This is a genomic window from Curtobacterium pusillum, assembly GCF_007673235.1.
Taxonomy (GTDB): Bacteria; Actinomycetota; Actinomycetes; order Actinomycetales; family Microbacteriaceae; genus Curtobacterium; species Curtobacterium pusillum_C.
In genome coordinates this window covers 1-54,548 of record NZ_VDZH01000009.1, presented here as the reverse complement: position 1 = coordinate 54,548, position 54,548 = coordinate 1, and the positions used below count along the sequence as shown (strand labels likewise).

Sequence of the window (54,548 nt, the reverse complement as noted above, 5' to 3'; positions counted from 1 at the left end):
AGTTCTCAAGGACCAGACGCACTCCCCACTCGACCCCGAAAGAGGTTCCGCCAGAGAGGCTTTTGTCTCCACCCAGAAGACACGACTCAGAGAGTGTGACTTCGTTGGGATGTGTTGCCTGAGCGGGACCCCGTCCGGACTGCATCTCCGGGGCTCTCGCTCCGGTGACCGTCTCGGCCGTTCCGTTCTCCGCCTCAGCGGCAACGAGTGATTACTTTACACACGCCCCGGGGGCCCCGCCAACCGGTCCGCACCCCGGGCGTGTCGCTTGGCGCGATGCCCGCGGAGACGCGGAACGGCCCGCCCCCATGGTGGGGAGCGGGCCGTTCGATGGTGCGGGTCAGTGCCGTGCGATGACCGGGTTCTTCAGGGTGCCCAGTCCGGAGATCGTCACCTCGACGACCTCGCCGTCACGGATCTCGCCGACACCGGCCGGGGTCCCGGTCAGGATCACGTCACCGGGCAGGAGCGTCCAGATCGACGAGATGAACTCGATGAGGGTCGGGATGTCGTGCACCATCTCGCTCGTCGACCCCACCTGACGCAGGTCACCGTCCACGCGGGTCTCGATGCGGATGTCCGACGGATCGATCTCGGTCTCGATCGCCGGGCCGAGCGGGCAGAACGTGTCGAAGCCCTTCGACCGCGTCCACTGGCCGTCCCGCGCCTGCAGGTCGCGGGCGGTCACGTCGTTCGCGATCGTGTACCCGAGGATGACGCTCGCGAAGTCCTCGCGCGTGACGTTCTTTGCGAGGGACCCGATCACGATCGCGAGTTCGCCCTCGTGGTCGACGCGTCCGACGCCCGCCGGGAGCCGGATCGGGTCCTCGGGTCCGATCACCGAGGTGTTCGGCTTGAGGAACACCACCGGGTCGTCCCCCGCGCGCTCGTCCATCTCCGACGCGTGCTCGGCGTAGTTGAGCCCGACGCCGATGACCTTCGACCGCGGGATTACCGGTGCCAGGAGCTTGGCGTCGGCGAGCGGCACCCGCTCCCCCGTGGTCTCGAACCCCTGGTACATCGGGTCCCCCGCCAGCACGACCAGGTCGCGCTCGTCGAGGATGCCGTACCGCGGGTCTTCACCCTTGCTGCTGAACCGTGCGATCTTCACCGTTGGAGCCTACCGACGCTCGCCTGGACCTCAGGCCGGGTCGGTCAGGCGCGTCATCCACCCGTGCGGGTCGGGACGACGGCCGGACTGGATGTCGGTGAGTTCCTCGCGCAGGGACATCGTCAGCTCGCCGGCACCCACGGTCGGCGAACCGATCGTGAAGCCCTCGCCGCGGAGCTCCGCGATCGGGGTCACCACGGCGGCCGTGCCGCAGGCGAACGCCTCGGTGATCGAGCCGTCGGCCACGCCGTCACGCCACTCGTCGAGCGTCACCCGGCGACGCTCGACCCGCAGGCCGCGGTCCTCCGCCAGCTGCAGGATCGAGTCACGCGTGATGCCCTCGAGGATCGAGTCCGAGTCCGGCGTCACGAGCGTGCCGTCGGACTTCACGAGGACGACGTTCATGCCACCGAGCTCTTCGAGGTACTTGCCCTCCACCGAGTCGAGGAACATCACCTGCTGGCAGCCGTGCTCGTAGGCCTCCTGCTGGGGCAGCAGGGACGACGCGTAGTTGCCGCCGGTCTTCGCCGCGCCCGTGCCGCCCTTGCCCGCGCGGGCGTACTGCGTCGAGAGCCAGATCGACACCGGCTTCGGCCCGGAGGTGAAGTACGCACCCGCCGGGCTGGCGATGCAGTGGTACGCGACCTCCTGCGCCGCACGGACGCCCAGGAACGACTCCGTCGCGATCATGAACGGGCGCAGGTACAGGCTCGTCTCGGGCGCCGAGGGCACCCAGTCGACGTCCGTCTGCACGAGCTGTCGGATCGACTCGACGAAGGTCTCCACCGGGAGCTCCGGAAGCGCCAGCCGTCGAGCGGACCGCTGGAACCGCCGGGCGTTCGCGTCCGGGCGGAAGGTCCACACCGAACCGTCAGCGTGCCGGTAGGCCTTCAACCCCTCGAAGATCTCCTGCGCGTAGTGCAGGACGCTCGCGCTCGGGTCGAGGCTGATCGGTCCGTACGGGTGGACCGAGGCATCGTGCCACCCGCCGTCGAGCGTCCACCGCACGGTGGCCATGTGGTCGGTGAAGTGCTTGCCGAAGCCCGGGTCGGCGAGGATCTCCTCGCGCTCGGCGGCGGCGCGACGCTCGGCCGAGGGGGTGGTGGCGAACTCGAGTCCGAAGGCGGTGTCGATGCTCATCTGGGGAGACTCCTGTCAGGCGGTGGTGGTGCGTGCCGTGGCCGCGGCGGCGATGGCGTCGCCGATCTCGGCCGTGCGACGCTGCGTGGTGCCCCGGTCAGCCAGATCGGCCTCGACCGCCCGCGTGACCGCCGACGCGAGGTCGCTGCGACCGATGTGGTCGAGCAGCAGTGCGACGGACAGGATGGCGGCCGTGGGATCGGCCTTCTGCTGACCCGCGATGTCCGGCGCGGAGCCGTGGACCGGCTCGAACATGCTGGGGAAGGTGCCGTCCGGGTTGATGTTGCCCGAGGCCGCCAGACCGATGCCGCCGCTGATCGCGCCGGCCAGGTCGGTGATGATGTCGCCGAAGAGGTTGTCGGTGACGATGACGTCGAACCTAGCAGGTTCCTTCACCATGTGGATGGTGACGGCGTCGACGTGCTGGTAGTCGACCGCGACGTCCGGGTACTCCCGCCCGACGGCCGCGACGGTGCGCTGCCAGAGGGCTCCGGCGTGCACGAGCACGTTGCTCTTGTGCACGAGCGTCAGGTGCTTCCGCGTCCGACGGTTCGCGAGCTCGAAGGCGTACCGGACGACCCGCTCGACGCCGTAGGCGGTGTTGAGCGAGACCTCGGTCGCGATCTCCTGCGGCGTACCGGTGCGGATCGCTCCGCCGTTGCCGACGTACGGTCCCTCGGTGCCCTCGCGCACGACGACGAAGTCGACCTCGCCAGGGGCCGCGAGCGGGGTCCCGACGGCGTCGTACACCTTCGTGGGGCGCAGGTTGACGTAGTGGTCGAACGCGAACCGCAGCTTCAGCAGCAGCCCCCGTTCGATGATCCCGCCGGCGAGCCGGGGGTCCCGCGGGTCCCCGCCGACCGCGCCGAGCAGGATCGCGTCGTGGGTGGCGATGGCGGACATGTCGTCCTCGGTGAGGATGTCCCCGGTCTCCAGGAACCGCGCGGCACCGAGGGAGAACGGGGTCTCCTCGACCACGAGGTCCGCCGGCAGCACGGCGTGCAGGACCTTGAGTGCCTCGTCGACGACCTCGGGCCCGATGCCGTCCCCGCGGATGACCGCGAGCTTCACCGTCTGTGTCATGTCCGCCACTCCCCTACAGCGTGATGTCGATCTCGCGGAGCGATGCCGCGTCGATCGTGGACCGGACGTGCTCGAGGATCTCGGCCGGGACCGGCGAGTCCACGGTGAGCACGCTGAGCGCCTGGCCGCCGGCGGCCTCGCGCGAGATCTGCATCGCCGCGATGTTGATGCCGGCCTCGCCGAACTCCTTGCCGTAGACGGCGACGATGCCCGGGCGGTCCGTGTAGACCATGACCACGTGGTGCTCGGCGAGGGCGACCTCGACGTCGTGGCCGTTGATCTCGACGAGCTTCGCGATCTGCTTCGGGCCCGTGAGGGTACCGGAGACGCTGATCGCGGGGCCGTCGGACTGTGCGCCGCGGATCGTGAGCACGTTGCGGTACTCGGGGCTGTCCGAGTCGGTGATGAGCCGCACGGAGACCCCGCGCTGCTCCGCGATGAGCGGAGCGTTGACGTAGGACACCTGGTCGCTGACGACGTCGGTGAAGACGCCCTTCAGCGCCGCGAGCTTCAGCACGCTGACGTCGTACTCGGCGAGCTCGCCGTGCACCTCGACGTCGATGCTCGTGACGGGCGACGTGGCGAGGCCGGTGAAGACCTGGCCGAGCTTCTCGACGAGCGGGATGCCCGGGCGCACGTACGGGTCGATGACGCCGCCGGCGACGTTCACCGCGTCGGGGACGAGCTCGCCGCCGAGGGCGAGGCGGACCGACTTGGCGACCGAGACGCCCGCCTTCTCCTGTGCTTCGTCCGTCGAGGCACCGAGGTGCGGCGTGACGACGACGTTCGGCAGGGCCACGAGCGGTGAGTCCTTCGGGGGCTCCGACACGAAGACGTCGAGGCCGGCGCCGGCGATCGTGTTCGAGGTGAGCGCGCGGTGCAGCGCGTCCTCGTCGATCAGTCCACCGCGGGCGACGTTCACGACGAACGCGGTCGGCTTCATGAGCGCGAACTGGTCATCCGAGATCATGCCGACCGTCTCCGGCGTCTTCGGCATGTGGATCGTGGTGAAGTCGGCGCGCTTCAGCAGGTCCTCGAGCGAGACGAGCTCGACCCCGAGCTGCTGGGCGCGAGCCGTGGTGACGTACGGGTCGTACGCGATGACCTGGACGCCGAACGCCTGCAGCCGCTGCGTGATGAGGGCGCCGATCCGGCCGAGGCCGATGATGCCGACGGTCTTCTCGTACAGCTCGACACCGGTGTACGCGGAGCGCTTCCAGGTGCCGGCGGCGAGCGACGCGTGCGCGGCCGGGATGTGCCGCGCGAGCGACAGGATGTGGCCGACCGTGAGTTCGGCGGCGGAGATGATGTTCGACGTCGGCGCGTTCACGACCATCACGCCGGCGGTGGTGGCCGCCTTGATGTCGACGTTGTCGAGACCGACACCGGCACGGGCGACGACCTTGAGGTTCGGGGCCGCGGCGATCGCCTCGGCGTCGACCTTGGTGGCGGAGCGCACCAGGATGGCGTGCGCATCGGCGAGGGAGGCCAGGAGGGCGGGGCGGTCGGTACCGTCCACGTTCCGGATCTCGAAGTCGGGCCCGAGGGCGTCGACTGTGGCGGGCGAGAGTTCTTCGGCGATCAGGACGACCGGCTTCGGCACAGCTGCAGTTTCCTCACACGAGACGGGCGGTATCCCACCATCGTATCGACGTGAGCAGGTGGTTACGACCGCAGCGACGGTCCTGTGCGCAACCACACGACGGCCTGGAGGCGCGGTGCCAGCTGGCACCGCGCCTCCAGGCCGTTGATCCGAACGTCAGAAATCGAGCAGACGCGGGACGAAGAGCTGCAGGTCCAGCCACAGCGCGCCTGCGGCGGCGAACGCGAGGACGAAGATGCCGACCGTCACCGCGAGGCGCGCACGACGGCTCACCCACAACGCGACGGCGAAGGCGATCGGAGCGATCGCGATGTCCAGTACGAGCCAGACCCACGGGGTGCTGCGTGCGAGCGTGTCCCCACCGGACGTGGTGCCGAGGAACTCGTTGAACGCGCGGACGGACTGCGAGACCGTCACGAGGTTGCCCACGCTCTGCACGGTCATGTAGGCGAACAGGACGGCGAACACCACCCACACCGCGACCCGCGCGACGATCGGTCCCGGCGCGCGCCGGACCGTCGGCGTCGCGGCGGTCACCCGAAGCTCCGGGTCATCAGGAACGGCCACGGGAACAGGACCGCGGCGCCGAGCAGCATCCAGAGCAGGCGAGTGCGGGTCCGGCGACCACGACCGGCCCAGAGGACCACCGTGAACCAGAGGGCGGGCGCGACGATCGACAGGAAGCGCAGGACCTCGACGAAGACGGTCAGGACGGTGTCGACGTTCGAGACGTAGGAGGTCGACGCCGTGAGCAGCCACGCGACCGTGTACAGCAGGTAGAGCCCACCGAACACGCCGAAGCCGATCAGGGCTCCGGAGGTCTCCGGTGCCTCGGGGTCGCGGACCCCGCGGTCCTTGACTGCGACCGGGTTGTGGGCCGCGTCGACGTGGGTCGCGTCGTCGGCGTCGCCCCAGCTGAGGGCGTCGTCGTCGTGGTCGACCGAGCCGTCGGGCGGGGATGCTGCCGTGGTCATGCACCCGATTCTACGAGGCGAGCCGCGCCGGCTCGACCATGGACCGGCTGTACGGGCGCCGGTCAGGCGTCGGCGGGCTGCGTCTCGAGCACCTGGGCGACGACGTCGCGCACGGCCGGGAACAGCGGGTGGCTCTCCATCAGACCGGTGAGGATCTCGGTGAGCGCGTGTGCCGTGGCGCCGGACCGCAGGAGCGCGTGCAGCTCGATCGACTCGGGGTCGTTCTCGTCGTCGAAGTCGAGGGCGACCCGGACCGCTCCGAGCAGGTGGTCGACCGGCAGCCCGCGCTCGGCGAGCTGCGCAGCGGGACCGACGAAGCGCTCCCGACGACCCAGCTTCCGGAGCGGGTTCCGGCCGACGCGGACCGTCGTGTCGGGCAGGTGCGGGTTGGCGATGCGCGAGAGGTTCGCGGTGACGTAGCGCGCGTGCTCCTCCGGGTCGAACCCGTGCTTGGCGATGAGGAGCGCGGTGGTCTCGGCCAGGACGCCGTCGACCTCGGCGCGGACGGCGTCGTCCTCGAGGGCTTCGCGGATGAGTCGGATGCCCCGGACGTACCCGTGGTACGCGGCCGTCGCGTGGGCGGTGTTCACCGTGTAGAGCTTCCGCTCGACGAACGGCTGGAGGTCGTCGACCCAGGTGACGCCGTCGATCGCGGGCGGTTCGGCGTCGGAGTCGGCGAACGGGGTGCGCTCGATGACCCACTCGTAGAACGGCTCGAGCACGACGTCGAGGCCGCCGGACTGTCCGAGGACGCCGGACTGGTCGGGCACGATCCGGTCGATCGCGCAGTTCGCGAAGACCGCGGCGATGTCCCGGTCCTCCAGGATGGGGGCGCGGCGGATGCTGGCGTGCAGGGAGTCGGTCGCGTTGAACGCGTTCTCGCAGGCGACGATCGTGACGTCGCCGCGCTCGAGCGGGCGCGCCGCGAGCCCCTCGGCGATCACCGGTGCGACGAGCGGCAGCGTGCGTGCACCCACGGCGGTCGTGACGACGTCCGCCTCGGCGATGGCCCGGATGACCTGCTCGCGGTCGGTCTTGCTGCTGAGTGCCCTGAACCCGTAGACGAGGTGCTCGACCGGCATCTCGCCGACCTCGTGCACCACGAAGCGGCCGGCCTCGTTGAGGGCGGAGACGACGCGGTCGTCGACGTCGACGAAAGTCAGCTCGTAGCCGCTCGCGACCAGGAACTGGCCCACGAACCCACGCCCGATCTTGCCGGCGCCGATGTGGACCGCTCGCTTCGTCACCGCCATCCGACGATCCTCCCATGGGTCTCGGTGCGGTTCTGCCACACGGTGCCGACGGCGCGCGACATCTGTCGCGCAGGTGCTGCGGGCACGGCGAAGGGACGCCGGACGGCGTCGTCGGGTTCGTTCTGGAGCTGCTGCATAACGTTCGGGTCACGTCGCGAGGCGGCGGTGCAGGGTGCACCGCCGCCTCGTCGTCGAGTCCTCGGAAGACTACCGCGCCGCGGAACCGTCCACGTAGTCACCGTCGTTCTGCTTCCACGCGAAGAGCGCGCGGAGCTCACGGCCGGTGGCCTCGATCGGGTGGCCCTCGCCCTTCGCGCGGAGTGCCTTGAACTCCGGAGCGCCGGCGTCCTGGTCGTCGATGAAGCGCTTCGCGAAGGCACCGTTCTGGATGTCCGCGAGCACCGCCTTCATGTTCTCCTTGACCTCGGGCGAGATCACGCGCGGGCCGGAGACGTAGTCACCGAACTCGGCCGTGTCGGAGATCGACCAGCGCTGCTTGGTGAGGCCGCCCTCCCAGATGAGGTCCACGATGAGCTTGAGCTCGTGCAGGACCTCGAAGTACGCGATCTGCGGCTGGTAGCCGGCCTCGACGAGGGTCTCGAAGCCGTACTGGATGAGCTGCGAGGTGCCACCGCAGAGGACGGCCTGCTCGCCGAACAGGTCGGTCTCGGTCTCCTCGGTGAAGGTGGTCTTGATGCCACCCGAGCGGAGGCCGCCGATGGCCTTCGAGTACGACCACGCGAGGTCCCAGGCGGAACCCGAGGCGTCGACCTCGACGGCGACGATCACGGGGACGCCACGGCCGGCCTCGTACTCGCGGCGCACGGTGTGACCCGGACCCTTCGGGGCGACGAGCGACACGTCGACGCCCTCGGGTGCCTGGATGTAGCCGAAGCGGATGTTGAAGCCGTGGCCGAAGACGAGCGTCGCACCCGGCTGGAGGTTCGGCTCGATGTCGTCCTTGTAGACGATGCGCTGGACCTGGTCCGGCGCGAGGATGACGACGACGTCCGCCCACTTCGTGACCTCGGCCGGGGTGAGGACCTCGAACCCGGCCTCCTCGGCCTTCTGGCGGCTCTTCGAGCCCTCCTGGAGGCCGATCTTGACCTCGACACCCGAGTCACGGAGGTTGAGGGCGTGGGCGTGGCCCTGCGAGCCGTACCCGATGACGGCGACCTTCTTGCCCTGGATGAGGGTCAGGTCGGCGTCGGCGTCGTACACGATGTCAGTCACGAGGGTGTGTCTCCTTGGTTCTGGTGGTCTTGGGCGGGCGCTCAGCGCACCCGGTCGGTGATGCTCTTCGGTCCGCGTCCCATGCCGAGCAGGCCGGCACGGGCGAGCTCCTTGATGCCGTAGGGCTCGAGCACGCGGAGGATCGCCTGGATCTTGCCGGGGTCCCCGGTGACCTCGACGACGAGGGAGTCGGTCGCCACGTCGACGACCTGGGCACGGAACAGGTTCACTGCTTCGAGCACCGCCGAGCGCGTCTGGTTGTCGACGCGCACCTTCACGAGCATGTGCTCGCGCTGGACGGACTGGGAGAAGTCCAGCTCGACGATCTTGATGACGTTGACCAGCTTGTTGAGCTGCTTCGTCACCTGCTCCAGGGGGAGGTCCTCGACGTCGACGACGACCGTGATCCGGGACAGGCCCTCGACCTCGGTGTTGCCCACGGCGAGCGACTCGATGTTGAACCCGCGACGCGCGAACAGGCCGGCGACACGGGTCAGCAGACCCGGCTTGTCCTCGACGAGGAGGGAGAGGACGTGGCTCATGCGGTTTCCCCCGTCATGTCGGCGTCCTCGTCGTCCCAGGTGGGCGCGAGGGCCTGGGCGTACTCGATGGACGAGTTGCTGACGCCCTGCGGGACCATCGGCCAGACCATCGAGTCGCGGCTCACGACGAAGTCGATCACCACGGGACGGTCGTTGGTCTCGAGGGCGAGCTGGATCGCGGCGTCGACCTCGTCGGCCTTCTCGACGCGGATGCCGAGGGCACCGTACGCGTCGGCGAGCTTCACGAAGTCCGGGACCCGGCGGGTGCCGTGGCCCGTCTGCAGGTCGGTGAAGGAGTGACGGCCGTCGTAGAACAGCGTCTGCCACTGCCGCACCATGCCGAGCGACGAGTTGTTGATGATCGCGACCTTGATCGGGATGTCGTTGATGACGCAGGTCGCGAGCTCCTGGTTCGTCATCTGGAAGCAGCCGTCACCGTCGATCGCCCAGACCACGCGGTCGGGCTGGGCGACCTTCGCGCCCATCGCCGCCGGGACCGAGTAGCCCATGGTGCCGGCGCCGCCCGAGTTGAGCCAGGCGTTCGGCCGCTCGTACTTGATGAACTGCGCGGACCACATCTGGTGCTGGCCGACCCCGGAGGCGAAGACGCCCTCTGGCCCGGTGAGCTCGCCGATGCGCTTGATGATCGCCTGCGGGGCGAGGAGGCCGTCGGTCGGCTCGGCGTACCCGAGCGGGAAGTCGACCTTGAGCTGCTCGAGCTTCGTCCACCACTCGGCGGTGGCAGCGCGCTCGTCGGTCGGGACGGCGTTCCAGGCGTCGAGGAGGTCCTTCAGCACCTCGCGCGCGTCGCCCACGATCGGGACGTCGGCGAAGCGGATCTTCGAGATCTCGGCGGGGTCGATGTCGACGTGCACGACCTTGGCGTTCGGCGCGAACTCGTCGGCCTTGCCCGTCACGCGGTCGTCGAACCGGGCGCCGAGCGCGATGATGAGGTCGCTGTCCTGCAGCCCGAGCACCGCGGGCACCGTGCCGTGCATGCCGGGCATGCCGAGGTGCTGCGGGTGCGAGTCGGGGAACGCGCCGCGCGCCATCAGGGTGGTGACGACCGGGGCACCGGTGGCCTCGGCGAAGGCAAGGAGCTCGGCCGTCGCCCGGGAGCGGACCACGCCGCCGCCGACGTAGAGCACCGGGCGCTCCGACTCGGAGAGCAGCTGGGCGGCCGCAGCGATCTGCTTGCCGTGCGCCTTCGTCACCGGGCGGTACCCGGGCAGGTCGATCTTCGGCGGCCACACGTACGGCGCCGACTTCTGCTGGGCGTCCTTCGTGATGTCGACCAGCACCGGACCGGGGCGACCGGTCGTGGCGATCTGGTACGCGGCCGCGAGCGTCGCGGGGACGTCGGCCGGGTCGGTGACCAGGAAGGAGTGCTTCGTGATCGGCATCGTGATGCCGACGATGTCGGCCTCCTGGAAGGCGTCCGTCCCCATCAGGGTCGAGAACACCTGGCCGGTGATCGCGATGAAGGGCACCGAGTCCATGTAGGCGTCGGCGATCGCCGTCACGAGGTTCGTCGCGCCGGGACCGGAGGTCGCGATGGCGACACCGACCTTGCCGGACGAGGACGCGTAGCCCTCGGCGGCATGGCCGGCGCCCTGCTCGTGACGGACGAGGACGTGGCGGATCGTCGTGGACGCCATGAGCTCGTCGTAGAACGGGATGATGGCGCCGCCCGGCAGGCCGAAGACGTCGGTGATCCCGAGGTGCTCGAGCGTCCGGAGGACGGCTCCCGAGCCGGTCAGGATCTCCGGCGTCCGGCGTGCACCGGCGGCCGCGGACAGCGGTGTGGCTTCCGTGGGCATGAGGTGTTCCTTGCCTGGAGAGGTGGCGATGGTGCGTGTGTCGACGCTAGCCCGTCACTGCGCCCTTGGCAGCGGACTGGACGAGCTTCGCGAACTTCGCGAGGACTCCGCGGGTGTAGCGCGGGGGCAGCGGGGCCCAGCCTTCTCGGCGGGCTTCCAGCTCGGCTTCGTCGACCAGTAGGTCGAGCGAGCGAGCCGCGATGTCGACACGGATGCGGTCGCCATCGCGCACGAATGCAACTGGACCTGCGTCCACTGCTTCCGGTGCGATGTGGCCGATGCACAGGCCGGTTGTGCCGCCTGAGAATCGTCCGTCCGTCAAGAGTAGTACATCCTTGCCGAGGCCAGCGCCCTTGATGGCGGCGGTGATCGCCAGCATCTCGCGCATGCCCGGGCCGCCCTTGGGGCCCTCGTAGCGGATGACCACGACGTCGCCCTTCTGGATCCCGCCCTCGGTCAGGGCGTCCATGGCGGCACGCTCGCGGTCGAACACGCGAGCGGGGCCCTCGAAGACCTCGGCGTCGAAGCCGGCGGTCTTCACGACGGCGCCCTCCGGAGCGAACGAGCCCTGCAGGATCGTCAGGCCACCGGTCGCGTGGATCGGGTTGTCGAGCTTCCGGAAGACCTCGCCGTCGAGCTCCGGCGGGTCGATCTCGGCCAGGTTCTCGGCGAGGGTCTTGCCTGTGACGGTCATGACGTCACCGTGCAGCAGCCCGGCGTCGAGCAGCGCCTTCATGATCACCGGGATGCCGCCGTTGCGGTCCACGTCGACCATGACGTACTTGCCGAACGGCTTCATGTCGGCGAGGTGCGGGACCTTCGAGCCGATGCGGTTGAAGTCGTCGAGGGAGAGCTCGACCTCGGCTTCGTGCGCGATCGCGAGGAGGTGGAGGACGACGTTGGTGGAGCCTCCGAGTGCCATGGCGACGGCGATGGCGTTCTCGAACGCCTCCTTCGTCAGGATCTGGCGTGCGGTGAGCCCCAGCCGGAGCATGTTGACCACGGCCTCGCCGGAGCGGTGCGCGTAGTAGTCACGGCGGCGGTCGGCGCTCGGTGGCGCGGCCGAACCGGGCAGCGACATGCCCAGGGCCTCGGCGACGGAGGCCATCGTGTTGGCGGTGTACATCCCGCCGCAGGCGCCCTCGCCCGGGACGATCGCGCACTCGATCTTCTTGAGCTCTTCTTCCGACATCGTGCCGGCCTTGCACGCACCGACGCCCTCGAAGGAGTCGATGATCGTGACCTCCTTGAAGGAGCCGTCCGCCTGCTTCACGTAGCCCGGCATGACCGAGCCCGCGTAGAGGAAGACACTCGCGAGGTCGAGGCGCGCGGCGGCCATGAGCATCCCCGGCAGGGACTTGTCGCAGCCGGCGAGCAGGACGGTGCCGTCCAGGCGCTCGGCGTTCACGACGGTCTCGACACTGTCGGCGATGACCTCGCGCGAGACGAGGGAGAAGTGCATGCCCTCGTGGCCCATCGAGATGCCGTCGGAGACGGAGATGGTGCCGAACTGGAGCGGGTACCCGCCACCCGAGTGGACGCCTTCCTTGGCGCCCTGCGCGAGGCGGTCGAGGGAGAGGTTGCAGGGGGTGATCTCGTTCCAGGAGGACGCGATCCCGATCTGCGGCTTCTCCCAGTCCTCGTCGCCCATGCCGACGGCCCGGAGCATGCCACGCGAGGTGGTTGCTTCGATCCCGTCGGTGACGACCCGGCTGCGGGGCTTCACGTCGATGTCAGGCATGGAGCGAGTCTAGGCGCAGTTGGGATACCAATCGGACAACAACATGCGTTCGCATGGTGAAACCCCGCCTGGAGGCGCGGATCGCCTTGGTCAGCGCACCGCGCGAAGGCGCGCCAGCTGCTTCAGGACGTCGGTCAGCGCCGCTGGATCGGCGACCCGGTAGGCGGCGAGCGTCTCACCCTCCCCCACCTTCACGCCGACGTCGCCGTCACCGAGCACGCGGAAGGCGTCCTCGTCGGTGACGTCGTCCCCGGCGAAGAACACCGCGTCCGCGCCGTGCAGGTCGCGCAGGCGTGCGATCGCGTCGCCCTTCGTGACGTGCCGGACGGCGAACTCGACGATGTCCTTGCCGCCGCGCTCGAGGACGTCCGCGTCGGCCTCGTGCGCCGCGGTGCTCGCGGCCGCGTTCGCCTCGGCCGCGACCTCGGGGCTCACCCGTCGGGTGTGCACGCCGTGCCCCGCGGGCTTGTGCTCGATGACCACGCCGGGGAAGCGCTCGCCCACCTCGTCGAGTGCCGCGCCGATCCGGGCGACCCGGGCCTGCTCGTCGGCGGTGAGCGCGGCCTCGTCGTGGCCGTCGACCCGCCACTCGACGCCGTGCGAACCCACGAGGGCCATGCCGTCCGGCGCCTGCGCGACCCTGGCGAGGCTGTCGAGCGGCCGGCCGGAGACCAGGACGACCTCGGTGTCCTTCGCCCGGTGGAGCGTCAGGACCGCTGCCCAGGAGCCGGGCAGGGCACCGACCTGTGACGGGTCGTCGGCGAACGGCGCGAGCGTGCCGTCGAAGTCGAGGGCGACGATGAGTCGCGGCGCAGCCGCGAGCGTCTCGAGAGCCCCGTCGACGGCGGCCTGGTCGGTGGTCGTCTCAGGCATCACGCGCCTCCCGGGTGTCCTCAGCAGCACGCGCCGTCTGGGCGTCCTGGTCGAAGATCGACATGTTGTCCGTCTGCGCCTCGCGGTGCCGGTCCTTCGGGTCCGCCGCGGACGGGTCGATCTGGGCGTTCCGCGGTGCGTGCCGGTCGAGCGCTTCGAGGAAGGAGCGCGACCAGCGCGCCACGTCGTTGTCGCGCACCCGCTTCCGGAGCGCGCGCATGCGCGTGGAGCGCTCGCGACGCGGCATCTCGATCGCCCGCTGGATCGAGTCCTTCAACGCGCCGATGTCGTGCGGGTTGACGATGACCGCCTGCTTGAGCTCGTCGGCGGCGCCGGCGAACTCGGAGAGGATGAGGACGCCGTCGTTGTCGAACCGGGCTGCGACGTACTCCTTCGCGACGAGGTTCATGCCGTCGCGCAGGGCCGTGACGAGCATGATGTCGGCGGCGAGGTACAGCGCGACCATCTCCTCGCGCGGGTACCCGTGGTGGAGGTAGGCGATGGGCTGGTGCCCGATCACGCCGAGGTCGCCGTTGATCCGGCCCACCGTCAGCTCGATCTCGTCGCGGAGCGCGGCGTAGGTGTCGACGCGTTCGCGGCTCGGGCTCGCGACCTGGATGAGCGTGGCGTCCTCGACCGCGATCCGGCCGTCCTCGACCAGTTCACCGAAGGCCTTGATGCGGTGCCGGATGCCCTTCGTGTAGTCGAGTCGGTCGACGCCGAGCAGGACCGTCTTCGGGTTGCCCAGGCTCTCGCGGATCTCCCGCGCACGCTCCTGGACCTCGGGGCGGTGCGCGATCTCCTCGAAGCCGGCGGCGTCGATCGAGATCGGGAAGTGCCGCGCCTCGACGTGGCGGACGGTGATGCCCTTGCGGCTGCGCGGGGCGTCCGGGTCGTCGACCGGGACGTCGATCGTCTGCCCCTTGGTCGTGTAGCCCTTGATGTGGCGGACCGCACGGAGGAAGTCACTCGCGTCGTCGTGCCGCTGGAACCCGATCACGTCCGCACCGAGCAGCCCGTCGAGGATCTGCGCGCGCCACGGGAGCTGCGCGTAGATGCCGACCGGCGGGAACGGGATGTGGTTGAAGAAGCCGATCGTCAGATCAGGGCGGCGCTCCCGCAGCAGCGCCGGGACGAGCTGCAGCTGGTAGTCCTGCACCCAGACGATGCCGTCCTGCTCGACGATCTCGGCGATCTGGGCGGCGAACCGCTCGTTCACGCGCTTGTACGCGTTCCACCAGTCACGGTGGTAGCTCGGGTGCTCGATGACGTCGTGGTAGAGCGGCCAGAGCGTGTCGTTGCTGAAGCCCTCGTAGTACTCCTCGACGTCGGCGTCGCTGAGCGGGACGGGAACGATGTGGATGCCCTCGTTGTCGAACGGCTCGACCTCGACCTCGGGCTGGCCGACCCAGCCGACCCAGGCGCCGTCGTTCGCCCGCATCACCGGCTCGAGTGCCGTGACCAGGCCGCCTGGCGAGTGCCGCCAGCCCTCGTTGCCGTCCTCGTCGACGACGCGGTCGACCGGCAGGCGGTTCGAGGCGACGACGAAGGCGTAGCGGGTCTGTTCGGTGCGGGGTGCTGCCATGGGGTGGTGGGGTCTCCGTTCCGCCCGGCTCAGCGCCGGGTCCAGCCGTAAGTTACCAGCGTGCCGACAGCGGATTCACGGCGGATCGGCGGCTTCCGGTACGGCCCGCCCTCGAACGCGACCGGCCTGGGATCCCCGGGCGGGCCGCCTCACTAGGCTCGTCGGCATGGTCATGACACGGGCGTGGCGGAACGGCGGTGCGGCGGAGCGGGACTTCCCGGTCGACCGGATCTCCGACATCGTCGCCGACGAGGACGCGTTCGTGTGGGTGGACTACACCGACCCCGACCCGACCGACCTCGAGCACGTCGAGGCCGAACTCGGCATCCACGCACTCGCCGTCGAGGACGCGGTCGAACGGGGCCAGCGCCCGAAGCTCGACCGCTACCGCGACAGCCTGTTCCTGGTCGTCTACGACGTCGCCGGCCTCGACGACGACGGGGACCTCGTGACCCACGAGGTGAAGGCGTTCGTCACCGAGCACGCCCTCGTCACCATCCACGGCGCGGACGTCGACACCGGCGCGGTCGAGCGGCGCCTCGACGCGAACGCGGACATCGCCGACCACGGGGTGCCCTGGCTGGTCTGGGGGCTGCTCGACGCCGTGACCGACCACGCGACGAGCACGGTGGAGGACATCGAACGACGGATCGACGACCTCGAGGACGACCTGTTCGAGCGCGGCAACCCGCGCGAACAGCAGATCCAGCGTCGGTCGTTCCGGCTCCGGAAGGCACTCGGGGTCCTCCGCCGGCAGGTCGTCCCCACGCGGGACAGCGTCGCCTCACTGCTGCACGGCGACGCCGAGACGATCTCCGACGGCATCCGCCCGTACTTCCGGGACGTCGAGGACCACCTGGTGTCGATCGCGGACTCCGTCGAGCAGCTGCGCGATGCGGTGTCGAGCGTCCTCGACACCAACCTCAACCTGTCCTCGAACCGGCAGAACACGGTGATGAAGAAGGTGACGAGCTGGGCGGCGATCATCGCGATCCCGACCGCGATCACCGGGTTCTTCGGGCAGAACGTGACGTTCCCCGGCGAGAGCCACTGGAGCGGGCTGTACCTGTCGCTCGCCCTCATCGTGACGTCCTCGCTGGTGCTCTACCGCGTGTTCAAGACCCGCGACTGGCTCTGACTCCGGCTCCGCGAGCCGCGCGCCACCCCGCACCGTGCGAGCGGGCTACAGGCGCAGGGCGAGCACCCCGGCCACGACCGTGAGCGGGGCGACCACGCATCCGAGCGCCATGTACCTCCCCCACGACAGGTGCACCCCCTCGGACGACAACCGGGCGTGCCAGAGCAGGGTCGCGAGCGACGCCCACGGGGTGATGAGGCAACCGGCGTTCACACCGATGAGGAGCGCCGCGTAGCGCAGGGCCTCGTGGCCGGCCGCCGGCTCGAGCACCAGGTAGGCGGGCAGGTTGTCGATCGCGTTCGCCGCCACCGCCCCCGCACCGCCGAGTGCCAGGAGCGGCCCACTCCCCGTACCCCCGGGCAGCGCGTTCACGATCGGGTCCGTGAGTCCGGTCGTGTGCAGCGTCTCGACCACGATGAACAACCCGGCGGCGAAGAGCAGCGTCGACCACGGCACGCGGGAGATCCGCAGTTCCGACGGAGCACGGAAGGCCGCGACCGCCACGAGCACGACGGCCGCTGCGACCGCGGCGATCCACACCGTCACGCCGGCGGTCAGCGCGACGACGAGGGCGACGAGCACCGCCGACGCCGACCAGAAGAACACCGGGTCGGTCGCCTGGCGGACGGACACCGGGGTGTAGCGGCCGAACAACCGGCCCCGGAACACGACGAGCAGCACGGCGCACGGCACCACCACGCCCGCGAGCGCCGCCCAGACCATCAGCCCGGCGAACGGGATCGGACCGTCGAGCCCGATGCGGTCGACGGCGAGCAGGTTCGTGAGGTTCGACACCGGCAGCAGCAGCGACGCCGTGTTCGCGAGCCAGACGGTCGTCAGCGCGAACGGCATCGGCGGCAGCCCCACCCGGCGGGCGAGTGTGATCACGATCGGGGTGAGGAGCACCGCCGTGGTGTCGATCGACAGGAAGACCGTGCAGACCACGGCGAGCACGACGACCGCCGCCCAGAGGCCGATCGTGCGCCCACCACCGACACGCGCGGCGAGGTCGGCGAGACGATCGAACACCCCGGCGTCCGCCGCGAGTTCGGCGACGACGGTGAGGCCGAGCACGAACGCCAGCACCGGGACGACCCGGTCGGCGAGCTCGGCGAGGTCGGACAGGGGCAGCAGGCCGAGGGCGACGCACACCGCGCCGACCACGAGCAGTGCTCCCCCGATGACGGCCTGACGCACAGCGGCTCCTCTTCGAGTGCGCCGGCAGGGCGACCGGCGGCGCTCCAATGTACTGGCCGGTAGCGTTGACGGGACCAGCGAAGGAGGAACCCGTGCGGAAGTTCATGTTCAGCGGTGCGGTGTGGAGCTCGATCATCAGCGGCTACAGCGTCGTGCAGACCACCAGGCAGGGACCGCGCGACTGGCGTCTCGCGCTGACGTGGGTGGCGTGGCTCGCGACGACGATCGTCGCCATCGGCACGGTCGTCGAGGACGACCGGGCCGTCAAGGCACGTCAGCCGTAAGCAACGGCGGTCTCGCAACCGGAGGTCGCGAACGCGACCAGCAGACGGACTGGAGGCGCGGTGCCAGCTGGCACCGCGCCTCCAGTCCGTCCCGGGGACGCGCTCAGCGCTCCGAACGCGGGATGTCGGACGTCTGGATCGGACCGGTGAACAGGGCCGCGCGGTCCTCCTGGTCCGGGGTGAACAGCGCCGAGGACGACGCGGTCGAGGCGGTCCGGCGGGACGCACGCGGCTCGACGGCATCCTCGACCATGAGCACCCGCTGCACCGGCTGGGCATCGGGGTGGGTGCGTTGGATCCAGGCGACCAGTTCCTCACGGACGTAGCAGCGTAGGTCGAACAGCGACGGGGCGTCGTGCGCGGTGACGAGGACACGGACGTGCACGAACCCCTGAACGGCGTCGGTCACCTGCAGCACCTGGACCCGGCGGTCCCAGAGCTCGGTGCGGTCGAGGATGCGCTCGAGCTCCGCACGCATCTCCCCCGGGCGCACCCGCCAGTCCAGGTCGAACTCGACGGCGCCGAGCAGTTCGCTGTTCGTCCGCGTCCAGTTCTCGAACGGCGTGCTCGTGAAGTACGTCGACGGCAGCACGAAGCGCCGGTCGTCCCACAGGTGCACGACGACGTAGGTGAGGGTGATCTCCTCGATGCGCCCCCACTGCTGCTCGACCACGACGACGTCGTCGACGCGGATCGAACCGGAGAACGCGAGCTGCATGCCGGCGAACACGTTGCCGAGCGTCGACTGCGCGGCGAGACCCGCGATGACGGAGATGAGTCCGGCCGAGGCGAGCACGCTCGCGCCCGCCGCCTCGACGCCGGGGAACGTGAGCAGGATGGCGCCGACGCCGATGATGACGAGCACCGCGACCGTGAGGCGGCGGAGAACCAGCACCTGCGTCCGGATCCGCCGGGCGACCCGGTTGTCGGGCACGTCGACGCGGTAGCGGTGCAGCCCGAGGCTCTCGAGGACGATCGCGATCGCGCAGGCGAGCCACGTCCCGACGCCGATCGTGACGATGAGGAAGGTGTGCGAGACCCCGTCGCGCCACGGGTACACGTCGGAGTGGTCCGGGATGCTCGACGCGAAGGCCGCCCAGAGCAGTACGACGAGGAGCATCGTGCGGGTCGGGTGCTTGGTGCGGCGCGAGAGCACGGCCGCCCAGCGCTTCCGTCTGCCGAGGGCGCGGAACACGAGGTGCAGGACGAGGGCAGCGGCGGCGGTGACGAGCATCGCGAAGCCGATCGCGACGAGGAGCCGGAGGAGGGTGTCCATCCCTCCATGCAACCAACTGGACGACGGTCGTCGCCCAGCGGACCGCAAGACGGGAGGCGCGGTGCCAGCTGGCACCGCGCCTCCCGTCCTGCTCGTCAGCCGCTACTTCGACGACGTGAGCGAGTCCACGTAGTCCTGGTGCTCGGACGCCCACTTCGCGGTGATCGCCGGGTACTCGCTCGTCTTCGCGCCGCTGTTCACGAGCGCGTTCTCCAGCGAGTAGAGCGTGTCGGAGTCCATCGAGAAGTCGGACATCCACTTCGACGCCGTCGGGAAGTCGTCCTTGATGGACTTCTTCGCGATGGTGTGGATCTCCTCGTTCTTGCCGAGCGCGCCCTTCGGGTCCTTCAGGTCCTTGATCGGGAACGCGTCGTACGCCCAGTGCGGACGCCACAGCGTCACGACGACGTCCTGCTTCTTCGCGATCGAGGCCTTGAGGTCTGCGAGCATCGCCGGCGTGGAACTCGTCACGAAGTCCATGCCGTCGAGGCCGTACTGCGGGATGACCTGCTCGGACACGACCTTCGTCTCACCGGCGGCGGGCTCGATGCCGATGATCTTGTTGCCGAAGTCCGACGCGTGCGCCTTGAGCTCGTCGATCGAGTCGATGTCCGAGTACTCCGGCACGGCGAGCTCGAGCGACGCCTGCTCGTTCCACGCACCGAGGTCCGTGAGGTCCTTGCCGTACGTGTCCATGTACTCCTTGTGCGTGTTCGGCAGCCAGGTGTCGAACACGACGTCGTAGTCGCCGGAGGCCAGGCCCGTGTACGCGGGCGCGACGTCGGAGTTCGTGAGCTGGACGTCGTAGCCCTTCTGCTCGAGGACGTACTTCCAGAGGTAGCTGGCGGCGGTGTCCTCGTCCCAGCCGTTGAAGACGACGACGTGCATCGACTTCTGGTCACCGTTGTCGAGCGTGCCGGTCGCGCCGTAGTAGCCGGGCGGCATGCAGGCGGAGAGGCCGAGGGCGGTGGCGGCGGCGAGCGCGGCCGCCGCGAGGGTGCGCTTGGTTCGCTTGTGCGGGGTGTGGTTGCGCGGGGTCTGGTTGCGCTTCATGGTCTGGTCCTTCCTCACGCGTCGACGGTCTGGCGGTCGGTGACCGCTTCGGTGGTGGCGGCGGTCTGGGCGGTCGCCGCGTTCGGCGTCGCGGTCACCGTCGGCTTCCGCTTCCGTCCGAACAGCCTGGAGGCGCGCCCCGCGTCGCCGCCGAGCGCTGCGGTCAGGCGGTCCAGCAGGATCGCGAGGACCACGACGGACAGTCCGGCCTCGGCACCCAGGCCGACGTCGATGCGGTTCAGCGACGCGACGATCTGCTCGCCGAGCCCACCGGCGCCGACCATGCCGGCGATGACGACCATCGAGAGGGACAGCATGATGACCTGGTTGACGCCCGCCATGATGCTGGCCTTCGCGAGCGGCAGCTGGATCTGGCGGAGGATGCGCCACGGGCTGGAGCCGAACGCGGCGCCGGCCTCGACGACCTCGCTCGGGACCCCGCGGATGCCGAGCTCGGTGAGACGCACACCCGGAGCCATCGCGAACACGATCGTCGCGACGATGCCGGGCACGACGCCGACGCGGAAGAGCAGCAGCGCCGGGATCAGGTAGACGAACGCCGGGGTGGTCTGCATGAAGTCGAGCACCGGGCGGATGATGCGGCTCGCGGTGTCGGAGCGGGCGGCCCAGATGCCGAGCGGCACGCTGAACACGACGGCGAGGCCCGCGGCGACGATCACGAGCGCCAGGGTGTCCATCGCGTTCGTCCACTGACCGACGCTCACGATGAAGAGCAGGCCGATGGCGGCACCGATGGCGAGTTTCCAGCCCTTCGCGACGAACGCCAGGACCACGAGGACCGCGACGACCACCCAGAACGGCGGGGTGGAGAGGAAGTACTCCATCCACGCGTCCATCCACGTGAACACGTAGCGGACGACGTCGAAGAAGCCGGAGAGGTAGGTCGTGATCCAGTCGACGATCGCGGCGACCCAGGTGCCGAGGGGCAGGTGGAAGTCGCCGAAGGAGTTGGTACCGGGGGTGATCATGCGTGGTCTCCTTCGGTGACGACGGGGTGTTCGCCGTTCGCGGCGAGGGTCGAGTCCATGTCGGAGTCGCTGATGCGGGTCACCGGCTCGAGCACCGGGATCGGCATCGTCGCGGTCGGCACGTTGCCGAGCGCCGCGAGCAGCGTGACGCGCGGGACCACGCCGAGCAGGCGCCCCTCGTCGTCCACGACCGCGATCGGCAGCGGCGACTCGACGGCGAGCTCGAACAGGTCGGTGAGCGCGGTGTCCGGGGCGACCCGGGCGTACTCGGTGTTCACGATGGCGTCGAGGTTCGTGTCGCCGGCCTTGACCTGGCGCATGACGTGCCGGTCACGGACCCAGCCCTCGAGCTTCCGGCCACGGCCGGTCACGAAGACCGCCGCGGTCTGCAGGTCGCGCATGGTGCGCAGCGCGCCTCGGGGTCCGACGGTGAGCGGGACGGCCGCACGTGCGGGCTCCATCACGCTCGCGGCGGTCAGCACGCGGGCACGGTCGACGTCCTGCACGAACTGGGCGACGTAGTCGTTCGCGGGGTCGGTGAGGATGTCTTCCGGCGAGCCGATCTGGACGATCCGGCCGTCGCGCATCACGGCGATCCGGTCACCGAGGAACATCGCCTCGTTCAGGTCGTGCGTGATGAAGACGATGGTCTTGCCGAGGCGCTGCTGCAGGTCGACGAGCTGCTCCTGCATCTCGCGGCGGATGAGCGGGTCGAGGGCGCTGAACGCCTCGTCCATGAGCAGGACGTCCGTCTCGGCGGCGAGGGCGCGGGCGATGCCGACGCGCTGCTGCATGCCGCCGGACAGCTCGTCGGGCTTGGCGTCCGCCCAGACGTCGAGGCCGACCAGGCCGATGACCTCGCGGGCCTTGGCGAGCCGGGTGGTCTTGTCGACGCCGTTCACCTCGAGGCCGTACGCAACGTTCTCGAGCACCGTGCGGTGCGGCAGCAGTGCGAAGTGCTGGAAGACCATCGACACGCTCGTGCGACGGATCTCGCGGATCTCCTTCGGCGTGGCCTTCGTCACGGTGCGGCCACCGATCTCCACCGTGCCGGCGGTCGGCTCGAGCAGACCGTTCAGCATCCGGATGAGGGTCGACTTGCCGGAGCCCGAGAGCCCCATGACGACGAAGATCTCGCCGGGACGCACGTCGAACGACGCGTCGATGACGGCTGCGGAACCGAGGTCGCGGACCTCGTCACGCGTCGCGCCGGCGGCCAGACGGCGGACGGCTTCGCCGGGACGTCGGCCGAACACCTTGTAGGCGCCGCGCACGCTCAGCGCTGGATCGGCGGTGGGGTCGTCCGGCGTGGTGGCAGGCCGGTCCTGGGGTGGTGCGATGGTCAACGGTGCTCCTCGCGGGACCGCGGCGCACGGGCGCACGGCGGTCTCGGTGTGGTTGCGGACGGGTCGCCCGGCACCCTGTTCGGCGGCACCGCATCGAGCCCGCGCAACAGGCGCAGGGCGAGCGATCACGCACGCGGGGGTCGTACTCGGGACGACCCCGGTCCGGCCGACCGTACGGCCAGCGCTGTGCTGCTGCGCTGGACGCGTCCTGATCGTCGGTGTCCCCTGAAGGGACGTTCAAGGCTATCGGCGGTTGTCCCCCATCGCGAATCCGGTTCCGCCGGATTCCCGGCACCGCTGTACCCCGACCACGGCGTGTCGCCCAGTGGCATGGGGATCGCGATCGTAACCGTCCCGTTACAGTTCAGGCGTCTCGCATGTTTGTGTGCCGCCCCGCTTCCGCGCACCTGTAGCGTGTCGCGCATGACAGCGCAGAACGACACCGGGGTGGACCGCGCGCCCGCGAACGACTTCTCGCACGAGCAGGAGGGCTACCAGCACGGTCTGAAGCCCCGGCAACTGCAGATGATCGCCATCGGCGGCGCGATCGGCACCGGCCTCTTCCTCGGCGCCGGCGGCCGACTGCACACCGCGGGCCCGGCCCTCGCGGTCGTCTACCTGATCGCGGGCATCTTCGCGTTCTTCATCCTGCGTGCGCTCGGTGAGCTCGTGCTGCACCGTCCGTCCTCCGGGTCGTTCATCTCCTACGCCCGTGAGTTCTACGGCGAGAAGTTCGCGTACGCCGCGGGCTGGATGTACTTCCTGAACTGGGCGATGACCTCGATCGTGGACACCACCGCCGTCGCGGTCTACCTGAAGTACTGGTCGGCGTTCACCGCTGCTCCACAGTGGCTCCTCGCACTCATCGCCCTCGTGGTCGTCCTCGCCGCCAACATGGTCGCGGTCAAGGTGTTCGGTGAGCTCGAGTTCTGGTTCGCCCTCATCAAGGTCGCCGCCCTCGTCGCGTTCCTCGTGATCGCGCTCATCTGGCTGATCTGGGCCTTCCCGGTCGAGGCAGGCGGCGAGACCGTCCGCACCGGCTTCAGCCTCTGGGCCGACAACGGCGGACTGCTGCCGAACGGGCTGCTCCCCGCGGTCCTCGTGGTGCAGGGCGTCGTGTTCGCCTACGCCGCCATCGAGCTCGTCGGTACCGCGTCCGGTGAGACGCAGGACACCGAGAAGGTCATCCCCCGCGCCATCAACTCCGTCATCCTCCGCATCGCGGTGTTCTACGTCGGCTCGGTCGTCCTGCTGTCGATCCTCCTGCCGTACACCGCCTACAAGGAGGGCGAGAGCCCCTTCGTCACGTTCTTCTCGTCGATCGGCAACCCGCAGGTCGGGGCGATCGTCGGGTCGATCATGAACTTCGTCGTGCTCACCGCGGCACTGTCGTCCCTCAACGCCGGCTTGTACTCGACCGGCCGTGCGCTGCACTCGATGGGCATGAACGGCTCGGCGCCGAAGTGGACCACGAAGATGTCGAAGGGCGGCGTGCCGTACGCCGGCATCCTGCTGACCGCGGCGTTCACCGTCGCGGGCGTCGTGCTCAACTACTTCATCCCGAGCCAGGCGTTCGAGATCGCGCTGAACATCGCCAGCCTCGGCATCATCACGGCGTGGGGCACGATCATCCTCTGCCAGATGAAGCTCCGCTCGTGGGCGAAGCAGGGGCTCGCGAAGGAGCCCTCGTTCAAGCTGCCCGGTGCCCCGGTGACCTCGTGGTTGACGCTCGCGTTCCTCGTGTCGGTGATCGTCCTGATGGCGATCGACTACCCCGTCGGCACCTACACGATCGCGTCCCTCGTCATCGTGATCCCGCTGCTCATCGTCGGCTGGTTCCTGCAGCGTGACCGGATCCTCCGCATCGCCTCCCTGCGCGAGGGCGTCACCGGCCCGTTCCCCGTGACCGGCCGTGACCCCGCGAACCAGGTGCGCCGCCGCGACGAGGACGGTCACTGACCGTCCCCCTCCTGTCCGGATAGCGACGACGCGGCTCGGCGCCGCACGCACGGGTCCGGCACCCCTCGGTACGATCGGCGGGTGCCGGACCCTTCTGCATCCCCCGCGACCTCGTCGCCCGTGCTCGACCTCCAGCTGACCTGGCGTGGCACGTTCGGCCGCGTCCGGGTGTTCGACGACCACGCGTCGGCGGAGACGAGCTTCGAGCGCGACGGCCTCACCCAGGTGCCGATGGACGCCGTGCACGGGTGGCGCATCGAGCCGTGCGACTTCGACGCGGTGTGCGTCGAGTTCGTCACGGCCGACGACACCTACCGCGTGCTGCTCGACACGTCGGACGAGAAGGTCGCCGGGCTCGCACTCCGCCGGGTGCTCGGGGCACCGCTGCCGTCAGAGTCCTGACCCGGACCGGTCTCCCCAGCCGCTCACGGCCAGGTGCGCTCCGTCTGCCCGTCGGCGACCCGCTGCGACCACACCGCGTCGAGTGCGGTCGTCTGGGCCTCGGTGAGCACGATGCTCCCGACCGCGAGGTTCTCGGCGAGGTGGTCGGCGTTCGACGTGCCGGGGATCAGCAGGACGTCCGGTGCGTGCCCGAGCAACCAGGCGAGCCCGAGCTGCGCGGGCGTGATGCCGAGCTCAGCGGCGATGCGGAGCACTTCGGGCTCGTCGGCGACCTTCGGCAGCCCGGGGAACGCACCGCCGAGCGGGAAGTAGGGAACCCACGCGATGCCGTTCCGCACGCACACGTCGAGGAGCGCCTCGTGCTCACGGGCCACGAGCGAGTAGGCGTTCTGCACGCACACGATCCCTGCCGCGAGCCCGCGGCCGAGGACCTCGCCGGACACCGCGCTCAGCCCGATGCCGCCGATGAGCCCCTCGTCCCGCATGGCGGTCATCTCCGCGAGCTGGGCGTCGAGGTCCACGAGCTCGTCCCCCTGCGCGATGAGACCGGGGCCGATGTCGGCTCGACGGAGGTTCACCACGTCGATGCGGTCCCGTCCGAGGCTCCGCAGGTTCGCGTGCACCTGCGCACGGAGCTGCTCCGGGCGCTGCGCCAGCGCGAGGGGCACCGGGGCGTCCACGCGGACCGCACCGACCTTGCTCACGACGACGACCTCGTCCGAGGCGCCGAACGCCCGACGGATCACGTCGTTCGCCACCCCGTCTCCGTAGAAATCGGCGGTGTCGACGTGGTCGACCCCGAGGTCCCGCGCGCGGTGCAGCAGCGCCGCCCCGGCATCACGGTCGTCGGCGAAGCGCTCGAGGGCCATCGCGCCGTACCCGATCCGCGCGACGGTCCGTCCGCCGAGGTCGTACGCGCCACCCGGGCGCCGTGTCTCGTTCTCCTGCATGGGGGTCTCCGGTAGTCTCATCCGAAGCGGAGGAACCTCCGCTTCACCGATCATAACCGGAGGGCCCTCCGCTTTGTCCAGCGAACCGACGTCCCCCGTCCGGCGGCCGCGCGCAGACGCCGCCCGCAACCGGGAGCGACTCGTCGAGGCCGCGCGGGCAGCCTTCACCACCCACGGGGAGGACACCTCGCTCGAGGGCATCGCCCGGGCAGCCGGGGTCGGCATCGGCACGCTCTACCGGGCGTTCCCCACGCGCGAGGACCTCATCGCGGCCGTGTACCGCGCCGAGCTCGACGCAGCCCTCGACACCGTCGACGACTCGCTCCGCACAGCGACCACCGGTGCCGGGGCACTGCGATCGTTCAGCGGTCGGTACGCCGAGTTCGTCGCCACGAAGCGCGGCCTCGCCGAGACCGTCCGGGTGGGTGCGCTCCGTGGCGCAGCCGAGGCCGCGGGCACCCGCGACCGGGTGAACGCGGCCGTGCAGCGCTTCCTCGACGCCGGAGCCGCGGACGGCTCGCTCCGCGAGGACCTGCTCGCGGACGACGTCACCGCGGCACTGATCGGGATCCTGCTGTCGACGCGGGACGCCACGGACACCGAGCAGACCGGTCGTCTGCTGGACATCCTGCTCGCTGGACTCAGTCGGAGTCCGGCGCGAACTGCGTGACGCGGAACGTCGCACCCTGCGGGTCCCGGAGTTCCGCTGCCTTCGTCCAGAAACCCTCCCACGCGCCGAGCACCGAGCCGCCGAGCCGCTCGGCCAGCGCGGCCGCGTCGTCTCGGTCGGCGACGCTGAACGAGACGTGCCAGTCGTCCGGGCCGGAGTCCGTCCGGGCCAGGGCGCCGATCACGTCGGCGAAGCCCTCCGGAGCGCCGGCCTGGCGTTCGCGGATGTCCGGGTCCGAGGTCGCGGCGAGGTGGTCGCCGTACCCGGGCAGCCGGACCATCGCGCTCGGGCCTTCCTCGATGCCCGAGACCCGCCACCCGAACAACTGCTCGTAGAACGAGAACGCATGCTCGGGCTCCGTCGAGCGCAGGTCGCTGAACACCCAGCCACCGGGGGCGTTGATGTGCTGCGCGCCGAGCCGAGCCCGGGCCTGCCAGAGACCGAACGCGGCACCGCGGGGATCGACGCAGTCGACGCTGCGGCCGGCCACTCCCCCGGGCCCGGCGTCCTCGGGCGCAGCGGCCGAGCCGCCGAGCTCGACGACCCGGGCGGCCGCGACATCGGCGTCGTCGACCGCGATGTACGTCGTCCAGGTCGCCGGGTCCTCGCTCGAGGCGATCGCACCGACCTCGTGCCCGTCGAGGCTCACGATCCGGTACGACCCCGGGGCACCGGGCGGCAGCCGCTCCTCGAAGTCCCAGCCGAACAGGCCGCCGTAGAACGCCTGCGCGGCGTCCGGGTCGAGCTGTCGGGCGTCGATCCAGCTCGGGACGCCCTGGGGGTAGGTGCGCGGGGTCTGGTCGGTCATCGTCGCTCCCTGGTCAGCCGACGCTCGGCCGGATGCCCCCGGTCTACCGCGCACCACCGACGCGCGCACGCGCGGCGGCGACCCCTGCGCGGCGACGGGCGTCCACGCGAGCCGTCAGTCGTCGGTGTCGACCCGGTCCGTGACGACGTCGCCCGAACCGGCGTCGATCCGGACGCTGTGCTTCGTGCCGGACGGGTCGCGGACGTCGCCCTCCCAGACCACCTTCCCGAGGTGGTCGTCGAGCCCGAGCTCGGTGATGGTACCGGCGTGCAGGTCCTCGAGCTTGCCCGCAGCGTCGGTGACGTCGAGGTCGGCCGCCGCGACGAACCGGTCGTTCTCGGCGCGGTCATCGGCGTCGGAGGTCTCGGCCCGCGGCGACCCGGACACCGAGGTGCCCTCGGCGTTCGTGTGGACCTCGTGCTCGTTGCCGTCGTCCGTGACGACCAGGACCTCGTACGCCGAGCCGTTCTGTTCCTGTTCGACGGAGATCACGACACCGGACCCGACGGCCTTCCGGGCGGTCTCGACCGCCGCACGCAGGGCGTCGTTCGATGCAGCCGCGGTGGTGGCGGTCCCACCGGAGGAGTTCGACGACGACGCTGCGGACGACGGCGCGCCCGAGGAACCGGACTGCGCGGTCGAGCACCCGGCGAGGGCGAGGGCGGCCACGAGCGGCAGGGCGGTGAACCCGGCGATACGACGGGCGGAGCGGACGGAGGCGGTACGGGGAGTGTTCATGCGACCAGCGTGCCGAACGGGTGCTGAAGCAGACCTGAAGCGACCTGTTCAGCCACCGAGTGCGATGCGGACGACGAAGCGCGCACCACCGAGCGGGGAGTCCGTCACCGTGACGTCGCCACCGTGCGCCCGGACCGCGTCCCGCACGATCGCGAGCCCGAGACCCGCGCCGCCGGCGTCCCGGCTGCGGGCATCGTCGAGCCGGACGAACCGCTCGAACACCCGGTCGCGCTCCTCCGTCGGGACCCCGACGCCGTCGTCGTCCACCGTGAGGACCGCCCGTCCGCCGTCCTCGGCGAGCGCCACGGCCACCCGTGCGGACGCGTGCCGGAGGGCGTTGTCGACGAGGTTGCGGACCACCCCGGCGAGCACGCGCTCGTCGCCGAGGACACGGGCGGCGGCGATCCCGGAGCCGTCGACGTGGACGCGGCCGGCACCCCGGGCCCGGGCGACCGCGTCGAACGCCAGGTCGTCGAGATCGACCGGACGCCGCTGCCCGATCCCGCCCTCGTCGAGCCGGGAGAGCTCGAGCAGCGCCGTGACGAGGTCCTGCAGCCGGAGCGCCTCGGACCGGACGACCTCGGACAGCTCGGTGACGTCCGCGCGCTCGGGGTGCGCCGCGGCGACCTCGGCGTGCTGCCGGATCGTGGCGATCGGCGACCGCAGCTCGTGGGAGGCGTCGGAGACGAACCGCCGCTGCCCCTCGGCGGAGCGGTCGAGCCGGTCGAGCATGGCGTTCATCGTGTCCGCGAGCCGGGCGATCTCGTCGCCGGTGTCCGGCACGGCGACCCGGGCGTCGGGACGCGCCGCCCGGATCGTCTCGACCTCGTTCCGCATCCGTTCGACCGGCCGGAGCGAGCGACCGGTCACGACCCAGGTCACGGACCCCATGAGGACCACGAGCACGGGGACCCCGACCGCGAGCAGCGCCACGGCGGCACCGACGGCCGCGTCGGTCTGCTCGAGCGAGACGCCGTAGACGAGGGTCGCCTCCCCGCCACCCGGCAGGTCGACGTCGTCGGCGACGAGCAGCCACCGCTCGCCGTCGTGCGACCACCGGGACTCCTCGGCGGTGGGCAGCGCGGGCGGGTCGGCGTCGTCGCCGTGCGCGAGCACCGAGCCACCGTCACCGACGACCTGGACGAGGACGTCCTCGTAGCCGCTGACCGCGCCGGCACCGTCGGCCTCGACCCGGGCGGACGCCTGCTCGAGTCCGGACTCCGCCGCGGTGCGCACGCCGTCGAGGAGCACGAGCCGCAGGACCACCACGAACGCCGCGGCGCCGACCAGCAGTGCGGCGAGCACCACCACGACCGCGCCGAGGGTCGTGCGGGCGCGGACGGAGCGGAAGCGCCGCGACCGCCGGGGAGCGTCAGCCACCGTCGGCCGCCAACCGGTACCCGGCACCGCGCACCGTCTCGAGGGACGTCCGCCCGAACGGTCGGTCGACCTTGCGCCGGAGGTGTCCGACGTACACCTCCACGATGTTCGGGTCGCCGTCGAAGTCGACGTCCCAGACGTTCTCGATCACGGCGCGCTTCGAGCAGACCTCGCCGGCCCGTCGGGCGAGGAACTCGAGCACCGCGAACTCCCGGCTGGTCAGGTCGACGGGGACGCCGCCACGGGACACCGTCCGGGCCGCCGGGTCGACGACGAGGTCACCGACCGTGAGGACCGCCGGCCGCTCCCGGGCGCCGCGGCGGACCAGGGCCCGCAGGCGTGCAACGAGCACCGGGTGCGAGAAGGGCTTGGTGACGTAGTCGTCCGCGCCCGCGTCGAGTGCCTCGACCTGGTCCCACTCGCCGTCCTTGGCCGTCAGCATGAGGACCGGCGTCCAGTCCCCGTCGGATCGGAGCTGCGCACACACCGCCCACCCGCTGAGACCGGGCATCATGAGGTCGAGCACGATCGCGTCGTACGTGAACTCGCGGGCGTGCCAGAGTCCGTCGATGCCGTCGTGGGCGACGTCGACCGCCCACCCCTCGGCTTCGAGGCCCCGGCGGACGCCGTCGGCGAGCCGCACCTCGTCGTCGACAACCAGCACGCGCATCCCACGATCCTGCCGTGCCCCGCTGAAGCGGGCCTGAAGCGCCCTGGACGCGACCAGGAGACGGACTGGAGGCACGGTGCGGGCCCGCCCCGTGCCTCCAGTCCGTCAATCGGTGGCGTCGAGTGCCCCCACCAACGCGGTCGCGCTGCGCACGAGGAGCGCGGTGAGCGCGTCTGCGGCCTTCGAGCCCGTCCGTGACGGACGTCACAGCCCCGTCGTCGCCGGGCTCCGGGACGGGTTCGGGTCCTGGCCCGGCATCCGGCGGCGACGGTGCCACCCGTGATCCTGCTCCCTCCGCGACCGGACGGTCTTCACACGGCCGTCCGCGCAACTGAGCGGTTCGTCGGGTGCCGTTCCGCGCGGAGGAGGTCGTTTCGCGCATACCCGGTCATTTCTCCCGACCAGGTACGCGCGATTCCGCTTCCTACCTCACGCGCGATGGGAAGGAACCGACGGACGGGAGGCACGTGGCGGCCCTGCACCGCGCCTCCAGCCCCGCACACGCGCAGCGCGTGCGCGCCGCGGCGGACGCACCGGGCTCTTCCGCGCGTAGGTGGCTGTTTCGCGCATACCCGGTCATTTCTTTCGACCAGGTACGCGCGATTCCGCTTCCTACCTCACGCGCGATGGGAAGGAACGCACGGCAGGGGCGCGCTCAGACGAGCAGGAGGATCCCTGCGACGACAGCAGCCGCTGCGATCACCAGCGCGATGAGCAGCAGCACGAAGTGCACCGTGTAGAAGGTCGTCGGCTTGCCCGCTGCGTCGCGCGCCCGGGAGTCCTTCGCGACCCGCTGGAAGAAGCGCGGCCAGGTGACGACGTTGAAGACGGCACTGATGAACAGGACGACAGCTGCGAAGACGGTCACCCGACGATCCTAGACAACGCACGTCGGGGCCGGTGGTGCTCGGCCGCCCCCAACGCGGCCGAGACCCACCCCGGCAGCCACAGAATCTGTAGCAACTGCTACAAACCCTACACGGCCAGGGCGACGGCGTCGAGCCATCCAGTGGGATTCGTGTCCCGTTCTCCGCCGTGCGTGGCTCCGGCGACCACGTGGAGCCGTGCAGTGCCCGGCCACGAGGCCACGAGCGCACGGCTGGAGTCGAGCGGGACGGTGCGGTCGGCGTCGCCGTGCACGACGAGCAACGACGGGGCGGGACCGGGGGCCTCGGGCAGTCCGAGACGGACCGGCCCGTCCTGACCGGCCAGCCTCGCGAGCCCGGGGACCCGCAGTGTCCACCGCATCACGGCGGCCGCTGCCCGCCCGATCAGGCCGCCGCCGGCGCCGTGCGCGACCGTGGCGTCCCAGTCCGACAGCGGTCCGGTGAGCACGACGCTCCGCACGCGGACCGGGAGCGGCCCAGCGAGAAGCCGGAGCCAGAGCGACGCGCCGAACGACCAGCCGAGCAGTACGACCTCGGTGGCACCACGTGCGGCCGCGAACCGGAGCCACGCGAGCGCCTCGTCCTGCTCGCGCAGGCCGAAGCCGTGTCGGCGCGCCGGGTGCCGGGCCGAGTGCGACGCGAACAGCACGGTGTCCCCGCGGGCGATGAAGGCGTCGGCGACGTCCTGGTGCCGCAGGGGGTGCGAGCCGAGACCCGGCAGGAACACCGCCCAGGTCGTACCGTCGCCGCCCGGGCGGATCCAGCCGGGAAGTCCGCCGACGGACACCGGCTCGAGCCCCGGCGCCGGGACGACGTCCGGCGTCTCGTACAGCGCGGCGGCGCGGCGAGCGATCACGACACCGCCGATCGGGACGAGCACACCGACGACCCCGGCCACCACCCCGACGGTGCGCGCAGCGACGGGCGCGCGACGGCTACGCGACATCGAGCGCTGCCTCGGCGTCCGCCAGCGCTCGACGCTCGGCGTCGCTCAGCGTCTGCCGGGCACGACGAGCACCGTCGTTGATCTCGACGATCAGTCGGCTCAGGCGCGTGGCGGGGTCGCCGGAGTCTGGGTAGGCATTGTCGATCCCGATGCGCTCGTGCAGGGGTGCGAGGCGGCGGAGGGCGACCTCGACCCGGCGGGACCGTCGGCGCCTTGAGACCTGGTGGCCGATCACGAGGAGGAGCATCCCCGACGAGACGCAGATCACGGCGCCTGGGGTCGTCACGTCGTACGGCAGCGCCAGCCCGTGGGTCACGTCGAGGTCACCCACCACGTGCGCGAGGTCCATCACCACGACGACGGCCATCCGCACGACGCCGAGCACACCGCCGAGCACGAGGACCCACAGGCCGACGAGGTCGGTGGTGGTGCGGGCCTCGCGCAGGTGCAGCACGCAGATCAGCCCGGTCGCACCGAGCGCCACCCCGAGGTAGACCGTCTGCGCGATCGAGTAGACGGTCGCTGCCGGGTGCTGCCCGGCATCGAGCATGAACGTCGTCGTGGTCGCCGGCTTGTCGAGGACCACGAAGGCGACGACCACCACGACCACCACGACCGCACACGTGACGACGATCGCGTTCCGGAGCCACGGCCGCGCAGCGCCGACCGCCTTCGCCACACCCCAGAGCAGCGTGCTCGTCCCCGCCACCATGAGGCAGTCACTCACCACGGTCACGACGTTGAACCCGCCGAACAGCGGGTCGAGCCAGAGGTAGAGCGGGTCGACGTTCGTGACGATCGTCGCCGCGAACAGCAGGAACGTGACGGCCAGGGTCCGGTCCTGCCCGCGCTGGAGCACGAACAGCGTCACCGTGCCGGCGATGAGGAGCAGCGCCTGGACGAGCGAGACGATCACCCGAACACCCCGCGGAACGCACTCGGACGACCGCGGTGCCCGCGGATGAGCCCGGCGAGCCGGTCGGCGAAGACCTCGGCCTCGTGCTCGTACTCGTTCGAGAACAGCCCGCGGGCGAGGGCCCGCTCGACCTTGTACTCCGGCAGGTCCGGGATGACGTCGCGGATGTACGCCGCCTGGGGTGCGTGGTCCTGGTGACGGTGCAGGATGTGCCCGAGCTCGTGGCCGATGACGAAGGACCGGAAGGTCTGCGACGCCGTGGGCGAGATCATCACGAGGTGCCGGCGTTCGAGGGTGGCCACGAAGCCGCACACCGGCTCGGCCGCGAGGAACGCCTCTTCACGCACGACGATCGGCTTGCCGACGACCTCGGCCGCTGCCGACACCGCCTGGTCGACGTCCGACCAGCCCTCGGCCGCACCGCGCGCCCAGAACGCCTCGACGAAGTCGTCCGCCCCGACGTGCTCCGTCATGCGACGCTCCCCCGCTCGGACTCCTCCTCGAGGACCTCCGCGATGCGGCGGAGGGCGTCGGGCGAGAGTTCGCCGGGGAAGGTGCGGGCCGCGAACCCGCTCACGCGTGCCGACCGGAGCGACCGGACGAGAGCGAGCTGGGCACCGATGCGCTCGGGGACGTCACTGTCCTCGAGCAGGAAGCGCTCGTCGACCTCGAAGAACCCTGCCAGCAGGCGGAGCAACCCGGTGTCACGGTTGCGTCGTCCGTCGCCGGAGAGCATGTACGTCCACTTCGCCCGGGACAGCGAACCGCCCTGCGCCGCCACGTACTCCTCGATCGCGGAGAACGGCACGGGCGAGCCGCGCTGCGCTTCCTCGAAGTCGAGCAGGAGGTTGAGCCGGCGCGCCAGTTCGGCAGCGTCGAGGACGCCACCCTTCGGAGCTGCTGTCGCCATGTCGATCGGACTCCTCCCCAGCCGCACGTCGTGCAGGACATGGTAGCGCGGGCTGCCGGGTGCCCGCCGCTACCCTCGGGACCGTGAGTCCACGCTTCCCGTCCACGATCGCCGAGCCGGTCGAGCACGAGATCGTCATCACGAAGTCGCGGTTCATCACCACGGTCGCGCCGGTCACGGGCGTCGAGGACGCCGACCGGGTCATCGCCGAGGTCCGCCGACGCCGGTGGGACGCACGGCACAACTGCACCGCCATGGTCACCGGCGTGCTCGGGGACCAGGCCCGGTCGAGCGACGACGGCGAACCTTCCGGCACCGCGGGTGTCCCGATGCTCGAAGTCCTGCGCCGGCGCGACCTGACCGACGTCGTCGTGGTCGTCACCCGGTACTTCGGCGGCGTGAAGCTCGGCGCCGGTGGACTCGTCCGCGCGTACTCGACGTCGGTGTCGGAAGCGCTCGACCGGGCGACCCTCGTGCACCGGCGGGCACTGACCCGGGTGACGGTGGACGTCCCGCACGCCGACGCCGGCCGCATCGACAACGTGCTGCGCGACTGGGTCCGGCACCACGACGCGACGCTCGGCGACCCCGCCTACGGTGTGGCGGCGACCTTCGAGCTCTGGGTGCCGGGCGAGGCGATCGAGCCGCTGCGCGCGGACCTCGCCGCGACCTCGGCCGGCACGCTCGACCCGGTGGTCGGCGAGGAGCGCGTCGTCGACGTCCCCGCGACCTGACCCGGACGAAGTCGCCGCTCGATCGCACTCCGGGCGTGTCTCGCTGATGGCGCCGCAGAGCCGGGAACGACGAAGGCCCCGACTCGATGAGTCGGGGCCTTGTTGGTGCACCCCCTCGGACTTGAACCGAGAACCCACTGATTAAGAGTCAGTTGCTCTGCCAATTGAGCTAGAGGTGCATGTTGCGCTTCCGTGCTGCAACGGGAAACAACAATAGCATGGGTTTCGCGTGCTCCTGACCACTCGGGGCACCGGACTCGACAGGAGCACCATGACCGACCGTCTCGCCGCCGGCGACACCGCCCCCGACTTCACCCTCCCGGACCAGGACGGCACCGAGCACTCGCTCGCCGACCTGCGCGGCAAGAAGGTCATCGTGTACTTCTACCCGGCGGCGTCCACCCCGGGCTGCACCACCGAGGCGTGCGACTTCCGGGACAACATGTCGTCTCTGCAGGCGGCCGGCTACGAGGTGCTCGGCGTCTCGAAGGACGACCTGCCGAAGCTCAAGGAGTTCCAGCACGAGCAGGCGCTCACGTTCCCGCTGCTGAGCGACCCGGACCTCGCCGTGCACAAGGCGTACGCAGCCTGGGGCGAGAAGAACAACTACGGGAAGATCGTCACCGGCACGATCCGGTCGACGATCGTCGTGGACGAGGACGGCACCGTCCAGCTCCCCCTCTACAACGTGAAGGCAACGGGGCACGTGGCGAGCCTGCGGAAGAAGCTCGGTCTGGTCTGAGAACCCGACCAGACGACGGACTGGAGGCGCGGTGCCAGCTGGCACCGCGCCTCCAGTCCGTTGGTCGGTACCGTTTACTCGACTGGACGGGCGAGTGCGTCCGTCACCGGACGCGACAGCACCAGCGTGATGCCCAACAGCGCCGGGATGAGCAGGAGCCACCCGACGGCCGGCACGCGGAAGACACCCTGGAACGCGCCGATCGCCAGGGCTCCCTGCAGCACCTGCCAGACGATGATCCCGGAGCGCACCCACGGCCGGCGGTTCCGGAGGCCGACGAACAGCGCACCGAGCCAGAGCGCCGCGATGGCGGCGAGGATCGTCAGCGCGATGCCGGACGCGAGGCTCGAGGCGGGCGCGACGATCAGTTCGACGACGAGGACGATCGTCACGACGACGAGGGCGGCGAACTCCACACCGACCACCACGAGGAGCGCCACGAGGGCCGGCGACCTCCGCTCGGCGGGGGCGGACTCGTTCGGGGTGGTCTCGGGCACAGCATTCCTCCAGCGTCGGAACCCTTGATTTGGCCCTACCAGTATGGAACGATATTCGAGGTCGTTTGGACGGCACGATGTGGTGTGCGTCTCCCGTGGTTCGACGCTCCTCCCCCGAGCGTTCTGCGGGCGTCAGACTCGCTTCCAGCGGACTCCTCCCCCACGGGTGTCCCCTCGTGCCTCGCGCATGCTCAGCGTTCCGATCCCCGAACCGCGGCCCCGGCCTGCCGTTCGAGCATCGATTTCAAGGAGCACCACACATGGACTGGCGTGACCAGGCAGCCTGCCTCACCGCGGACCCCGAGCTCTTCTTCCCCGTCGGGAACACCGGACCGGCCGTCGACCAGATCGAGAAGGCCAAGTCGGTCTGCGCTCGCTGCACGGTCACCGAGATGTGCCTGCAGTACGCACTCGAGAACAACCAGGACTCCGGTGTCTGGGGTGGCCTCAGCGAGGACGAGCGCCGCGCGCTGAAGCGTCGCGCCGCCCGCGCTCGTCGCGCTTCCTGACGCTGCGCATTTCCCGCAAAACACCGGTGTTCGTCGGCTGAACCCCTGCATGTAGGGGTTCGACTGACGAACACCGGTGTTTTGCTGTCCCCGGTCCCCTCGGCGCCAGGGCCCCGCGGCGCCCGGGCCCCGCGCCGGCCGCGCCTACGCGGCGCCGGCGGCGGTCAGCCAGCGGAACGGGATGGTGATCGTCACCTCGGTGCCGCTGCCGGTCAGGGTGTGCCAGTCGATCGTGCCGCCGAGCTCGCCCTGGATCAGGGTGCGGACGATCTGCGTGCCGAGCCCCGAGCCGACCTTGCCCTCCGGCAGTCCCACGCCGTTGTCGCGGACCTGGATGTCGAGGTGGTCGTCGGAGCGCTCGGCCACGATCTCGACCTCGCCGTCCCGGCCGTCCAGCCCGTGCTCGACCGCGTTCGTGACCAGTTCGGTGAGGCCGAGCGCGAGCGGCGTGGCAGCCTCGGACGGCAGCACCCCGAACTCGCCGGTCTTCTTCGGGTGCACGGTGGTGTTGTGCGAGGCGGCGACCTCGGTGACGAGCTTGAGCACGGAGTCGAACACGTCGTCGAAGTCCACCGTCTGGCTCAGGCCGCTCGACAGGGTGTCGTGCACGACCGCGATCGCCGCGACCCGGCGCATCGCGTTCTGCAGTGAGGTCCGGGCCTCGTCGGAGTGCGTGCGGCGGGCCTGGATGCGCAGGAGGGACGCCACCGTCTGCAGGTTGTTCTTCACCCGGTGGTGGATCTCGCGGATCGTCGCGTCCTTGGTGATGAGCTCGCGCTCCTGGTGCCGCAGCTCGGTGACGTCGCGGCAGAGCACGATCGCGCCGATGCGGTCGCCGTGGTCGCGGAGCGGGATCGAGCGCAGGGACACGGTCACGCCCTTGGACTCGATGTCGGCACGCCACGGGGCACGCCCGGTGACGACGAGCGGCAGGGACTCGTCGACGTCGAGCTGCGCCCCGATGAGTTCGGTGGTGACCTCGGCGAGGGACTTCCGCTCGAGCTCGCCCTCGAACCCCATGCGGTTGAAGGCGCTGAGTCCGTTGGGGCTCGCGAACGTGACGATGCCGTTCGTGTCCAGGCGGAGGAGGCCGTCGCTCGCGCGAGGGGCTCCGCGGCGGGGTCCGGCCGGTGCGCCGATGTCCGGGAAGTCACCGGTCGCGATCATGCCGAACAGGTCGTTCGCACTCGCGGTGAAGTTGAGTTCCTGGCGACTCGGGGTGCGCATCTCGTCCTGGTTCGAGTGCCGCGTGACGACCGCGATCGGGCGCTCGGTGGTCTCGGCGGAGTTCGCACTCAGGCGCCGCAGCACCGGGATGGCCCGCACACGCGTCGGGGTGTCCTCGTACCAGTCCGGCTCGGCGGAGTCGACGACCTTCGCGCCGGCGAAGCACTCGGTGACCTGCTCGCGCCACTCCTCGCGGATCTCCTGCCCGACGATGTCGCGGTAGAAGAGCGTCGCCGCGGAGCTCGGCCGGGCGTGGGCGACGGCCACGAACGAGCCGTCCTCGGCAGTGGGCACCCAGAGGACCATGTCGGCGAACGACAGGTCGGCGAGCAGCTGCCAGTCCCCGACGAGCAGGTGGAGCCACTCCACGTCGGCTTCGGAGGAACGGCCTTGTGCGAGGACGAGGTCACTGAGGGTCGACACCCCGTCAGTCTAGGTGCGCTGCACTGTGGAGAACTCCTCGCTCTCCACAGCCAAGAACGCTGTCGTATTTCTCATGTTGTACGCACCATACGCTCAGGCCCGACGAAAGGGGCAGGGGTGGCGGAGCAAGCACGCCGGATCGACGACGAGGACCGGACGGTGGAGACCACGCACCTCGCCGTGGTCCCGCCCCCGACGGACGTCGAGGACACGGCGAGGGCACTGGGGCTGTGCGTGGCCGAGATCCTCACCGGGGCTCGCGAGGTCGACAGCATCGCGCGCTGGATCACGGACGACGTGCACCGGCACCTGCAACAGCGCGCGACCGTCGCCGCACGGTCGCGGCAGCTGGGCGGCCGGTCACGCGCCCGGGCGCTGCTCCGCGTCGGCAGCGTGATCGTGTGCCGTCCGGCCGACGGCGTCGCCGAGGCGACCGTCGTCGTGCACACGCGCAGCCACGCGCGTGCGGTGGCGATGCGGCTCGAAGAGCGGCAGGGCCGCTGGCGGGCGACCGCGGTCGGGGTCCTGTGACGAGACGGCGGACGGACGGGAGGCGCGGTGCCAGATGGCACCGCGCCTCCCGTCACGTCAGTGGTGACGTGCCTGTCAGTGGTGACGTCAGTTCTTCTTGGCGGCCTGTCGACGCTCGGCGCGGTTGCTCGCGGCGGCCTGGCCGGAAGCGGTCGCCGCGTTGCCGAACGCGGAACCCTGCTCGGGCCCGGCCGCGGCTTCCGCCTCGGCCTGGGCCTTCTGCGCACGTGCGGTCGCGGCCTGCTCGAGGCGGCCACGCTCGTCGCGCACCTCGACCTCGCCGTCGATCGACGGCGCCGAGTACTCGAGCCCGGAGACCTCGTCCTCGTCGAGACCCTTGGCCTCGATCACGGCGTTCTCGCCGTCGGACTGGACCTGCACCTCGAGGTTGAAGAGGTAGCCGACGGACTCTTCGCGGATCTGTCCCATCATGCTCTGGAACAGTGCGTAGCCCTCGCGCTGGTACTCGACCAGCGGGTCGCGCTGCGCCATCGCACGGAGGCCGATGCCGTCCTTGAGGTAGTCCATCTCGTACAGGTGGTCGCGCCAGCGGCGGTCGATCACCGAGAGGACGACGCGGCGCTCGAGCTCGCGCATGGCTTCGTCACCGAGGAGCTCCTCGCGCTTCTCGTACGCGAGCTTCGCGTCGGAGAGGATCTCGCGACCGAGGAACTCGCGCGAGGCCTTGCCCTTCGAGCCGGCCTCGGTGATGACCTCGTCGATGGAGATCGAGATCGGGAACAGCGTGCCGAGCTCCGTCCACATGGCGTCGAGGTCCCAGTCGTCCGGGGAGCCCTCACCGGTGTGGGTGTCGATCACGTCGTCGACGACGCTCTTCAGGAACGTCTGCGCGCGGTCGTGGATGTCGTCGCCCTCGAGGATGTGGCGGCGGTCGCTGTAGATCGCCTCGCGCTGGCGGTTCAGGACGTCGTCGTACTTCAGGACGTTCTTGCGGATCTCGGCGTTGCGGCCCTCGACCTGCGCCTGGGCCGAACGGATGGCACGGCCGACGAGCTTGTTCTCGATCGCCAGGTCGTCCGGCACGTTCGAGCGGCCCATCAGGCTCTCGGCAGCACCGGAGTTGAACAGGCGCATGAGGTCGTCGGTCAGCGACAGGTAGAAGCGGCTCTCGCCCGGGTCACCCTGACGGCCGGAACGACCACGCAGCTGGTTGTCGATGCGGCGGGACTCGTGGCGCTCGGTGCCGAGGACGTACAGGCCGCCGGCGTCACGGACCTTGTCGCCCTCTTCCTTGATCTCGGCCTTGACGCGGGCGAACACGTCGTCCCACTCGGCCTCGTACTCCTCCGGGGTCTCCGTCGGGGAGAGGCCCTTCGCGTGCATCTCCTGCACGGCGAGGAACTCCGAGTTGCCGCCGAGCATGATGTCGGTACCGCGGCCGGCCATGTTCGTGGCGACGGTCACGGCGCCGAGACGACCCGCCTGGGCGACGATCGCGGCTTCACGAGCGTGGTTCTTGGCGTTCAGGACCTCGTGCTTGACGCCCTTCTTCGCGAGGAGCTTCGACAGGTACTCCGACTTCTCGACGCTCGTCGTGCCGACCAGGACCGGCTGGCCCTTCTCGTGACGCTCCGCGATGTCCTCGGCGACCTGCTCGAACTTCGACTTCTCGTTCTTGTAGACGAGGTCCGTCTGGTCGATGCGCTGCATCGGCTTGTTCGTCGGGATCGGGACCACGCCGAGCTTGTAGGTCGACATGAACTCGGCCGCCTCGGTCTCGGCGGTACCGGTCATGCCGGAGAGCTTCTGGTACAGGCGGAAGTAGTTCTGCAGCGTGACCGTGGCGAGGGTCTGGTTCTCGGCCTTGACCTCGACACCCTCCTTCGCCTCGATCGCCTGGTGGATGCCCTCGTTGTAGCGGCGCCCCATCAGGATGCGGCCGGTGTGCTCGTCGACGATGAGCACCTCGCCGTTCATCACGACGTAGTCCTTGTCGCGCTTGAAGAGGGCGACGGCCTTGATGGAGTTGTTCAGGAACGAGATCAGCGGGGTGTTCGCCGACTCGTACAGGTTGTCGATGCCGAGGTAGTCCTCGACCTTCTCGATGCCTGGCTCGAGCACGCCGACGGTGCGCTTCTTCTCGTCGACCTCGTAGTCCTCACCCGGGGTGAGGCGGGTGGCGATCGACGCGAACTCGGTGAACCAGCGGTTCGCCTCGCCCGAGGACGGGCCGGAGATGATGAGCGGCGTGCGGGCCTCGTCGATGAGGATCGAGTCGACCTCGTCCACGATGGCGAAGAAGTGGCCGCGCTGCACCATGTCGGAGGACTGCCACGCCATGTTGTCGCGCAGGTAGTCGAAGCCGAACTCGTTGTTCGTGCCGTACGTGATGTCGGCGGCGTACTGCTCACGACGCTCGGCCGGGGACTGGTTCGCGATGATGCAACCGGTCGACATGCCGAGGGCGCGGAAGACGCGGCCCATGATCTCGGACTGGTACGACGCGAGGAAGTCGTTGACGGTGATGACGTGCACGCCGCGCGACGGGATGGCGTTGAGGTACGCGGCCGTCGTCGCGACGAGGGTCTTGCCCTCACCGGTCTTCATCTCGGCGATGTTGCCGAGGTGGAGCGCCGCGCCACCCATGAGCTGCACGTCGAAGTGCCGCATGCCGAGGGTGCGCTTCGCGGCCTCGCGCACGGCAGCGAAGGCCTCGGGCAGCAGGTCGTCGAGGGTCTCACCGTTCGCGTAGCGCTCGCGGAGCTCCTTGGTCTCGTCCTGGAGCTCCTCGTCGGAAAGACTCGCGAAGTCGTCCTCGAGGTCGTTGATCGCCGAGGCGTACGCCTTCAGCCGACGGAGGGTGCGTCCTTCACCGATGCGGAGGACCTTCTCCAGCACGTTTGCCACGTGAGCTCCTTACGAGATCGTCCGCGCGACCTGCGCGATGCGAACAGCCAGTCATCCTAGCAACCCGCTCGGGCGGGCTGCTGGGAGCGGCACGGGTGTGCGCGGCCCGCGAACGGACCGCGCACAGCTCGATCGTGTCGGCGTCGGGCGGCCGTCAGGCGATCGCGACCGCCGGTTCCGCCTCGGACGCCGGGGCACCCGCGGTCTGGTCGTCGATGCCGATCACGCCGTAGTCCCAGCCCTTCCGCCGGTAGACCACGCTCGGTCGACGAGTCTCCGCGTCGACGAACAGGTAGAAGTCGTGTCCGACGAGCTCCATGTAGTACAGCGCGTCGTCGACCGTCATGGGTGCGGCCTCGAAGACCTTCTGGCGGATCACCACCGGGCAGTACGCCTCGGTCTCCTCCTCGTCGCCCGTCTCGTCGACCACGGGCACGGCGCCGGTTGCGACGTCCTCGATGAGCTTGCCCGTCGCCGGGACTACCCCCATCCGTTCGAACCCGGTGCCCGAGGCCTCGGACACGGAGGTCGGACGGTGCCGTCCACGGTGCACCTTGCGACGGTCGCGCGCTCGGCGCAGTCGTTCCATGATGCGCGCGAACGCCAGGTCGAACGCCGCGTACTTGTCCGACGCGGCGGACTCCGCCCGCACGAGGGGGCCGGGGCCGATCAGCGTGAGCTCGACGCGGTCCTCGCCCTGGGAACCGCCCGACTTCTCGTGGTGGCGGCTGATGCGCACCTCGAACGCGAGGGCGCGGTCGGCGAGCACGTCGATCTTCTCGGACTTCTGTTCGACGTAGGTGCGGAATCGGTCGGTGACCCCGATGTTCCGGCCCGTGATCGTCACGTCCATGTGGCGGCTCCCATCCAGACTCAGCGCGTCGCCTCCATCCGGCGATCCTGAACGCCTTGACGCGAGGCTAGACCCGCGAGCGCTCCGCCGTCACCCGATGCCGGTGAGTCGTACCGGACACCCACCGGACACACAGTGGCCACCGAGGGTTCACCCGTCGACGCTCGCGACCGTGACGCACCGGACGACCCGTCCACCCGCGGCGTGGACCGCCCGGACGGCCTCGGCCATCGTCACGCCCGTCGTGACGACGTCGTCCAGGATCACCACGTCGCGGCCCGCGACCCCGACGGCACGGAGCGTGCCCACGGTCGCCGCGACCCGCTCGACGGCGGACCGTTCCTTCTGCCCGGAGCCGGACTCGCGCTCGGCACCGCGATCCGGGGACCGCACTCGCCGCAGGCTCCGCGGAGGCCGGACGCCACCTCCGGCGAGCAGCAGGCCGACGGGGTCGAAGCCGCGGCGGCGGGCACCACGTCGCGACGGCGGCACCCGGAGCAGCACGACGCCCGGCGGGGCCTCGGCGAGCGCCGCACGCACCAACGCACCGAACCGGCTGCCGAGTGGTCGAGCCAGGTCGACCCGTCCGCGGAGCTTCAGCTCGAGCAGGAGCGTGCGGACGAGGCCCTCGTACTCGAAGGCCGCGTCGAGCCGGACCCCGGCGACGAGGCGCACGCGACGGCCCTGGGTGTCGAGCACGGTCCGGCAGGCACGACACAGTGCACGGTCCGGCGTGCCGCAGCCGACGCAGGCGACCGGCAGGAAGAGCCCGAGCACGGCGAGGGCCGCGTCCTGCCACGCGTACTCCCGGTCGTCACCCATGCCACGATCCTGGAGCCGACCGTGTGTCCGCGCGAGCGGACCCGGCGGACTGTGGACGTGCCTCCAGGTCGATGCCCCTGTTGAGGAGGACCTACGCGACCTCAGCGCTGGATGCCGAGCACGTCGGCCGTGACGCCCGTCGTGCCCCAGCCGCCACCGGTGGACTGCAGGACCGACCCGTCCGACATCCGCAGCAGCATCGACCCACCGCTGCCCCCGGCGATCGCCGTCGCCCGGCCGTCCGGCTTCGGCAGCGTGTTCGACTGCCCGCCGATGGTCGTGCGGACCACGTCGGGCCCCGTCGTGGTCTGGCCGACCGATGCGACGTCGGAGTCGCTGACCCAGGCTGCGCCCACTGCGGTGCCGGTGGCGGCCTGCACGCGGACCGGGGAGCCGAGGGTCGTCGGCGTGCGGTCGGACCCGCGCACGATCGCCATGACGTACAGGCTCGGGCCGTCGCTCGTCTCGATGAGCGCGAGCGCCCGTGTGGAGTCGCGCGACACCTGGAACGAGACGAGTTCCCCCTTCGGCAGGGTCGTGCTCACCGCGTGCGGATCGCCGCCCAGGCCGTACGCGGTGACCTTGCGGGTGTCCTTCGACGACGCCACCCAGACGAAGCCGAGGTCGTCGATCGAGGGCGCGACGAGGTCGTCCGTCGCGTCGATGCGCAGGTGGTTCCGACCCCGCACCACCGTCACGCCGTCGTCGTTGCCGATCGCAGCCGCGGTGCCGGACGCCGACAGGGCGAGCGAGGACGGGTCGAGTCCCGCGATCTCGTCGCCCATGCCGTTGCCGAGCTCCGCGACCTTCCCGCTGCCCGTCGCGGCGTAGCCGACGGCGCCGTCGTGGTCGACGAGCGGACGCGAGTCGACGTCGGGGTTCTGCACGGCCTCGGAGCCGCTGGTGTCCGGGACGGAGAACGTCGCGCCCTCGACGGTGATCGAGACGGACGAGACCGTCGCGACCGAGGCGAGCGACTTGCTGAGCTGTTCGCGCATCCGGGCTCGGTCCTGACTGCTGGCCCGCAAGGCGTCGCTGGAGAGGTCGACGAGGGCGGTGCCGCTGTCGATCGTCACGGCGTTCAGCGAGAGCTGCGTGCCCTCCGGGAACGAGGAGACGACGGACCCCTTCAGCCAGTCAGCCGGGCCGGCGAGCAGGGCACTGGCGATGCGGGTGCTCGTCGAGGAGCGGGCGAGGAACCAGCGCTCGTCGGGCACCAGGAACTTGTACGTCGGGTCGAAGAAGTACAGCGCGTGCTGCTGGAACACCGAGTCGAAGCTCACCGGGGACAGGATGATGCCGTCCGGCGCGTAGGCGATGCGCCACTCGCCGTCCTCGCGCGTGAACTGGAACGTCAGCGTCGACGAGGTCGGTCGGACGGCCTGGGTGTACTCGCCGTTCGCGTCGACCGTAGCGCTGGCGGTCAGGGTGTAGGTCAGTTCGCGCTCGCCGACGCGCTCGACCGCGGGGTTCCCCTGCCGGACCGTGACGCCGCGGCGCGGGTTCCACTTCTCCGCGAAGCCCGACGACAGGAACTGCCGGGCGATGGCGTAGTCGTCCTGCGCGCCGGTGCCTGCTGCGATGAACCCGCGGAGGATCGCGGTCTGGTCGGCACCCGCCACGGGCTTGTCCGGGCGGTAGTCGACGCCGGAGATCGACTCGTCCTTGATCGTCTGGCCGGCGCGGACCGGGCCGTCGGTGGGGATCGCGGCGCAGGCGGACACGGTGACGATCGTCACCGCGGCGAGCGCCGCGGCGACGAGGCGTCGGAGGCGGGTGCACATCAGTCGTCCTCTCGCACGGCTCGGGGGCCCTCGTACGACTCGTCGAGGTCCGGGAGCGGGATCGCCGACGTGGTGACGCCGACGCGCTCGTTGCGGGGCAGGGTCAGGACGAACGTCGATCCCTCGCCGGGCTTCGACCACACGTCGATGCGGCCGCCGTGCAGGTTCGCGTCGCCGAGCGAGATCGCGAGCCCCAGCCCGGTGCCGCCGATGGTGCGCTTCCGACTCGGGTCGGCGCGCCAGAACCGGTCGAAGACGCGGACGGCGTCCTCCGGCGGCATGCCGATGCCCTGGTCGCGCACGGCGATCGCCACGGTGCGGGCGTCGCTGTCGACGACGACCTGCACGGGCTTCGCGTCGCCGTGCTCGATCGCGTTGCCGACGAGGTTCCGGAGGATGCGGCGGACGCGCTTGGCGTCGAGCTGCATCGTCGTGTGGCCGCCGGGGGTCGCCAGCTGGAGGTCGATGCCGGCGCGTTCGGCGAGGGGACGGAACTCGTCGACGATGTCCGCGGCGAGCGAGGCGGGGATCACCGGCTCCGGGTCGAGCTGGACCGCCTGCGCATCGAAGCGGGAGATCTCCAGCAGGTCGGCGAGCAGCAGCTCGAACCGTTCGATCTGCGTGTGCATGAGCTCGGCGGACCGGCCGACCGACGGTTCGAACGCGTGCCGGGAGTCGTAGAGCATGTCCCCGGCGAGCCGGATCGTGGTGAGCGGGGTGCGGAGTTCGTGCGACACGTCCGACACGAACCGCTGCTGCACCCGGGAGAGCTCGGCGAGCTGGGTGATCTGGCGGCTGACGGCGTCGGCCATCCCGTTGAAGCTCCGCGCGAGCGTGGCGATGTCGTCGTTGCCGCGGACCGGGATGCGTTCGTCGAGTCGGCCGGCCGCGATCTTCCGGCTCGTCTCTGCGGCACCGCGGATCGGGACCACGACCAACCGGACGACGAGCGACGTGACGAGGGCGATGAGGACCATGAGCGCCACACCGCCGATGGACAGCGTCTGCGACACGAAGTCGAGGGTCTGCTGCGCGTCCGAGAGGTCGTACACCAGGTAGAGCTCGTACTGGCCGGCGCTCGGGATCTGCAGGGTCGACCCGACGGCGAGCCCGGGCTGCCGACGGCCGTCGTCCTCGAGCCGGACGGGCTGCAGGCTGAGCTTGCCGGTGTTCTTGCCCACCTCCTTGCGGAGGACGTCGGTGATCACGGCGTCCGGGAAGCCCTGGCTCGCGACGTTCTGCACCGTCTGCGGGCCGGGCTGGTCCGGGCTGCGCTCGATGGCGATGCTCGTGCCACCGGGGCTCGTCGTGTTCGACAGGATCGCCTGCTGCGCCTCGCTCTGCAGGGTCTCGAGCTCGGACTGGTTGTTGTCCTCGCCCGCGGTGGCCGCGTCGAAGATGCCCTGCGCGACGATCGTCGCGCGTGCGGACTCGGCCTCGATCTGGTCACGGCGCTGCGCGTACACGTTGTTCGAGATGCTGATCATCACGGCGGTGCCGATGATCGCGATCGCGAGACCGGTCGTCATCACCGTGATGGCGACCGACCGGAACATCAGGGAGCGTCGCCACAGGTAGGCGACGCCACGCCAGCCGCGCCGCACCCAGCGCCGGAGCCGTCGCCCGATGCGCCCGGGCGTGCTCCGTGCGCCGGCGGGCGACGGTCCGGCAGGCACGGTGCTCAGGCCCCTCCGGCCCGGTACCCGACGCCGCGCACCGTGGTGACGATCTTCGGGTTGTCGGGGTCGTGCTCGATCTTCGCGCGGAGGCGCTGGACGTGCACGTTCACCAGGCGGGTGTCTGCCTTGTAGTGGTACCCCCAGACCTGCTCGAGCAGCATCTCGCGGGTGAACACCTGGTTCGGCTTCTCGGAGAGTGCACGGAGCAGGTCGAACTCGAGGGGCGTCAGCGCGATCACGGACTCGCCCCGGCGGACCTCGTGCCCGGCGACGTCGACGGTGAGGTCACCCACGTGCAGCACGGTCGCGTCCGTCGCGGAGGGACGGAGCCTGGTACGGATGCGGGCGACGAGCTCCTTCGGGTTGAAGGGCTTGACCACGTAGTCGTCCGCGCCGTTCTCGAGCCCCGCGACGACGTCGGCGGTGTCGCCCTTCGCGGTCAGCATGATGATCGGCGTCCCGCTCTCGGCGCGGATGCGCTTGCACACCTCGATGCCGTCGATGCCCGGGAGCATGACGTCGAGGAGCACCAGGTCGGGCTTCGTGCCGTGGAAGGCGTCGATGGCGTCGTTGCCGTCGGCGCTGAACTCCGGCTCGTAGCCCTCCGAGCGGAGGACGATGCCGATCATCTCGGCGAGGGCCTGGTCGTCGTCGACGACGAGGATGCGCGGTGTCATGTGATGTGGACTCCGTGTGACGTGCGGCGGTGCTGCGTGCGGCGGTGCCGGGTCGGCACTCGCGTCCTCACGATAGCCGAGGCCCCGTCGGGTGGCGTTTTCCGACAGGATGGTGTCGTCCGCGCGTCCGCTGCGCGGCCGAGGACCACGAGGGGGCGGCGATGTCCGATTGGCAGACACCGGGGACGTCCGGCGCGCAGCCGGGTCCGGGGACGCCCGGCACGCGGCCGGGTACGGACCGGCCTGGAGGCGCGGCGCACCAGCCCGGACCGCAGCCGTCCGCCCCGTGGCCGGTCCCCGGACCCCCGCCGCCTCCGCCCGCCGGCTCACGGCCCGTCATCCCCCTCAGGCCGCTCGGCCTCGGCGACGTCCTGGCCGGCGCCTTCACCGTGTTCCGCCGGAACGCGCGGGTCCTACTCCTCTGGAGCGTGCTGCTGAGCGGCGTGCTCGGCCTGCTCGCGACACTCGTGAGCACCTTCGGACAGCGGGCGCTGCAGTCGCGGATGCTGTCGGCCGTCGACGGCGGGAGCGGCTCGGACTCGATCATCGCCGGGTCCGTGACGCTGTTGGTCGTGCTCTCCGTCGGGCTGCCGTTCCTGGCGTACCTCGGCCGGGCGTTCCTCGTCGCCCCCGTCGCCGCGGACACCGGACAGCGGATCCTCGGTCGGCGCGCCACCTTCCGCGGGCTCTGGGCGCTGCTCGCCGGTCGGCGCCGGTCGGTCGTCGCGTGGATCCTCCTGCAGCTCGCGGCCGGTGTCGTCATCGGCATCGTGTTCGTGCTCGTCTTCGTCGGCTTCGTCGCCGCACTGACGGCGGGCGACTCGAACGTGTGGGGCTTCGTCCTCGGGTTCCTCGGGATGTTCGCCGGCTTCGGGGTCGTCCTCGCCTGGCTCGGCACGAAGTTCGCGTTCACCGTCCCGACGATCGCGCTCGAGGGCCGGTCGGTGTTCTCCGCGGCGGCCCAGTCGTGGCGGCTCACCCGCGGCGCGTTCTGGCGGACCTTCGGCATCGTGCTGCTGGTGCAGGCGATGTTCGGCTTCGCGGTGTCGATCGCGTCGTTCCCGCTCTCCATCGGGTCCGTCCTGCTCAGCGGGACCTTCGACCCCCTCGGGCAGACCGACGCGTCGTCCGGCGTCGGCGTGGGCGGGATCGTCGCCGTGGTGGTCGGCAGCCTGCTCGCGATCGCGGTGCAGTGCATCGCGGACGTCCTGAACGCGTCGGTGCTGACGCTGCTGACCGTCGACCGGCGCATCCGGACCGAAGCGCTCGACCAGCGGATCGCGTCGCACCTGGAGACCGGCACGCCGCCGGACCCGTACGCGCCGGCGCCGCAGGTGTCCCGGCCGCCGTGGCCGGCGCAGCCCGGTCAGCCGTGGCCCGGACAGCCGTGGCAGGGCGGGCAGCAGCCCTGGCCCGGGCAGCAGCCGTGGTCGGGACAGCCGGGGCAGCAGCCCTGGGCCGGTCCGCCGGTCCCGCCGCAGCAGCCGTGGTCGGGGCAGCCGACACCGCCGCCGGAGTGGGGCGGCGCACCGGGACGCTACCCGCCGGACGGTCGCGCATGACGGTCGACCCCGACGAGGCCCGCCGACTGTTGGAACGCGAACTCGACCGGTCCGAGTACGACGGCGCCCACGTGACGTGGTGGGACCGGGCGTCCCGGTCGTTCCTCGAGTGGCTCGGCTCGCTGCGCGCGGACGGCCTCGGCTCGCCCGTCGTCGCGCACACCCTGCTCTGGGTGGCCGTCGTCGTGCTCGTCGCCGTGGTCGTGCTGGTGGTCGTCGCGCGTGGGCTCCCCCGGCGTCGCGCTCGACTCGCCGGGCAGGACGTCGGCGGGGTCTTCGACGGCGACGACCTCCGATCGGCGGCCGAGATCGCCGACGCCGCCCGCGCGGCGCTCCGGACCGGCGACTTCGAGGGTGCGGTGCTCGACGGCTACCGTGCACTCGCGCGCGGCCTCGGCGAGCGCGACCTCGTGCCGGACGTCCCCGGGGCGACCGCCCGTGCCATCGCCGGGCGGGCCGCCGTCGTGTTCCCCGGTGAGACGACGCGGCTCGACCACGCGGCACGGGTGTTCGACGAGGTCCGGTACCTCGGCGCCGTCGCATCCGAGGCCGACGCCCGTGACGTCCTCGACACCGAGCACGCGGTCCGGACGGCTCGGCCCGCCACCTCCACGGCTCCGGCGGTCCCGGCATGACGACGACTGCACCACCGCTCGCGGGTCGGGCACCCCGAGAGGGCCGCGGGCTGCGGATCGGCTTCTGGATCGCGATCGTCCTCGTCGGTCTGCTCCTCGCCGCGCTCACCGCCGTGGTGCAGCGAAGCGGTGGCCCCGAGCGGGACCCGCTCGACCCGACGTCGGCGACGGCGAGCGGGTCGAAGGCGCTCGTCCGCGTGCTCGAACAGCGCGGCACCGACGTCCGGGTCGTCGACACCGCCGACCGCATCGACGCCGACGGCGGCACGGTCTTCGTCGACGACTCGCAGGGCGCCCTCGACCCGGCCGTCGCACGGCGACTCGGTCGCGAGGCAGCGCACGTCGTCCTCGTCTCGACGACTCCGGCGGTCCTCGACGCGTTCGGCCTCGACGTCGAGCCCGTCGCGCAGGTCGACGGCGACGACACCGCCGCGACCGGCACGTGCGCGATCCCCGCGGCAGCGGACGCCCGTCGGGTGACGACCACCGGGTTCGCCTTCCAGGTGCCGGACGGCGGACGCGCCCCGTCGGGCACCGACCTGTGCGCACCGACCGGCTCCGGCGACGACCGCGGGTACGGACTCGTCCGCACCGACACCCCCGCGGGCGACGTCACCCTCGTCGGCACCACCTCGGTGTTCCGCAACGACACCATCACCACGGCGGGCAACGCCGCGCTCGCCCTCGGACTGCTCGGCGACGGCGACGCGCTCACCTGGTACACGACGACGCCGGGCGCACCGGACGCGGCACCGACCCTCGGCACGCTCGCACCGTCGTGGGTGCCGAGTGCCCTCGCCCTGCTCGGCCTCGTGGCCGTCGCGGCGGGGATCTGGCGCGGCCGTCGGCTCGGACCGCTCGTGGTCGAGCGGATGCCGGTGGTCGTCCGGGCCGCCGAGACCACCGAGGGCCGGGCACGCCTGTCCGCGCGCACCCGGGACCGCACGCACGCCCTGGACACCCTCCGCATCGCCGCCGTCCGACGGACCGCCCGTCGACTCGGACTCCCCCGCTCGGCACACGTCGACGAGGTCGTCCGGGCCGCCGCCCACGCGACCGGACGATCCGACACCGACGTCGGTGCCGTGCTCGTCGGCGGGCCGACCCCGGACGACCGCGCGCTCGTCGCCGGTGCCGCGGCGCTCGACGACCTCGAGCGCGCAGTCCACGCCGCGACCACCGGCGACCAGCAGACCGACCACGACCGACGAGGAGCACGACCGTGACCGATCCGTCCCCCACCCAGACCCCGCAGGCGCACCCGGCGGCCGATCCGCTCCGCGACGCGTTCGGTCGACTCCGCGCCGAGGTCGGCAAGGCCGTCGTGGGACAGGAGGGCGCCGTCTCGGGGATGATCGTCGGCATCCTGGCGCAGGGCCACGTGCTGCTCGAGGGCGTCCCCGGCGTCGCGAAGACCCTGCTCGTGCGGAGCCTCGCGGCGGCGATGTCGCTCGACACCAAGCGGATCCAGTTCACGCCGGACCTCATGCCCGGCGACGTCACCGGTTCGCTCGTCTACGACGCGTCCACGGGCACGTTCCCGTTCCGGGAGGGCCCGGTGTTCACGAACGTGCTCCTCGCCGACGAGGTGAACCGCACACCCCCGAAGACCCAGTCCGCCCTGCTCGAGGCCATGGAGGAGCGACAGGTCAGCGTCGACGGGGACGCACGGGCGCTGCCCGACCCGTTCTTCGTCGCCGCGACCATGAACCCGATCGAGTTCGAGGGCACCTACACGCTCCCCGAGGCGCAGCTCGACCGGTTCCTCATGAAGCTCACCCTCGACGTGCCCCCGCGGGACGTCGAGTGGCAGGTGCTCCGTCGGCACGCGGACGGCTTCGTGCCCCGCGACGTCCGGTCGGCGGGCATCGTGCCGGTGGTCGGCGTCGACGAGGTCCTCGCCGCGCAGCGTGCGGTGCGGGCCGTGGGAGCACGCGACGACGTCCTGGCCTACGTCGTCGACCTCGCCCGTGCGACCCGGCAGGCGCCGTCGGTCCGGGTCGGCGTGAGCCCCCGCGGCGCGACCGCACTGCTCGCCGCGGCCAAGGCCTGGGCTTGGCTCACCGGGTACGACGCGATCACCCCGGACCACGTGCAGGCCATGCTGCTGCCGGTCTGGCGGCACCGACTCCGGGTCGCCGCGGACGCTGAGCTCGAGGGCGTCGGTGCCGACGGCGTCCTGCAGCAGGTGCTCGAGCAGGTCCGGGTGCCGATCTAGTGGCGATCTCCGGCCGGTTCGTCGCGCTCCTCGCCGTCGCGATCGTCCCGACCGTGCTGCTCGGCACGGGATGGGCGGGCCTGGCGTGGGCGGGCGTGGTCGTCGTCGCGGCCGCGGTCGACGTCCTGCTCGCCGCGGACCTCGCACGCGTGCGGGTCGAACGACGGATGCCCCGGCTGGCCCGGCGCGACACCACGGCGGAGGGCACGCTCGTGCTCGCCAACGACGGCTCCCGACGGCTGCGGGGTGTCGTCCGGGACATGTGGGAGCCGTCGGCCGGCCACGCACCACGGCGCCTCCGGATGGACGTGCCGTCCGGGGAGCGACGGACCGCGCGCATGCGGTTCGCCCCGTTCCGACGCGGCCGCCGGACCTCCGCCGGTGTCGCCGTCCGCGCGTTCGGGCCGTTCGGACTGGCCGCGCGCCAACGGGTGCTGCACGCTCCGGCCGAACTCGTCGTGACGCCGCCGTTCCGCTCACGACGGCACCTGCCCTCGCGACTCGCACGGCTCCGGGAGCTCGACGGCGAGACCACCCTGCAGCTCCGCGGCCACGGCACCGAGTTCGACTCGCTGCGGGACTACGTGCGGGGCGACGACGTCCGGTCGATCGACTGGCGTGCCACGGCTCGTCGGCAGGACCTCGTCGTGCGGACCTGGCGTCCGGAGCGCGACCGACGGGTGATCGTGGTCGTCGACGCAGGACGTGCCGGAGCCGGTCGGGTCGACGACGAACCCCGCCTGGACACCTTCATCGAGTCGGCCCTGCTGCTCGGCGCCCTGGCCGCGGCCGCCGGTGACCGGGTCGACCTCGCCGTGCTCGACGACGCCGTCCGCGGCCGCGTGCACGGTGCCACCAGGACCGACGTCGTCCAGCGGTTCGGCGAGACGCTCGCGCTCGCGGAGCCCGGTCTCGCCGCCACCGACTGGTCCGCCGTCCCCGGGCTCGTCGACTCGGTCACGACCTCGCGGGCCTTCGTCGTGCTCGTCTCCAGCCTCGACTCCGTCGGTGCCTCAGCCGACCTGCTCGCCGTGCTGCCGCGGCTCGCACGGCGGCACGCCGTCGTCGTCACGAGCGTGACGGACCCGACCGTGGAGCGGATGGCGCGCGGGGCCCTGGAGCCGACCGACGGCGGACCGGGCCGGCGGGGCGGACGTGCGCCGTTCCTCCCGGACCGTGCCGAACGCGACGTCTACCGGCGGGCCGCTGCGGAACGGACCCTGCTCGACGCCGACGGCGTCGCCGACGTCGCCCGCCGTGCGGGTGTCGAGGTGGTGCGGGCCACGCCCGAGCAGGTGCCGCCGCTGGTCGCGGACGCGTACATCCGGGCGAAGGCGAGCGGGCGGCTCTAGCCGGCGACGAGTGCGGACGTGCCGCGCTCGAACTCCTCGAGGTCGCCGCGCTCCCCCGCGCGGTGCGCCCGACCGCCGAGCACCCACTGGTACCAGAGGACCGCGGCGAGGGCGATCGTGCCGATGCCGATCTTGACGGGCCACGGCCAGTCCTGCCGGGTCACCGTGCCCTCGACGATCCCGGAGAGCAGCAGCGTCAGGGCGAGCCCCACGGCGATCGTGATGAGGGCGCGACCGTCCTCCGCCAGGGCCTGTGCACGGGTGCGCGCACCGGGGGCCACCCACGACCAGAAGATCATCAGGCCCGCAGCCGCGGCGAGGAACACCGAGTACAGCTCGAGCTGCCCGTGCGGGGCGATGTAGAGGAAGAAGTCCCCGAGGCGCCCCTGCGAGTGCATGATCGCCGCCGAGACGCCGAGGCCGATCGCGTTCTGCCCGATGGAGAACGGCACGAAGAGGCCGGTGATGCCGAACGCGACCATGGTCGCCGCGATGTAGGCGTTGTTCGTCCAGACCTGCGCCGTGAACGCACCGAGGCCGTGGTCGGAGTAGTAGTCCTGGAAGTCCTGTGTCGCGTACTGGCGGAGCGCCTCCGGCGTGCCGAACGTCGCCGTCGCGCCCGGGGTGGTGCCGATCCAGACGGCCACGACGGCGGCGATCGCGGCGGTGGCGATCGCGACCCAGATCGTCACCCAGCGGATGCGGTACAGCGCCGCGGGGAGCTGCACGACGAAGAACGAGGTGACCGCGGTGAGCGGGTCGACCGGGGTGCCCGTGAACCGGAGGCGAGCACGGAACAGGGTCAGCGACAGTCGGTCGCCGACGGCCGTGCGCGGTGCCGCTCCGCGGATGCGGGCGAGGTCGGTCGCCCCCTGCTGGTAGGCCGACACGAGCCGGTCGACGTCGGCGCCGGACGCGTGTCGTGCACGGGCGAGGCGGTCGAGTTCCTGCCAGCGCTCACGGTGTACCTCGGTGTAGGCGTCCAGGTCCACAGCGTCTCCCCCGCTCCGTCGGTGCGCGGTCGGGCGTGCCGCGACCGTCTCCGACAGAATGATCCCATGCCGAAGACCCGTGCGCCGCGTGACCTCGCCGACGGCCGGTTCGTCCGTGCCCTCGACGACACCGCCGAGGAGCTCGTGGTCGGCGAGGCCGTCGCCCTCGACGTGCAGCCGGCAGGCATCGTCCTCCGGCTCGCGGCGGCACTGCTCGACGCCGTGTGCGTCCTCGCGCTGTACGTCATGCTCATGATCGGGCTGTCACGGGTCTGGCCCAGCGGGATCGACGACGCCTGGGCCGCCGCACTCGACATCGGGGTCCTGGTCGGGGTCCTCGTCCTGGTCCCCGCCGCGGTCGAGACGGTGACGCGGGGCAAGAGCGTGGGCCGCTACGCCACCGGGACCCGGGTCGTCCGGCTCGACGGTGGGGCGATCGGCCTCCGACACGCTTTCGCCCGGGCCCTCGTCGGGCTGTTCGAGCTGTGGATGACGGTCGGGTCCGTGGCGTTGCTCGTCGCGCTGTTCGGCTCGCGGCCACGGCGGCTCGGGGACCTGCTCGCCGGGACCTTCGTGCAGCACGAGCGGGCGACGAAGCACCGCGACCCGCAGGTCCTCATGCCGGCCGAGCTCGTGTCGTGGGCGTCCGTAGCTGATGTCTCGGCGCTGCCGCAGCGGCTCGAGAACCGCCTCGGAGCGTTCTTCCGCGGAGCGGCCGACCTCCGGCCCGAAGTCCGGGAGTCGACCGCACGGATGCTGGCCGAGGCCGTGGCGGAGTACGCGCACCCGGTGCCTGCTGTGCACCCGGAGGCCTTCCTCGCGGGGGTCGTCGTGCTGCGGCGGGAGCGGGACCTGCGGGCGCTGCGGTCGCGCGCGGCGATGCTCGACGACGCCGCGGTGCGGGCGTCTGCGCCGCCGCCCGGCTTCCCGCGCTGAGGCGGCGCGCGGCCGCACCGGCGCCGGCGC

At 71.1% G+C, this 54,548-nt stretch carries 52 protein-coding genes and 1 tRNA gene; 15 read left to right on the top strand and 38 right to left on the bottom strand.

What is annotated here, in order from left to right; genetic code table 11:
• Positions 1-340: 340 nt before the first annotated feature.
• The 13 genes from FS532_RS18285 to otsA form a co-directional block, all read right to left on the bottom strand.
• Complete coding sequence (locus tag FS532_RS18285) at positions 341-1,111, bottom strand: fumarylacetoacetate hydrolase family protein (RefSeq protein ID WP_144757418.1); 771 nt, start codon at positions 1,109-1,111, stop codon at positions 341-343.
• 30 nt (positions 1,112-1,141) lie between these two features.
• Complete coding sequence (locus tag FS532_RS18280) at positions 1,142-2,251, bottom strand: branched-chain amino acid aminotransferase (protein ID WP_144757416.1); 1,110 nt, start codon at positions 2,249-2,251, stop codon at positions 1,142-1,144.
• A gap of 15 nt (positions 2,252-2,266) precedes the next feature.
• Positions 2,267-3,334 (bottom strand): 3-isopropylmalate dehydrogenase, encoded by a 1,068-nt coding sequence (locus FS532_RS18275; RefSeq protein ID WP_144757414.1) that lies wholly within the window; start codon positions 3,332-3,334, stop codon positions 2,267-2,269.
• Between the two features lie 13 nt (positions 3,335-3,347).
• A complete protein-coding gene (gene serA / locus FS532_RS18270) occupies positions 3,348-4,937 on the bottom strand; it encodes a phosphoglycerate dehydrogenase (RefSeq protein WP_079236383.1) in 1,590 nt (529 codons plus the stop codon).
• Between the two features lie 156 nt (positions 4,938-5,093).
• Entirely contained in the window at positions 5,094-5,474 is a 381-nt protein-coding gene (locus FS532_RS18265) for a hypothetical protein (RefSeq protein WP_144757412.1), read from the bottom strand.
• Positions 5,471-5,911, bottom strand: a complete 441-nt coding sequence (locus FS532_RS18260; protein ID WP_079236385.1) for a hypothetical protein — start codon at positions 5,909-5,911, stop codon at positions 5,471-5,473. The genes FS532_RS18265 and FS532_RS18260 overlap by 4 nt, the downstream gene beginning before the upstream one ends.
• Before the next feature lie 62 nt (positions 5,912-5,973).
• Complete coding sequence (locus tag FS532_RS18255; protein WP_144757410.1) at positions 5,974-7,164, bottom strand: mannitol-1-phosphate 5-dehydrogenase; 1,191 nt, start codon at positions 7,162-7,164, stop codon at positions 5,974-5,976.
• A 207-nt stretch (positions 7,165-7,371) separates the two neighbouring features.
• Positions 7,372-8,397 (bottom strand): ketol-acid reductoisomerase, encoded by a 1,026-nt coding sequence (ilvC, locus tag FS532_RS18250; RefSeq protein ID WP_079236387.1) that lies wholly within the window; start codon positions 8,395-8,397, stop codon positions 7,372-7,374.
• Positions 8,398-8,438: 41 nt separating this feature from the next.
• Complete coding sequence (gene ilvN, locus FS532_RS18245) at positions 8,439-8,939, bottom strand: acetolactate synthase small subunit (RefSeq protein WP_079236388.1); 501 nt, start codon at positions 8,937-8,939, stop codon at positions 8,439-8,441.
• Positions 8,936-10,759, bottom strand: a complete 1,824-nt coding sequence (locus tag FS532_RS18240) for an acetolactate synthase large subunit (RefSeq protein ID WP_079236389.1) — start codon at positions 10,757-10,759, stop codon at positions 8,936-8,938. The genes ilvN and FS532_RS18240 overlap by 4 nt, the downstream gene beginning before the upstream one ends.
• A gap of 46 nt (positions 10,760-10,805) precedes the next feature.
• The gene (gene ilvD / locus FS532_RS18235; RefSeq protein WP_144757408.1) at positions 10,806-12,500 is read right to left on the bottom strand and encodes a dihydroxy-acid dehydratase; all 1,695 of its coding nucleotides are present in this window, start codon (positions 12,498-12,500) and stop codon (positions 10,806-10,808) included.
• A 90-nt stretch (positions 12,501-12,590) separates the two neighbouring features.
• Positions 12,591-13,373, bottom strand: a complete 783-nt coding sequence (gene otsB / locus FS532_RS18230; protein WP_144757406.1) for a trehalose-phosphatase — start codon at positions 13,371-13,373, stop codon at positions 12,591-12,593.
• On the bottom strand, positions 13,366-14,958 hold the full coding sequence (gene otsA, locus FS532_RS18225; protein WP_144757404.1) for an alpha,alpha-trehalose-phosphate synthase (UDP-forming): 1,593 nt from the start codon (positions 14,956-14,958) through the stop codon (positions 13,366-13,368). Before otsA ends, otsB begins: the two co-directional genes overlap by 8 nt.
• Before the next feature lie 166 nt (positions 14,959-15,124).
• Here otsA and FS532_RS18220 point away from each other — a divergent pair, with 166 nt between their 5' ends.
• Positions 15,125-16,096 carry a magnesium transporter CorA family protein gene (locus tag FS532_RS18220; protein WP_186322144.1) on the top strand — a complete coding sequence of 324 codons (972 nt, stop codon included), beginning with the start codon at positions 15,125-15,127 and terminating at the stop codon, positions 16,094-16,096.
• A gap of 45 nt (positions 16,097-16,141) precedes the next feature.
• On the opposite strand, the gene FS532_RS18215 is transcribed toward FS532_RS18220, so the two are convergent.
• A complete protein-coding gene (locus FS532_RS18215; RefSeq protein ID WP_144757400.1) occupies positions 16,142-17,293 on the bottom strand; it encodes an SLC13 family permease in 1,152 nt (383 codons plus the stop codon).
• Between the two features lie 92 nt (positions 17,294-17,385).
• On the opposite strand from FS532_RS18215, the gene FS532_RS18210 reads away from it, so the two are divergent.
• Positions 17,386-17,577, top strand: coding sequence for a hypothetical protein (locus tag FS532_RS18210; protein WP_058725532.1), 192 nt, complete (start codon positions 17,386-17,388; stop codon positions 17,575-17,577).
• Between the two features lie 103 nt (positions 17,578-17,680).
• Here FS532_RS18210 and FS532_RS18205 read toward each other — a convergent pair whose 3' ends face one another.
• The 4 genes from FS532_RS18205 to FS532_RS18190 form a co-directional block, all read right to left on the bottom strand.
• On the bottom strand, positions 17,681-18,853 hold the full coding sequence (locus FS532_RS18205; protein ID WP_144757399.1) for a mechanosensitive ion channel family protein: 1,173 nt from the start codon (positions 18,851-18,853) through the stop codon (positions 17,681-17,683).
• 102 nt (positions 18,854-18,955) lie between these two features.
• A complete protein-coding gene (locus tag FS532_RS18200) occupies positions 18,956-19,906 on the bottom strand; it encodes a glycine betaine ABC transporter substrate-binding protein (RefSeq protein WP_144757397.1) in 951 nt (316 codons plus the stop codon).
• Between the two features lie 14 nt (positions 19,907-19,920).
• Positions 19,921-20,895 carry an ABC transporter permease gene (locus tag FS532_RS18195; RefSeq protein WP_144757395.1) on the bottom strand — a complete coding sequence of 325 codons (975 nt, stop codon included), beginning with the start codon at positions 20,893-20,895 and terminating at the stop codon, positions 19,921-19,923.
• A complete protein-coding gene (locus tag FS532_RS18190) occupies positions 20,892-22,235 on the bottom strand; it encodes a quaternary amine ABC transporter ATP-binding protein (RefSeq protein WP_186322146.1) in 1,344 nt (447 codons plus the stop codon). Before FS532_RS18190 ends, FS532_RS18195 begins: the two co-directional genes overlap by 4 nt.
• Before the next feature lie 429 nt (positions 22,236-22,664).
• On the opposite strand from FS532_RS18190, the gene FS532_RS18185 reads away from it, so the two are divergent.
• Together FS532_RS18185 and FS532_RS18180 are read left to right on the top strand one after the other, a co-directional pair.
• Complete coding sequence (locus FS532_RS18185; RefSeq protein ID WP_144757393.1) at positions 22,665-24,200, top strand: amino acid permease; 1,536 nt, start codon at positions 22,665-22,667, stop codon at positions 24,198-24,200.
• 81 nt (positions 24,201-24,281) lie between these two features.
• Positions 24,282-24,602, top strand: a complete 321-nt coding sequence (locus FS532_RS18180; protein ID WP_144757391.1) for a hypothetical protein — start codon at positions 24,282-24,284, stop codon at positions 24,600-24,602.
• 23 nt (positions 24,603-24,625) lie between these two features.
• On the opposite strand, the gene FS532_RS18175 is transcribed toward FS532_RS18180, so the two are convergent.
• Positions 24,626-25,552 carry an aldo/keto reductase gene (locus FS532_RS18175; RefSeq protein ID WP_186322143.1) on the bottom strand — a complete coding sequence of 309 codons (927 nt, stop codon included), beginning with the start codon at positions 25,550-25,552 and terminating at the stop codon, positions 24,626-24,628.
• A 73-nt stretch (positions 25,553-25,625) separates the two neighbouring features.
• On the opposite strand from FS532_RS18175, the gene FS532_RS18170 reads away from it, so the two are divergent.
• Positions 25,626-26,222: a TetR/AcrR family transcriptional regulator gene (locus FS532_RS18170; RefSeq protein ID WP_222122018.1), complete on the top strand. Its 597-nt coding sequence runs from the start codon at positions 25,626-25,628 to the stop codon at positions 26,220-26,222.
• On the opposite strand, the gene FS532_RS18850 is transcribed toward FS532_RS18170, so the two are convergent.
• The 9 genes from FS532_RS18850 to FS532_RS18125 form a co-directional block, all read right to left on the bottom strand.
• A complete protein-coding gene (locus tag FS532_RS18850; protein WP_186322142.1) occupies positions 26,194-27,030 on the bottom strand; it encodes a VOC family protein in 837 nt (278 codons plus the stop codon). The two genes, FS532_RS18170 and FS532_RS18850, sit on opposite strands and share 29 nt — an antisense overlap.
• Positions 27,031-27,144: 114 nt before the next feature.
• Positions 27,145-27,768, bottom strand: coding sequence for a PepSY domain-containing protein (locus FS532_RS18160; RefSeq protein ID WP_144757385.1), 624 nt, complete (start codon positions 27,766-27,768; stop codon positions 27,145-27,147).
• Between the two features lie 48 nt (positions 27,769-27,816).
• Positions 27,817-29,148 (bottom strand): sensor histidine kinase, encoded by a 1,332-nt coding sequence (locus FS532_RS18155; RefSeq protein ID WP_144757383.1) that lies wholly within the window; start codon positions 29,146-29,148, stop codon positions 27,817-27,819.
• Positions 29,141-29,818 (bottom strand): response regulator transcription factor, encoded by a 678-nt coding sequence (locus tag FS532_RS18150; protein WP_144757381.1) that lies wholly within the window; start codon positions 29,816-29,818, stop codon positions 29,141-29,143. The genes FS532_RS18155 and FS532_RS18150 overlap by 8 nt, the downstream gene beginning before the upstream one ends.
• 655 nt (positions 29,819-30,473) lie before the next feature.
• Positions 30,474-30,686, bottom strand: a complete 213-nt coding sequence (locus FS532_RS18145) for an SCO4848 family membrane protein (RefSeq protein ID WP_144757379.1) — start codon at positions 30,684-30,686, stop codon at positions 30,474-30,476.
• Between the two features lie 107 nt (positions 30,687-30,793).
• On the bottom strand, positions 30,794-31,651 hold the full coding sequence (locus FS532_RS18140) for an alpha/beta hydrolase (protein ID WP_144757377.1): 858 nt from the start codon (positions 31,649-31,651) through the stop codon (positions 30,794-30,796).
• Entirely contained in the window at positions 31,641-32,567 is a 927-nt protein-coding gene (locus tag FS532_RS18135; RefSeq protein ID WP_144757375.1) for a hypothetical protein, read from the bottom strand. The genes FS532_RS18140 and FS532_RS18135 overlap by 11 nt, the downstream gene beginning before the upstream one ends.
• The gene (locus FS532_RS18130; protein ID WP_144757373.1) at positions 32,564-33,040 is read right to left on the bottom strand and encodes an ImmA/IrrE family metallo-endopeptidase; all 477 of its coding nucleotides are present in this window, start codon (positions 33,038-33,040) and stop codon (positions 32,564-32,566) included. Before FS532_RS18130 ends, FS532_RS18135 begins: the two co-directional genes overlap by 4 nt.
• The gene (locus FS532_RS18125) at positions 33,037-33,477 is read right to left on the bottom strand and encodes a hypothetical protein (protein ID WP_144757371.1); all 441 of its coding nucleotides are present in this window, start codon (positions 33,475-33,477) and stop codon (positions 33,037-33,039) included. The genes FS532_RS18130 and FS532_RS18125 overlap by 4 nt, the downstream gene beginning before the upstream one ends.
• An 83-nt stretch (positions 33,478-33,560) precedes the next feature.
• Between FS532_RS18125 and FS532_RS18120 the strand changes: the two genes are divergently transcribed.
• Positions 33,561-34,211: an IMPACT family protein gene (locus tag FS532_RS18120; RefSeq protein ID WP_144757369.1), complete on the top strand. Its 651-nt coding sequence runs from the start codon at positions 33,561-33,563 to the stop codon at positions 34,209-34,211.
• 103 nt (positions 34,212-34,314) lie between these two features.
• Here FS532_RS18120 and FS532_RS18115 read toward each other — a convergent pair.
• Positions 34,315-34,390: transfer RNA gene (locus tag FS532_RS18115), tRNA-Lys, on the bottom strand.
• Positions 34,391-34,482: 92 nt separating this feature from the next.
• On the opposite strand from FS532_RS18115, the gene bcp reads away from it, so the two are divergent.
• Positions 34,483-34,953 carry a thioredoxin-dependent thiol peroxidase gene (gene bcp / locus FS532_RS18110; RefSeq protein WP_144757367.1) on the top strand — a complete coding sequence of 157 codons (471 nt, stop codon included), beginning with the start codon at positions 34,483-34,485 and terminating at the stop codon, positions 34,951-34,953.
• A 74-nt stretch (positions 34,954-35,027) separates the two neighbouring features.
• Here bcp and FS532_RS18105 read toward each other — a convergent pair whose 3' ends face one another.
• The gene (locus FS532_RS18105) at positions 35,028-35,450 is read right to left on the bottom strand and encodes a hypothetical protein (RefSeq protein WP_144757365.1); all 423 of its coding nucleotides are present in this window, start codon (positions 35,448-35,450) and stop codon (positions 35,028-35,030) included.
• Positions 35,451-35,710: 260 nt separating this feature from the next.
• Between FS532_RS18105 and FS532_RS18100 the strand changes: the two genes are divergently transcribed.
• A complete protein-coding gene (locus FS532_RS18100) occupies positions 35,711-35,959 on the top strand; it encodes a WhiB family transcriptional regulator (protein WP_022904217.1) in 249 nt (82 codons plus the stop codon).
• Positions 35,960-36,103: 144 nt separating this feature from the next.
• Here FS532_RS18100 and FS532_RS18095 read toward each other — a convergent pair whose 3' ends face one another.
• On the bottom strand, positions 36,104-37,609 hold the full coding sequence (locus tag FS532_RS18095) for a sensor histidine kinase (RefSeq protein ID WP_144757360.1): 1,506 nt from the start codon (positions 37,607-37,609) through the stop codon (positions 36,104-36,106).
• Between the two features lie 117 nt (positions 37,610-37,726).
• Here FS532_RS18095 and FS532_RS18090 point away from each other — a divergent pair, with 117 nt between their 5' ends.
• Positions 37,727-38,140: an Rv3235 family protein gene (locus tag FS532_RS18090; RefSeq protein WP_144757359.1), complete on the top strand. Its 414-nt coding sequence runs from the start codon at positions 37,727-37,729 to the stop codon at positions 38,138-38,140.
• A gap of 87 nt (positions 38,141-38,227) precedes the next feature.
• On the opposite strand, the gene secA is transcribed toward FS532_RS18090, so the two are convergent.
• From secA to mtrA, 6 genes are all read right to left on the bottom strand, one after another.
• A complete protein-coding gene (gene secA / locus FS532_RS18085; RefSeq protein ID WP_144757357.1) occupies positions 38,228-41,008 on the bottom strand; it encodes a preprotein translocase subunit SecA in 2,781 nt (926 codons plus the stop codon).
• Between the two features lie 154 nt (positions 41,009-41,162).
• On the bottom strand, positions 41,163-41,861 hold the full coding sequence (gene hpf, locus FS532_RS18080; RefSeq protein WP_144757355.1) for a ribosome hibernation-promoting factor, HPF/YfiA family: 699 nt from the start codon (positions 41,859-41,861) through the stop codon (positions 41,163-41,165).
• Positions 41,862-42,011: 150 nt separating this feature from the next.
• Entirely contained in the window at positions 42,012-42,683 is a 672-nt protein-coding gene (locus tag FS532_RS18075) for a ComF family protein (RefSeq protein ID WP_144757353.1), read from the bottom strand.
• A gap of 101 nt (positions 42,684-42,784) precedes the next feature.
• Entirely contained in the window at positions 42,785-44,467 is a 1,683-nt protein-coding gene (locus tag FS532_RS18070; protein WP_144757351.1) for an LpqB family beta-propeller domain-containing protein, read from the bottom strand.
• Positions 44,467-46,143 carry an MtrAB system histidine kinase MtrB gene (gene mtrB / locus FS532_RS18065; protein ID WP_260852812.1) on the bottom strand — a complete coding sequence of 559 codons (1,677 nt, stop codon included), beginning with the start codon at positions 46,141-46,143 and terminating at the stop codon, positions 44,467-44,469. The genes FS532_RS18070 and mtrB overlap by 1 nt, the downstream gene beginning before the upstream one ends.
• A gap of 5 nt (positions 46,144-46,148) precedes the next feature.
• Positions 46,149-46,823, bottom strand: coding sequence for an MtrAB system response regulator MtrA (gene mtrA / locus FS532_RS18060; RefSeq protein WP_079236423.1), 675 nt, complete (start codon positions 46,821-46,823; stop codon positions 46,149-46,151).
• A 161-nt stretch (positions 46,824-46,984) separates the two neighbouring features.
• Between mtrA and FS532_RS18055 the strand changes: the two genes are divergently transcribed.
• Genes FS532_RS18055 through FS532_RS18035 form a run of 5 tightly spaced genes read left to right on the top strand, consistent with a single transcriptional unit; the run spans position 46,985 to position 52,590 of the window.
• Positions 46,985-48,385 (top strand): glycerophosphoryl diester phosphodiesterase membrane domain-containing protein, encoded by a 1,401-nt coding sequence (locus FS532_RS18055; RefSeq protein ID WP_144757349.1) that lies wholly within the window; start codon positions 46,985-46,987, stop codon positions 48,383-48,385.
• Complete coding sequence (locus FS532_RS18050) at positions 48,382-49,020, top strand: DUF4129 domain-containing protein (protein WP_144757347.1); 639 nt, start codon at positions 48,382-48,384, stop codon at positions 49,018-49,020. The genes FS532_RS18055 and FS532_RS18050 overlap by 4 nt, the downstream gene beginning before the upstream one ends.
• Positions 49,017-50,246: a DUF4350 domain-containing protein gene (locus FS532_RS18045; RefSeq protein WP_144757346.1), complete on the top strand. Its 1,230-nt coding sequence runs from the start codon at positions 49,017-49,019 to the stop codon at positions 50,244-50,246. Before FS532_RS18050 ends, FS532_RS18045 begins: the two co-directional genes overlap by 4 nt.
• Complete coding sequence (locus FS532_RS18040; RefSeq protein ID WP_144757344.1) at positions 50,243-51,238, top strand: AAA family ATPase; 996 nt, start codon at positions 50,243-50,245, stop codon at positions 51,236-51,238. Before FS532_RS18045 ends, FS532_RS18040 begins: the two co-directional genes overlap by 4 nt.
• Entirely contained in the window at positions 51,238-52,590 is a 1,353-nt protein-coding gene (locus FS532_RS18035) for a DUF58 domain-containing protein (RefSeq protein ID WP_144757342.1), read from the top strand. The genes FS532_RS18040 and FS532_RS18035 overlap by 1 nt, the downstream gene beginning before the upstream one ends.
• Here the strand turns inward: FS532_RS18035 and FS532_RS18030 are convergent.
• The gene (locus FS532_RS18030; RefSeq protein WP_144757340.1) at positions 52,587-53,582 is read right to left on the bottom strand and encodes a stage II sporulation protein M; all 996 of its coding nucleotides are present in this window, start codon (positions 53,580-53,582) and stop codon (positions 52,587-52,589) included. The two genes, FS532_RS18035 and FS532_RS18030, sit on opposite strands and share 4 nt — an antisense overlap.
• Positions 53,583-53,648: 66 nt before the next feature.
• On the opposite strand from FS532_RS18030, the gene FS532_RS18025 reads away from it, so the two are divergent.
• On the top strand, positions 53,649-54,518 hold the full coding sequence (locus tag FS532_RS18025; protein WP_144757338.1) for an RDD family protein: 870 nt from the start codon (positions 53,649-53,651) through the stop codon (positions 54,516-54,518).
• Positions 54,519-54,548 lie beyond the last annotated feature (30 nt).

What these genes read in the sequence shown, in the direction of transcription:
- FS532_RS18280 (WP_144757416.1), bottom strand. Translation starts at nt 2,251, where the DNA reads ATGAGCATCGACACCGCCTTCGGACTCGAGTTCGCCACCACCCCCTCG.
- FS532_RS18275 (WP_144757414.1), bottom strand. Translation starts at nt 3,334, where the DNA reads ATGACACAGACGGTGAAGCTCGCGGTCATCCGCGGGGACGGCATCGGG.
- FS532_RS18260 (WP_079236385.1), bottom strand. Translation starts at nt 5,911, where the DNA reads ATGACCACGGCAGCATCCCCGCCCGACGGCTCGGTCGACCACGACGAC.
- FS532_RS18255 (WP_144757410.1), bottom strand. Translation starts at nt 7,164, where the DNA reads ATGGCGGTGACGAAGCGAGCGGTCCACATCGGCGCCGGCAAGATCGGG.
- ilvN (WP_079236388.1), bottom strand. Translation starts at nt 8,939, where the DNA reads ATGAGCCACGTCCTCTCCCTCCTCGTCGAGGACAAGCCGGGTCTGCTG.
- FS532_RS18240 (WP_079236389.1), bottom strand. Translation starts at nt 10,759, where the DNA reads ATGCCCACGGAAGCCACACCGCTGTCCGCGGCCGCCGGTGCACGCCGG.
- ilvD (WP_144757408.1), bottom strand. Translation starts at nt 12,500, where the DNA reads ATGCCTGACATCGACGTGAAGCCCCGCAGCCGGGTCGTCACCGACGGG.
- otsB (WP_144757406.1), bottom strand. Translation starts at nt 13,373, where the DNA reads ATGCCTGAGACGACCACCGACCAGGCCGCCGTCGACGGGGCTCTCGAG.
- otsA (WP_144757404.1), bottom strand. Translation starts at nt 14,958, where the DNA reads ATGGCAGCACCCCGCACCGAACAGACCCGCTACGCCTTCGTCGTCGCC.
- FS532_RS18220 (WP_186322144.1), top strand. Translation starts at nt 15,125, where the DNA reads ATGGTCATGACACGGGCGTGGCGGAACGGCGGTGCGGCGGAGCGGGAC.
- FS532_RS18205 (WP_144757399.1), bottom strand. Translation starts at nt 18,853, where the DNA reads ATGGACACCCTCCTCCGGCTCCTCGTCGCGATCGGCTTCGCGATGCTC.
- FS532_RS18200 (WP_144757397.1), bottom strand. Translation starts at nt 19,906, where the DNA reads ATGAAGCGCAACCAGACCCCGCGCAACCACACCCCGCACAAGCGAACC.
- FS532_RS18195 (WP_144757395.1), bottom strand. Translation starts at nt 20,895, where the DNA reads ATGATCACCCCCGGTACCAACTCCTTCGGCGACTTCCACCTGCCCCTC.
- FS532_RS18185 (WP_144757393.1), top strand. Translation starts at nt 22,665, where the DNA reads ATGACAGCGCAGAACGACACCGGGGTGGACCGCGCGCCCGCGAACGAC.
- FS532_RS18175 (WP_186322143.1), bottom strand. Translation starts at nt 25,552, where the DNA reads ATGCAGGAGAACGAGACACGGCGCCCGGGTGGCGCGTACGACCTCGGC.
- FS532_RS18850 (WP_186322142.1), bottom strand. Translation starts at nt 27,030, where the DNA reads ATGACCGACCAGACCCCGCGCACCTACCCCCAGGGCGTCCCGAGCTGG.
- FS532_RS18160 (WP_144757385.1), bottom strand. Translation starts at nt 27,768, where the DNA reads ATGAACACTCCCCGTACCGCCTCCGTCCGCTCCGCCCGTCGTATCGCC.
- FS532_RS18150 (WP_144757381.1), bottom strand. Translation starts at nt 29,818, where the DNA reads ATGCGCGTGCTGGTTGTCGACGACGAGGTGCGGCTCGCCGACGGCGTC.
- FS532_RS18140 (WP_144757377.1), bottom strand. Translation starts at nt 31,651, where the DNA reads ATGTCGCGTAGCCGTCGCGCGCCCGTCGCTGCGCGCACCGTCGGGGTG.
- FS532_RS18130 (WP_144757373.1), bottom strand. Translation starts at nt 33,040, where the DNA reads ATGACGGAGCACGTCGGGGCGGACGACTTCGTCGAGGCGTTCTGGGCG.
- FS532_RS18125 (WP_144757371.1), bottom strand. Translation starts at nt 33,477, where the DNA reads ATGGCGACAGCAGCTCCGAAGGGTGGCGTCCTCGACGCTGCCGAACTG.
- bcp (WP_144757367.1), top strand. Translation starts at nt 34,483, where the DNA reads ATGACCGACCGTCTCGCCGCCGGCGACACCGCCCCCGACTTCACCCTC.
- FS532_RS18100 (WP_022904217.1), top strand. Translation starts at nt 35,711, where the DNA reads ATGGACTGGCGTGACCAGGCAGCCTGCCTCACCGCGGACCCCGAGCTC.
- hpf (WP_144757355.1), bottom strand. Translation starts at nt 41,861, where the DNA reads ATGGACGTGACGATCACGGGCCGGAACATCGGGGTCACCGACCGATTC.
- FS532_RS18075 (WP_144757353.1), bottom strand. Translation starts at nt 42,683, where the DNA reads ATGGGTGACGACCGGGAGTACGCGTGGCAGGACGCGGCCCTCGCCGTG.
- FS532_RS18070 (WP_144757351.1), bottom strand. Translation starts at nt 44,467, where the DNA reads ATGTGCACCCGCCTCCGACGCCTCGTCGCCGCGGCGCTCGCCGCGGTG.
- mtrA (WP_079236423.1), bottom strand. Translation starts at nt 46,823, where the DNA reads ATGACACCGCGCATCCTCGTCGTCGACGACGACCAGGCCCTCGCCGAG.
- FS532_RS18055 (WP_144757349.1), top strand. Translation starts at nt 46,985, where the DNA reads ATGTCCGATTGGCAGACACCGGGGACGTCCGGCGCGCAGCCGGGTCCG.
- FS532_RS18050 (WP_144757347.1), top strand. Translation starts at nt 48,382, where the DNA reads ATGACGGTCGACCCCGACGAGGCCCGCCGACTGTTGGAACGCGAACTC.
- FS532_RS18045 (WP_144757346.1), top strand. Translation starts at nt 49,017, where the DNA reads ATGACGACGACTGCACCACCGCTCGCGGGTCGGGCACCCCGAGAGGGC.
- FS532_RS18025 (WP_144757338.1), top strand. Translation starts at nt 53,649, where the DNA reads ATGCCGAAGACCCGTGCGCCGCGTGACCTCGCCGACGGCCGGTTCGTC.